General features: G+C 47.0%; 46 protein-coding genes and 1 pseudogene (1 of these 47 running past the window's edge). 32 read left to right on the top strand and 15 right to left on the bottom strand.

Annotated features, from left to right (window positions below; all coding sequences use genetic code 11):
• The 5 genes in view from T411_RS0109640 to T411_RS0109620 are tightly spaced (at most 8 nt apart) and all read right to left on the bottom strand, a layout consistent with a single transcriptional unit that may run on beyond the window.
• Positions 1 to 1,293, bottom strand: the 5' portion of a protein-coding gene (locus T411_RS0109640) for a bifunctional molybdopterin-guanine dinucleotide biosynthesis adaptor protein MobB/molybdopterin molybdotransferase MoeA (protein WP_000561939.1). It extends 528 nt beyond the left edge of the window; 1,293 of the gene's 1,821 nt are visible here — the first part of the coding sequence; its start codon is at positions 1,291 to 1,293; the stop codon falls past the left edge of the window.
• The gene (mobA, locus tag T411_RS0109635) at positions 1,290 to 1,901 is read right to left on the bottom strand and encodes a molybdenum cofactor guanylyltransferase MobA (RefSeq protein ID WP_000633519.1); all 612 of its coding nucleotides are present in this window, start codon (positions 1,899 to 1,901) and stop codon (positions 1,290 to 1,292) included. The genes T411_RS0109640 and mobA overlap by 4 nt, the downstream gene beginning before the upstream one ends.
• On the bottom strand, positions 1,855 to 2,577 hold the full coding sequence (locus T411_RS0109630; RefSeq protein WP_000152997.1) for an energy-coupling factor ABC transporter ATP-binding protein: 723 nt from the start codon (positions 2,575 to 2,577) through the stop codon (positions 1,855 to 1,857). Before T411_RS0109630 ends, mobA begins: the two co-directional genes overlap by 47 nt.
• A gap of 8 nt (positions 2,578 to 2,585) precedes the next feature.
• The gene (locus tag T411_RS0109625) at positions 2,586 to 3,284 is read right to left on the bottom strand and encodes an ABC transporter permease (RefSeq protein ID WP_000061034.1); all 699 of its coding nucleotides are present in this window, start codon (positions 3,282 to 3,284) and stop codon (positions 2,586 to 2,588) included.
• Between the two features lie 6 nt (positions 3,285 to 3,290).
• The gene (locus T411_RS0109620) at positions 3,291 to 4,106 is read right to left on the bottom strand and encodes an ABC transporter substrate-binding protein (protein WP_000753826.1); all 816 of its coding nucleotides are present in this window, start codon (positions 4,104 to 4,106) and stop codon (positions 3,291 to 3,293) included.
• 303 nt (positions 4,107 to 4,409) lie between these two features.
• Between T411_RS0109620 and T411_RS0109615 the strand changes: the two genes are divergently transcribed.
• The 3 genes from T411_RS0109615 to T411_RS0109605 all read left to right on the top strand — a co-directional run bounded on the left by T411_RS0109615 (position 4,410) and on the right by T411_RS0109605 (position 9,691).
• Complete coding sequence (locus tag T411_RS0109615; RefSeq protein ID WP_000075518.1) at positions 4,410 to 5,864, top strand: sigma-54-dependent transcriptional regulator; 1,455 nt, start codon at positions 4,410 to 4,412, stop codon at positions 5,862 to 5,864.
• Positions 5,854 to 7,887 carry a sensor histidine kinase gene (locus T411_RS0109610; protein WP_000645087.1) on the top strand — a complete coding sequence of 678 codons (2,034 nt, stop codon included), beginning with the start codon at positions 5,854 to 5,856 and terminating at the stop codon, positions 7,885 to 7,887. The genes T411_RS0109615 and T411_RS0109610 overlap by 11 nt, the downstream gene beginning before the upstream one ends.
• A 211-nt stretch (positions 7,888 to 8,098) precedes the next feature.
• Positions 8,099 to 9,691: an ABC-F family ATPase gene (locus tag T411_RS0109605; protein WP_000625979.1), complete on the top strand. Its 1,593-nt coding sequence runs from the start codon at positions 8,099 to 8,101 to the stop codon at positions 9,689 to 9,691.
• 106 nt (positions 9,692 to 9,797) lie between these two features.
• Here the strand turns inward: T411_RS0109605 and fdhD are convergent, their stop codons facing one another.
• A complete protein-coding gene (fdhD, locus tag T411_RS0109600; protein WP_001118351.1) occupies positions 9,798 to 10,631 on the bottom strand; it encodes a formate dehydrogenase accessory sulfurtransferase FdhD in 834 nt (277 codons plus the stop codon).
• 224 nt (positions 10,632 to 10,855) lie between these two features.
• Here fdhD and T411_RS0109595 point away from each other — a divergent pair, with 224 nt between their 5' ends.
• The 10 genes from T411_RS0109595 to cobB all read left to right on the top strand — a co-directional run bounded on the left by T411_RS0109595 (position 10,856) and on the right by cobB (position 20,602).
• Positions 10,856 to 11,332: a DUF3305 domain-containing protein gene (locus T411_RS0109595; RefSeq protein WP_000139762.1), complete on the top strand. Its 477-nt coding sequence runs from the start codon at positions 10,856 to 10,858 to the stop codon at positions 11,330 to 11,332.
• Positions 11,322 to 11,924 (top strand): DUF3306 domain-containing protein, encoded by a 603-nt coding sequence (locus tag T411_RS0109590; RefSeq protein WP_000179983.1) that lies wholly within the window; start codon positions 11,322 to 11,324, stop codon positions 11,922 to 11,924. The genes T411_RS0109595 and T411_RS0109590 overlap by 11 nt, the downstream gene beginning before the upstream one ends.
• A gap of 198 nt (positions 11,925 to 12,122) precedes the next feature.
• Positions 12,123 to 13,784: a 4Fe-4S dicluster domain-containing protein gene (locus tag T411_RS0109585; RefSeq protein ID WP_000933835.1), complete on the top strand. Its 1,662-nt coding sequence runs from the start codon at positions 12,123 to 12,125 to the stop codon at positions 13,782 to 13,784.
• Between the two features lie 25 nt (positions 13,785 to 13,809).
• Positions 13,810 to 14,481 carry a TorD/DmsD family molecular chaperone gene (locus T411_RS0109580; protein WP_001889423.1) on the top strand — a complete coding sequence of 224 codons (672 nt, stop codon included), beginning with the start codon at positions 13,810 to 13,812 and terminating at the stop codon, positions 14,479 to 14,481.
• A gap of 76 nt (positions 14,482 to 14,557) precedes the next feature.
• Positions 14,558 to 14,755 (top strand): twin-arginine translocation signal domain-containing protein, encoded by a 198-nt coding sequence (locus T411_RS0109575; RefSeq protein WP_000711977.1) that lies wholly within the window; start codon positions 14,558 to 14,560, stop codon positions 14,753 to 14,755.
• 11 nt (positions 14,756 to 14,766) lie between these two features.
• A complete protein-coding gene (locus tag T411_RS0109570; RefSeq protein WP_001236882.1) occupies positions 14,767 to 17,622 on the top strand; it encodes a formate dehydrogenase subunit alpha in 2,856 nt (951 codons plus the stop codon).
• A gap of 11 nt (positions 17,623 to 17,633) precedes the next feature.
• Positions 17,634 to 18,242, top strand: coding sequence for a formate dehydrogenase FDH3 subunit beta (gene fdh3B / locus T411_RS0109565; RefSeq protein WP_000113430.1), 609 nt, complete (start codon positions 17,634 to 17,636; stop codon positions 18,240 to 18,242).
• Between the two features lie 6 nt (positions 18,243 to 18,248).
• A complete protein-coding gene (locus tag T411_RS0109560; protein WP_001249729.1) occupies positions 18,249 to 19,316 on the top strand; it encodes a formate dehydrogenase subunit gamma in 1,068 nt (355 codons plus the stop codon).
• Positions 19,303 to 19,725, top strand: coding sequence for a hypothetical protein (locus T411_RS0109555; RefSeq protein WP_001070819.1), 423 nt, complete (start codon positions 19,303 to 19,305; stop codon positions 19,723 to 19,725). The genes T411_RS0109560 and T411_RS0109555 overlap by 14 nt, the downstream gene beginning before the upstream one ends.
• A 136-nt stretch (positions 19,726 to 19,861) precedes the next feature.
• The gene (cobB, locus tag T411_RS0109550; protein ID WP_000056950.1) at positions 19,862 to 20,602 is read left to right on the top strand and encodes a Sir2 family NAD+-dependent deacetylase; all 741 of its coding nucleotides are present in this window, start codon (positions 19,862 to 19,864) and stop codon (positions 20,600 to 20,602) included.
• 134 nt (positions 20,603 to 20,736) lie between these two features.
• Here the strand turns inward: cobB and T411_RS0109545 are convergent, their stop codons facing one another.
• Both T411_RS0109545 and T411_RS0109540 read right to left on the bottom strand, forming a co-directional pair.
• Complete coding sequence (locus T411_RS0109545) at positions 20,737 to 21,219, bottom strand: YajQ family cyclic di-GMP-binding protein (protein WP_001138886.1); 483 nt, start codon at positions 21,217 to 21,219, stop codon at positions 20,737 to 20,739.
• Between the two features lie 11 nt (positions 21,220 to 21,230).
• Positions 21,231 to 22,292, bottom strand: a complete 1,062-nt coding sequence (locus T411_RS0109540; RefSeq protein ID WP_001128805.1) for a 3-deoxy-7-phosphoheptulonate synthase — start codon at positions 22,290 to 22,292, stop codon at positions 21,231 to 21,233.
• Between the two features lie 275 nt (positions 22,293 to 22,567).
• On the opposite strand from T411_RS0109540, the gene T411_RS0109535 reads away from it, so the two are divergent.
• Positions 22,568 to 23,044 carry a PaaI family thioesterase gene (locus T411_RS0109535; protein ID WP_000950840.1) on the top strand — a complete coding sequence of 159 codons (477 nt, stop codon included), beginning with the start codon at positions 22,568 to 22,570 and terminating at the stop codon, positions 23,042 to 23,044.
• Here the strand turns inward: T411_RS0109535 and T411_RS0109530 are convergent.
• Entirely contained in the window at positions 23,037 to 24,386 is a 1,350-nt protein-coding gene (locus T411_RS0109530; protein ID WP_000633844.1) for a hypothetical protein, read from the bottom strand. The genes T411_RS0109535 and T411_RS0109530 overlap by 8 nt on opposite strands.
• A 101-nt stretch (positions 24,387 to 24,487) precedes the next feature.
• Between T411_RS0109530 and T411_RS0109525 the strand changes: the two genes are divergently transcribed.
• Positions 24,488 to 25,321, top strand: coding sequence for a CvfB family protein (locus T411_RS0109525; RefSeq protein WP_000608142.1), 834 nt, complete (start codon positions 24,488 to 24,490; stop codon positions 25,319 to 25,321).
• Positions 25,322 to 25,502: 181 nt separating this feature from the next.
• Here T411_RS0109525 and rsmF read toward each other — a convergent pair whose 3' ends face one another.
• The 4 genes from rsmF to T411_RS0109505 form a co-directional block, all read right to left on the bottom strand.
• Complete coding sequence (gene rsmF / locus T411_RS0109520) at positions 25,503 to 26,924, bottom strand: 16S rRNA (cytosine(1407)-C(5))-methyltransferase RsmF (RefSeq protein WP_000553486.1); 1,422 nt, start codon at positions 26,922 to 26,924, stop codon at positions 25,503 to 25,505.
• Positions 26,925 to 27,044: 120 nt separating this feature from the next.
• Positions 27,045 to 29,684, bottom strand: coding sequence for a PqiB family protein (locus tag T411_RS0109515; protein ID WP_000076860.1), 2,640 nt, complete (start codon positions 29,682 to 29,684; stop codon positions 27,045 to 27,047).
• A 9-nt stretch (positions 29,685 to 29,693) separates the two neighbouring features.
• Positions 29,694 to 30,938 (bottom strand): paraquat-inducible protein A, encoded by a 1,245-nt coding sequence (locus T411_RS0109510; RefSeq protein ID WP_000204604.1) that lies wholly within the window; start codon positions 30,936 to 30,938, stop codon positions 29,694 to 29,696.
• Positions 30,939 to 30,986: 48 nt separating this feature from the next.
• Entirely contained in the window at positions 30,987 to 32,783 is a 1,797-nt protein-coding gene (locus T411_RS0109505) for an ABC transporter ATP-binding protein (protein ID WP_000220818.1), read from the bottom strand.
• An 85-nt stretch (positions 32,784 to 32,868) separates the two neighbouring features.
• Between T411_RS0109505 and T411_RS0109500 the strand changes: the two genes are divergently transcribed.
• From T411_RS0109500 to rmf, 14 genes and pseudogenes are all read left to right on the top strand, one after another.
• A complete protein-coding gene (locus T411_RS0109500) occupies positions 32,869 to 33,342 on the top strand; it encodes a GAF domain-containing protein (RefSeq protein WP_001911403.1) in 474 nt (157 codons plus the stop codon).
• 100 nt (positions 33,343 to 33,442) lie between these two features.
• Complete coding sequence (gene proQ / locus T411_RS0109495; protein WP_000432038.1) at positions 33,443 to 34,069, top strand: RNA chaperone ProQ; 627 nt, start codon at positions 33,443 to 33,445, stop codon at positions 34,067 to 34,069.
• A 17-nt stretch (positions 34,070 to 34,086) separates the two neighbouring features.
• Entirely contained in the window at positions 34,087 to 36,084 is a 1,998-nt protein-coding gene (prc, locus tag T411_RS0109490) for a carboxy terminal-processing peptidase (RefSeq protein ID WP_000650136.1), read from the top strand.
• A gap of 153 nt (positions 36,085 to 36,237) precedes the next feature.
• On the top strand, positions 36,238 to 36,909 hold the full coding sequence (locus T411_RS0109485) for a hypothetical protein (protein WP_000871123.1): 672 nt from the start codon (positions 36,238 to 36,240) through the stop codon (positions 36,907 to 36,909).
• A gap of 198 nt (positions 36,910 to 37,107) precedes the next feature.
• A complete protein-coding gene (gene pepN, locus T411_RS0109480) occupies positions 37,108 to 39,714 on the top strand; it encodes an aminopeptidase N (protein WP_000951475.1) in 2,607 nt (868 codons plus the stop codon).
• 51 nt (positions 39,715 to 39,765) lie between these two features.
• Entirely contained in the window at positions 39,766 to 39,984 is a 219-nt protein-coding gene (locus T411_RS0109475) for a DUF2835 domain-containing protein (RefSeq protein ID WP_001110339.1), read from the top strand.
• Positions 39,985 to 40,172: 188 nt separating this feature from the next.
• Positions 40,173 to 45,014 (top strand): annotated as a pseudogene (locus tag T411_RS0109465) (NAD-glutamate dehydrogenase).
• A gap of 73 nt (positions 45,015 to 45,087) precedes the next feature.
• The gene (gene pyrD / locus T411_RS0109460; RefSeq protein WP_000966885.1) at positions 45,088 to 46,098 is read left to right on the top strand and encodes a quinone-dependent dihydroorotate dehydrogenase; all 1,011 of its coding nucleotides are present in this window, start codon (positions 45,088 to 45,090) and stop codon (positions 46,096 to 46,098) included.
• Between the two features lie 154 nt (positions 46,099 to 46,252).
• Positions 46,253 to 46,795 carry a cell division protein ZapC gene (locus T411_RS0109455; RefSeq protein ID WP_000917529.1) on the top strand — a complete coding sequence of 181 codons (543 nt, stop codon included), beginning with the start codon at positions 46,253 to 46,255 and terminating at the stop codon, positions 46,793 to 46,795.
• A gap of 459 nt (positions 46,796 to 47,254) precedes the next feature.
• Positions 47,255 to 49,381: a bifunctional 23S rRNA (guanine(2069)-N(7))-methyltransferase RlmK/23S rRNA (guanine(2445)-N(2))-methyltransferase RlmL gene (gene rlmKL, locus T411_RS0109450; RefSeq protein WP_001077794.1), complete on the top strand. Its 2,127-nt coding sequence runs from the start codon at positions 47,255 to 47,257 to the stop codon at positions 49,379 to 49,381.
• An 8-nt stretch (positions 49,382 to 49,389) separates the two neighbouring features.
• Positions 49,390 to 49,632 carry a glutaredoxin family protein gene (locus T411_RS0109445; RefSeq protein WP_000631987.1) on the top strand — a complete coding sequence of 81 codons (243 nt, stop codon included), beginning with the start codon at positions 49,390 to 49,392 and terminating at the stop codon, positions 49,630 to 49,632.
• Positions 49,610 to 51,529 (top strand): ABC transporter ATP-binding protein, encoded by a 1,920-nt coding sequence (locus T411_RS0109440; RefSeq protein ID WP_001174034.1) that lies wholly within the window; start codon positions 49,610 to 49,612, stop codon positions 51,527 to 51,529. Before T411_RS0109445 ends, T411_RS0109440 begins: the two co-directional genes overlap by 23 nt.
• 5 nt (positions 51,530 to 51,534) lie before the next feature.
• Positions 51,535 to 53,229, top strand: coding sequence for a DUF3466 family protein (locus T411_RS0109435; RefSeq protein WP_000087036.1), 1,695 nt, complete (start codon positions 51,535 to 51,537; stop codon positions 53,227 to 53,229).
• A 166-nt stretch (positions 53,230 to 53,395) separates the two neighbouring features.
• Complete coding sequence (gene rmf / locus T411_RS01000000119270) at positions 53,396 to 53,569, top strand: ribosome modulation factor (RefSeq protein WP_001881287.1); 174 nt, start codon at positions 53,396 to 53,398, stop codon at positions 53,567 to 53,569.
• Positions 53,570 to 53,651: 82 nt separating this feature from the next.
• Here the strand turns inward: rmf and fabA are convergent, their stop codons facing one another.
• Positions 53,652 to 54,170, bottom strand: coding sequence for a bifunctional 3-hydroxydecanoyl-ACP dehydratase/trans-2-decenoyl-ACP isomerase (gene fabA / locus T411_RS0109430; RefSeq protein ID WP_001180252.1), 519 nt, complete (start codon positions 54,168 to 54,170; stop codon positions 53,652 to 53,654).
• 64 nt (positions 54,171 to 54,234) lie between these two features.
• Positions 54,235 to 55,884: a S16 family serine protease gene (locus tag T411_RS0109425; protein ID WP_000194427.1), complete on the bottom strand. Its 1,650-nt coding sequence runs from the start codon at positions 55,882 to 55,884 to the stop codon at positions 54,235 to 54,237.
• 163 nt (positions 55,885 to 56,047) lie between these two features.
• Here T411_RS0109425 and matP point away from each other — a divergent pair, with 163 nt between their 5' ends.
• The 3 genes from matP to T411_RS0109410 all read left to right on the top strand — a co-directional run bounded on the left by matP (position 56,048) and on the right by T411_RS0109410 (position 57,304).
• The gene (gene matP, locus T411_RS0109420; protein ID WP_000877146.1) at positions 56,048 to 56,497 is read left to right on the top strand and encodes a macrodomain Ter protein MatP; all 450 of its coding nucleotides are present in this window, start codon (positions 56,048 to 56,050) and stop codon (positions 56,495 to 56,497) included.
• Between the two features lie 19 nt (positions 56,498 to 56,516).
• Complete coding sequence (locus tag T411_RS0109415; protein WP_001918575.1) at positions 56,517 to 56,834, top strand: DUF3634 family protein; 318 nt, start codon at positions 56,517 to 56,519, stop codon at positions 56,832 to 56,834.
• A 158-nt stretch (positions 56,835 to 56,992) separates the two neighbouring features.
• Positions 56,993 to 57,304, top strand: coding sequence for a hypothetical protein (locus T411_RS0109410; protein ID WP_000948761.1), 312 nt, complete (start codon positions 56,993 to 56,995; stop codon positions 57,302 to 57,304).
• Positions 57,305 to 57,671: the final 367 nt, after the last annotated feature.

Raw genomic sequence — 57,671 nt, 5'->3', positions numbered from 1 at the left:
TTTTGCTTCGTCATCTTCGATGATACCGAGATCGATCACTTGGCAGCCGAGCTGTTTGAGTAATCCTGTCAGAGTAAAACGGTTGGAATCAAAAATAGAGTTTGGCTCAATGTCACCGCCGGGCGCTTGTACTTCATCGCCTGTCGAAAAAATCGCGACTTTAAGCGAGCGAAATGCGTCCGCGTGCGCAAAACCCAGTGACGCCAACATGCCCATTTCTGGAGAAAGCACACGCTGACCTATGCTAAAGACCGCTTGGCCTTGCGCCAAATCTTCACCTGCTTGGCGTACGTTTTGTCCTGCTTTGATTTTGGCACCCGCAAAACTGACCAGTTCGCCGTTTTGCGTGGCTTGCTCACGCATTACTACCGTATCAGCACCGAGTGGCATTGGTGCGCCAGTCATAATCTTCACCGCTTCGCCGCGTTCAACCGTTTTCGGATAATGACTACCGGCGAGCACTTCCGCCACTACACGGTAGCTATCGCGTTCAAGATCATCACTGCGCAGCGCATAGCCATCCATCGCTGAGTTGCGATAGGCGGGCACATTGTTCGGAGAGAAAACTTCACGCGCCAGTACGCGTTGATAGCACTCTTGAATCGCTACCGATTCTGTCTCTGCCAAAGGTGAGATGAGCGAGAGGATCTTCTCGCGGCCTTGTTCTACAGAAAGGAAAGCAGGGGATAAAGTGTCGCAGCATGCCGCTGCATTGTTTTTGGAATCTGACACTGTGTGTGGTTGAATCTGCTGCGCGCGCCACTTATTGACATAATCCAAAACGAAATCAGCGATCGCATCGAGATCATTAATGTGCATTTGCGGCAGATCCGTTGCGACCGTCTCATCGGCAGCAATCGCAATGATGTTTTTATCATGAGGGTAAAGCCAAGGCTTACCGACTTCCGCGCGGTGCAGTTCAATTTTTGGAAAAGCGATATTTTTACAGCCTTCAACCAAAATCACATCGAGCTTTTCAGCATCAAATCGAGTCAACAGATAATCAAACTCCGCTTCGGCATCGGGGGTTTCGGTTATTAGCGCATGACGGTTACGCGACGCAATCAGCATTTGAGACGCTCCCGCTTTACGTAAGCGATAACTGTCTTTGCCTGGCTTATCGACATCAAAATCGTGGTGCGCGTGTTTCAGCAGACCAATGCGCAAACCAGTTGCTGTCAGTTTAGGCAGCAGGGCTTCTAGCAGCGTCGTTTTTCCGGTGCCAGAATAGGCAGCGAAACCGAGTAGTGGCAGGTTAGGGCGTTGAGGATTCTGGTGTGCAGAAGCAATCATGGATGTAACGCTCCAAATTGCGCCAACTCTTGTGGCGTATTCAAATTAAAAAAGCAGCTTGGTGCATCGCTAAAATCGACGTAAGAAGTATGGCATTCATCGTAAAGCAAGATGATTTTGCGATCGCCACGGGCTAAAAAGGCGCTGAGTTTGGGTAACACGCGTTTATGAAATAGGGTAAACACAGGTTGCTGATGTTCACCATCATGAGCCACTAAAATATCGCTCTCGGGTTTGACAGCCTGACAGAAACGGGCGACTAAATCATCGCAAATTAACGGGCTATCACAAGGGACAAAGCCGACCCAATCGGTTGGTGCATGGCTTAAACCGGCATGAATGCCGCCTAACGGTCCCGGATAATCTGGAAACTCATCACTGATCACCGGCGCAAATTGTTGGTATTGGCTTTGGTTGCGATTGGCGTTGATGAGCAAAGTCGGCGTTTGTGGGGCCAACTTATCGATCACATGTTGAACCAGGGGCTGACCATTCAACTGGATCAGGCCTTTGTCTTGTCCTCCCATGCGGCTGGCTTGTCCGCCAGCAAGAATCACCCAGCTAGTGTCGGAAGGTTGAAGCGTGGGAAGTGTTTGTGTGGTTATCATTGTTTTCTTTCACAATCTGCAGCAAAGGCGACTCAATCAGTTGACGCTCTTTAATCCACCACTGCTTTTTACACAGCGCCGTGAGGGCGTTGGTTTGGTGGCTAGTGATGACAAGACTGGAGCCGCGCTCTAATAAATCTCGCGCCATTATAACCAATCTCTCGATAGATTCTTGATCCAATGACGCACTCGGCTCATCCATCAACAAAATAGAGGGCTTGAGGATCCACGCTCGCGCCATCGCTACGCGCTGTTTTTCTCCGCCGGAAAGCACAGAAATATGCTCATCGGCCAGCGTTTCTAGCCCGACCATACGCAAGGCAGTGATCACTTGCGCGCGCTTTTCATGCGCAGACAAGCCACTGAAACGAATGCCGTACACCACATTTTGATAAACCGTGTCATCAAACAGGTAGGGGCTTTGATGAAGATAGACAACTTCTGAGGTCGCGGAAGTCAAAAACAAGCGCTGCCACCAAGGTTTACGGCCAAGCACTCTACCATTGCTCGGCTCTAACAAGCCCGCGAGAATTTTCAATAAGGTGGTTTTACCCACACCATTGTCGCCCTTAAGGTAAATGGCATCATTAGGGCCGATGGCGATCTCGGGAATATGAAATAACACGCGATCTTTAAAACGCATGGAAAGCTGCTGTGCGGTAAGTTTGATCGTCATGATTGGCCTTATGTCCTTAAATAGCCTTTGCCCCGTAGGGAAGAGAGCAGAAAGTTGAGCCCTAGCGCTAAGGCAAGCAGCACCATACCCAGCGCCACCCCCTGCGCAAAAGCGCCTTTATTGCTTTCCAATGAAATGGCCGTTGGGATATTGCGGGTCAAGCCCATGATATTGCCACCGACCATCATTGAGCAGCCAACTTCGGTCACGATACGGGAAAAACCCGCAATGGTTGCGGCCATTAAAGGAAAGCGCGCTTCCCAGACTAAGGTTGCAAAGAGCCTAGGTACGGAAGCTCCCAGCGTCATTGAAGTTTCTAGCGAGCGGCGATCAGTCGATTGCAACGCACCATGCATCATGGCAACCAGAATCGGAAAACAGATCAGTGCTTGACCTAAAATCATCGCTTGCTGGGTAAACAGCATCTGCCAATCACCCAGCGGGCCTGCGCGTGAGAGCAACATATACAGCAGCAGACCTATCACGACAGTTGGAACCGCTTGCAGGGTATTGATCAGCGAAAGCAGAGTCCATTTACCGCGAAAATTGGTGTACGCCAGCACAAAAGAGAGCACCACAGAGGGGATGAGCACCAGAGCAATGGCCGTTAGCGAAACACTAAAGGAGACCGCAACGATCTCCCATAGCTTAGGATCTAGACTCACCAACAGATGCAAGGCATCTAGGGTTGTTTGCCAAAGACTCATCGAGGATTACTGCTTGTCCGCATTGGCCACAAAGAGTTGTTGGCCATTGACTTTAAACTCGTTAATCAACTGCTGGCCTTTAGGGTTCACCAGCCAATCACTAAACACTTTAGCGGCATGATATTGGGTGGTTGGGTAACGCTCAGGGTTGACAATGATCACTTGGTAAGGGTTAAACAGTTGCTCATCACCTTCAAACAGAATCTTGAGAGCCAACTTATTGTTGTAAGCCAGCCAAGTCCCTCGGTCGGTCAGGGTATAAGCCTGCATTTCTGACGCCATATTCAGTGTTGGACCCATGCCTTGACCAATAGAACGGTAGCCACCGAAATTCGGTTCAATCTTGTTTTGTGCCCAAATGCCGAGCTCTTTCTTGTGTGTGCCGGAATCATCACCACGTGAGATAAATACAGCGCCGCTTTTAGCAATATTTTCAAATACTTTCGCGATGTTCTTTTCATCGGCGATTTTAGCCGGATCACTTTCTGGGCCAACCACCACAAAGTCGTTGTACATCAGTTTACGTGGTAGAACACCGAAACCTGCCTCAACAAAGCTGGCTTCGGCTTTCGGTGCATGGGTCATCACCAAATCCACATCGCCATTTTCGCCCATTTTCAGCGCTTTACCTGTGCCAGTGGCGATCACATCCACTTTATAACCCGTATCTTGCTCAAATTTTGGCAGGAGGTAATCAAGCAAGCCAGAATCGTAAGTACTGGTGGTGGTCGCAAGACGAATACGAGCGTCATCGGCACTAGAAGCCGAGTAACTGACCAAAATTAACGAAGCGGCTGCGAGGGTAAAGGTTGTTTTTTTCATTGTGAATTCCATGACGGTACGTTGGAGGTAAAGTCAGCGATCTAGATCAGCTAATACACTGATAACACTGAATGAAATCAATTGCTGATGAGTTTATACGAAACAGAGGTATAGCAAATGGGATGCCAACGTCATTCTTACTCATTGAGGGCTATTTTCCCTGCAAAAAGTCGGTGATTTGTGGCAAATCTGGCCTAAAGATAGTGACACTTTAAACCGTGTGGGACAAAATGTCGCAAATTACGCCTAGCCAATGTAAGGTTAATTGAGTCGTTCTGTCTCAATAAGTTATGGAATCCCTCTATGTCACCAGTTTTGGATCTCAATCAAACCCATTTATATCAAGCCTTCTCTGTTTTACTTGTTGATGACGAAGTCGGTATGCAACTGGTACTGAAAAAAGCGCTGAGTAAATGGTTTTCGCGCGTCGATTTAGCCAGCAGCATTGAAGAGGCCGAGGTGCTGCGTGGTGAGCATCACTACGACTTGCTGATTTTAGACATCAACCTACCGGGACGCTCAGGGATTGAATGGGAAGAAGCGTTTACCGATCCGGATCACCGCGCGGATGTGATTTTTATGACCGGATTCGCGGATCTTGAGACCGCCATCAGCGCTCTCAAACTGGGGGCAAGCGATTTTATCCTCAAGCCATTTAACCTCGAACAAATGCTGCAAGCGGTGCAACGCTGTATGAATAAGCGCCTCAATGAGCGTTTGCAGTACGCCTTGCAGCGTGATTTTCAACGCCACTGCACAACACAAATCATCGGCAGTTCAGTGCAAACCGAATTACTCAAGCAGCGCATTGTTCAATTTGCTCCGTCGCGCGCTTCGGTGCTGATTGAAGGGGAATCGGGGACGGGCAAAGAGTTGGTCGCACGCGGCATCCATGAAGCGAGTGGTCGCCAAGGTCCTTTTGTGCCAATCAACTGCGGCGCGATTGCGCCAGAACTGCTGGAAAGTGAACTGTTTGGGCACACCTCTGGGGCATTTACCGGCGCGAAGAAGAGTCGTGAAGGGCTGTTTCGCGTGGCTAACGGCGGCACTCTGTTTTTGGATGAAATCGGCGAAATGCCACTGACCATGCAAGCCTCGCTATTACGGGTTTTAGAACAACGCGCGGTGCGCCCAGTGGGTTCGGAAAAAGAGGTGAATGTGGACGTGCGAGTGGTGGCCGCCACCAACCGTAATCTGCAACAAGAAGTCGAAAATGGCCGTTTCCGCGGCGATCTTTACTACCGGCTTAATGTGTTGAAAATCGAAGTGAGCCCACTGCGTGAGCGCAAGCAAGATCTGCATGAACTGTTGCCGTTTTTCACCAAAATGCTCTGTGCGGAACTGGGGATGCCAATGCCTAAATGGGCGTATGAAGATATCTCTTCGATGCAAGACTATGATTGGCCGGGCAATATTCGCGAGTTGAAAAACTTAATTGAGCGCTGCTTGTTATTGGGCAAACCGCCTGCGCATTATTGGCGAGAGCTCAATGGTCTGCCTATTTATGCAGAACCCGAGGTGACAATGTCACAGAGTAATAATTCTGAAATTTCACTTGGTGACAATGTCACGCAGCCCAGCTTGGGATATCCCAACGATTGGCCTCTGAGTGCGGTGGAAAAAGCACATATTCAGCAAATTGTGGCGCTGCATGAGGGCAATAAATCGGCCGCCGCCCGCGATTTAGGCGTGGCACGTAAAACGTTGGAGCGTAAATACAAAGAGTGGGAAAGCGAGGATCTCAGCCATGAAAGCTAAATGGGCTTGGTGGCAAAAATGGCGACACCGTTTTCAAACCACCGTGCGCTATCGGCTGTGGATTCTGACCTCAGCGCCAATTTTTCTCACACTGCTGGCGCTGATTGCGATCACCATTTACTGGTCACTGCATTACACCTGGAACAGTGCTTTAATTGATGTGTCTGAGCGGTTAGGCGTGGCGCAAAACAGTGTAACTCTACTGCAACAGAAACAAGCCAATCACGTTCGCGCGTTTGCAGAATCGTACGATTTTCGCAAGCGTCTGCAAGAGCCGGAAACCCTCAGTACTTTGCCACGTTGGGTGCAAAATCAAAAAAATCGCTATGGCTTAGATTTCTTAAGTTTTGAGCGTGTGGATAGCTTAGAGCAGAAGTTTCGCTATCTCGATCTCACCAAGCGTGAATCCTTCTTTGATGTACTTAGTGCCGATGAGCTAGAAAAGCTCGATCCGGATTTAGCTAAGCAAGCGCAAATCCCGATTCTTAATTCTCAACAGATCGAAACTCGGGGATTAGTCAGTCGTACCGTGATTCCAGTGCGCAATGACTTCGGTGAGATCATAGGTTTTTTGGATGGTGGTTTACTGCTCAATAACAGCACAACCTTAGTCGATCAAATTCGAGATCTCATCTACCCAAGTCATCAAGATCAGCTTCGCCCAACGGGCACTTTAACCCTGTTTTTGGATGACTTACGCGTCAGCACCAACGTGCCTTTAGACAGTAATATCCATGCAGGTCGCGCGATAGGCACACGGGTGTCATCCGAAGTGTTTAATCAAGTGCTCAAAGGTGGTCAGCAGTGGGTTAATCTGGCGTATGTGTATGATGCTTGGTACATCACCGCGTATGAGCCGATTCGCGATCAATACCACAACGAAATTGGCATGCTGTACACCGGCTACTTAATGTGGCCGTTTTTAAAAGCTTACGTGACCAATATTTTAGAAGTCGGGATCATCACGCTTTTCCTGCTGGTGATTTCAGGCCTGTTTGTGTACCGTGGCTCGCGCGATCTGTTTCGTCCTATCGAGCGCATTCACCGTGTAGTGAAAATGGTGCAACTTGGTAAAAACCAGCGTATTGGTCAAATTGGGCTTGATGACAAACATGAACTCGCTCAGCTTGCGAAGCAATTCGACAACATGCTGGATCAGTTGCAGCAACGGAATGAAGAAATCGTGCAAGCCGCGCATGAGTTAGAAGCAAAAGTGCAATCGCGCACCGCCAGTTTGCAAGAGAAAACCGCGCAGCTTGAGCACCACATTGCCTTGCTTAACCAAACGCGCAATAAGTTAGTGGTGCATGAAAAACTGGCGGCACTTGGTGAGCTAACCGCGGGGATTGCCCATGAAATCAATAACCCTACCGCCGTGATTCTCGGTAATACCGAGTTAATTCGTTTTGAGCTTGGTGCTGATGCGAGCAGAGTCGAAGAAGAAATTGATGCCATCTTGCTGCAAATCGAGCGGATCCGAAACATCACGCGCAGCTTGTTGCAATACAGTCGCCAAGGCGGAGTGCAGGACGAAATCACGTGGCAACACGTCAATCCGATCATTGATGAGAGTATTACCTTAGTCAAAACTGGTTCGAAAAAGCGCGATATTGAATTTGTGCTGGAACTGAAAGCGCACAATTCGGTGGAGGTGAATCGCCATCAACTGCTGCAAATTCTGGTTAACCTACAGATGAACGCGATTCATGCCATGAACGGCAAAGGCCGCATCACGATACGTAGCGAAGATTGGGTTGAAGAGGGGCAAAACCGCGGAGCGGTGATCCACATTGAAGATCAAGGTTGTGGCATTAAGCCAGAAAACCTCAAACGTATTTTCGATCCGTTTTATACCACCAAACGTGAGGGGACAGGGCTTGGGCTTTCGGTTTCACAAAGTTTGCTTAGCCAGTCTGGCGGAGAAATTAAAGTGCAGTCTGAATTGGGCGTGGGTAGCACTTTCAGTATCTTCCTGCCTTCCAAAAATGAAGCGAAACTTCGCGAGACCTTGCTGCTTCAATAATCCCCCTACGAAAAGCTCGTTATTTTGTTGGTCATTTCACTTGAGATGACTGACTTTCATGCGCGTTATGTAAATCAGGGCTTGTAGTCTGGGCGCTGAACAAGTAACGTTGCGCAGATTTTTCTATTTGTGATCCCTGTCAGCTTAATTTAGCCACTCGAAGTGCGCCGTTTTAAGTGGGCGGGAATGTTAACGCACTAAGGTACAGGCTTTGATTTCTACAGCGAATATCACTCAACAATTTGGCGCTAAGCCACTGTTTGAAAACATTTCAGTTAAGTTTGGCGAAGGTAATCGCTACGGTCTAATCGGGGCAAATGGCTGTGGTAAATCCACCTTCATGAAAATCCTCAGTGGTGAGCTCGAACCAAGTGGCGGTAATGTGAGCTACGATCCAAACGAGCGCGTTGCCAAGCTGAATCAGGATCAGTTTGCGTACGAAGAGTTCACGGTAATCGACACCGTTATCATGGGTCACAAAGAGTTGTGGAAGGTAAAACAAGAGCGTGACCGTATTTATGCGCTGCCCGAAATGACCGAAGAAGATGGTATGCGTGTTGCCGATCTCGAAGTGGAATTCGCCGAGATGGATGGCTACATGGCAGAATCCAAAGCGGGTGAACTACTTCTCGCGGTGGGTATTCCTCTTGAGCAACATTACGGCCTGATGAGCAGTGTGGCTCCGGGTTGGAAACTGCGTGTGCTGCTGGCGCAAATCCTGTTTGCAGATCCAGATATCATGCTGCTTGACGAACCGACCAACAACTTGGACATCGACACCATTCGCTGGTTGGAAGATACGCTGAATGCGCGTAACTGCACCATGATCATCATCTCGCATGACCGCCACTTCTTAAACTCAGTCTGTACCCACATGGCTGACTTGGATTACGGTGAGCTGCGTATTTACCCAGGCAACTACGACGAATACATGACTGCGGCCACTCAAGCGCGTGAGCGTCTGTTATCTGATAACGCGAAGAAGAAAGCGCAAATTACTGAACTGCAAACCTTCGTAGCGCGCTTCTCGGCGAACGCATCGAAAGCAAAACAAGCGACTTCTCGTGCAAGACAGATTGATAAGATCAAACTGGATGAAGTGAAGGCATCAAGCCGTCAGAACCCATTCATTCGTTTCGAGCAATCGAAAGAGCTATTCCGTAACGCCCTTATTGTTGAAAACCTCAGCCAAGGTTTTGATCATGACCTGTTCAGCAACTTCAACGCGATTTTTGAAGTGGGTGAGCGTGTTGCCATCATCGGTGAGAACGGTGTGGGTAAAACCACATTGCTGAATACCCTAGCTGGCGTACTTGAGCCACGTAGCGGTATGTACAAGTGGTCTGAAAACTCGAATATTGGTTACTATGCGCAAGACCACGCTCACGAGTTCGCAGAAGATCTGAACCTGATGGAGTGGATGGGTCAGTGGCGTCAAGAAGGCGATGATGAGCAAGTGGTTCGCAGCTTCTTGGGCCGTATGCTGTTTGGCCAAGATGACATCAAGAAATCCGTGAAGGTACTGTCGGGTGGTGAGCAAGGTCGTATGTTGCTTGGCAAACTCATGATGCACAAGCCAAACATGCTGCTGCTCGATGAGCCAACCAACCACATGGATATGGAATCGATCGAGTCTTTGAACAACGCCTTAGAGCAATATAAAGGCACGCTGTTCTTCGTATCGCATGACCGCGTATTCGTAGACTCTTTGGCGACTCGCATCATCGAAATTCGTGATGGCAAAATCACTGACTTCAAAGGCACTTACGCTGAGTTCCTGAAATCACGTGGCGTTGAAGGCTAAGTTTCCTAAGCCAATATTTTGCATGCTAAATAATACTAAGAGCCTCTATGTGAGGCTCTTTTGCTATCCGAAACACGTTAAAAACCTCTATGGTGCAAAGACGTTGCTATGCCTCTTCACTGTGGCCTTTCACATCAAACACCATTTTGTCTGCGCCACTGTACACATGAAAGCGACGACCGGAAGCGCGAGCAATCGTGGTAATGCCAAAACGTTGCGCAAGCTCAAGCCCCATTTGAGTCACACCCGAGCGCGATAGCAGCACAGGAATCCCCATTTGCGCCACTTTAATCACCATCTCGGAGGTTAAACGACCTGTGGTGTAAAAAATTTTGTCATCCCCACGCATGCCATTGAGCCACATTTCACCGGCCAAAGTATCCACTGCATTGTGGCGACCGACATCTTCCACAAAAGAGAGCACCCGATCCTCTTGGCAAATTGCGCAGCCATGCACCGCGCCGGCTTTTTTGTAGGTATCGTTGTAGTGAGTCAATGCTTCCAGAGCAGCGTAGATTTGTGACTGTTTAATTGGCTGTTGCGGCACTTGATAATGTTCAAGCTGCTTCATCACGTTGCCATACATGGTGCCTTGGCCACAGCCGGAGGTGACGGTTTTTTTCTTCAGCGCAGGCTCTAAATGGTCAATGTTTTCACGCGTAACCACCGCGGCCGAATGAGTTTCCCAATCGATGATGATGGAATCGAGCGCTTCCGGATCGGAAATAAAACTTTGGTTCTTCAGATAACCCAGCACTAAAGCTTCTGGCCGCGAACCGAGCGTCATCAAGGTCACTATCTCTTTCCAGTTGAGCAGAACAGTGAGAGGGCGTTCACAGGCGATCGATTTCACCAGTTTTTCGCCGTATTCGTCATACACTTCAACCTCAATGGTTTGCAGAGGATTTTCGCTGGTTTTGATGATGGAAGGTTTAGCCACGCTGGATTCCTGTGTATTGCTCGCTTTATTCACCGCCGATCTGTCAGTGCAAATCTTGCGGTAGAGCGAATAAGAAAAAGTGCCGTCAATGTAGCAAAAAGGGTGCCGAATCAAAAACAAACTGCACAAAAGTGATGATGTTGCTCTACTTAAAGCAAGGTACTGGTACCCATGGCGCAATTATTGCTTTAATTTCAACTCTGATTGTTAATTTAGTATGAGTTATGACTGAACAAACTTCTCCTGAATCCTTAACGGATGGTGCTCATAGTAAAACCGACAGCGCTTGGCCGCTCGCTTGCAACCTTGAGCCGCGTTTGGTCTCACGTGGCCGTTGGCAAACCACGCAGTGGATGTTGCACGGTTTCAGTTTAACGCCAGAGGCGCAGAGTCAATATGTCGCAACCTTGCACTTGTATCGTGACGAGCGTACTGACTATCGCTTTAACCTCAGTTCACAAGCGCCAAAGCTGTTCTTGGTTGCCGAAGATCCGATTGAAGATCAGCCGCTTAAAGTCGTGCAATTGACCGCATCGCAAGCCGTCGCCAGCCGCTATATGGACAGCGATTATCTGGTGCTGTCGGCCGATATGCCGCTACCCGTTCAGGCGTGGATGGAAGCCTATATTGGTCGTCACGGTGAGCTACTGGAAATTCGCCGCAAGAAACGTGAAGGCGCGGGGAGGTCTTGTGGCAACTGAAAACAGGTTTTTCTCTCGTTGGTCACAACGTAAATTAACCGCAGAATCAGACCAACTGCTTGATACCCAAAAGAGTTTTGACTCTCAGCCTGTGCAAGAGGAGCCGATAGAAAGTGAGTCCGCTGTAGAAACGGAAAGTGGGTTGGAGAGCCACTCGCTCGAACAACCTCATTCAGCAGAGAATGAAGAACCCAGCGTAGCGAGTTTGTTGGTATCCGATGCGTCGCAAGAACTGAAGAAAGCGGCATTGCGTAAGCTGTTTTTAAGCGGCGAGTTTAGCGAAGTGTGTATGCTGGATGATTACAACGCGGATTACAGCAACACAGCAACCCTCACCACGCAAGTCGCACAAACCTTACGCCAATGGTGTAATGAGCTAGAAACGACGCCAGAGGTTAAGTCTGAACAGGCTATACCGGAAAAAGCCATGTCTGACCAAACTATGACTGATTTAAGCATGCCTGATGAAACGACAGCTTCTGCGCCCGAATTCGCTGAGGATTCTGCGCGGCTTTCTGATCACAATACGCTTTCTTCTTGCGATACTGCGGCATCTGACACACTGAACAGTGAGACAAAATATACCGTATAGAGATTAGGGACATTTTGACTTACTCCTCAATAGGTAGAGTGAGACATAATGTCTCACTCTTATTGTGGCTTTTCATTTCTCATCCCAGTTATCGATAAATTCTCTGATTTTTCAATAAAATAAATTTGGAACGCTATTTGCTTTAGCTTATGTAAAACGAGCCAACACGCTCGTGATTCTTATAAGCGGAAGCAAGCAATGTTAAACAACCTACTACAACAAGCGACGTCTCCAAACGGTCGGGCGAGACAGTATGCGATTGAGCATACGGTTGAGTTGACCAATCTTATTCCTCCTACCGTAAGTTACGAAAGTGGCGGCCATACCTTAATTATTGGACCCACTATGCTCATTGAGCGTATTACCGAGCCACTGAGCAGTATGGCTTCAATCACGCTCCTTTCTGTGGATGGTGAGCCTGGCACACAAAGCAATTTGTACTATGCCGATACGGTAGAAATCAGCGGTTTCCTCGGCGCCTTCTCGGTGAACGTAGAAAACCACGGTAAACGAGTCAATTTGGCGCAAGCCGCGATAGGTGGAAACAGCTTTGATATCGTATTGGATATGTCACTCAACGGTTTAATGAGTGAAGAAGTACCTGTACCCGGTTATTTTCCAGTAGGACGCGGTTATCCAAAGCTGGCGGATGCGCTGGAAGAGATCCCAACTCTGATGGGCACTTTCGATAAACCTAAGTATTTTCGCTTGGATCCCGATTTGTGCGCGCACAGTTCACGCGGTGTGAAAGGCTGTGAACGCTGTGTGGATGCATGTCCTGCTGGCGCACTGTCCAGTGAAGGTTCAGAGCAAACAGGGCATCGGATTCAAATTAACCCTTACCTGTGTCAGGGCGTCGGAACCTGTGCGACCGCTTGCCCGACGGAAGCGATTCACTACGCGCTGCCTAATCCTACCGATACGCAAAAATTTATTGAGCGATTACTGGCGAATTACCACCAAGCTGGCGGTGAAAAACCGATCGTGCTGATCTGCAGTTCTCGACATGAAAGTTACAACGTCATGGCACTTAAGGTATTACCAGATAACGTGATTCCTGTGGTGGTAGAAGAGCTGCCTTCTGTCGGTATCGACAGCTGGTTTGCTGCTTTAGTTAACGGTGCAACTCAAGTGTTGTTTGCCGCGAGCCGTCATATGCCGCCCACTATCCAGCGTATTCTCAACCAAGAAATGAGCATGGCGCAGAGCTTGCTGACTCACTTGGGTTTGCCCAAAGAGACGATTGATATTCTTTATCTCGAATCGCTACGCGAGGGGATGCCGGTACTGTGTGAACAGCCGCTTGGGCTTAAGTTGGGTGACTTAATCGGTAATAAGCGCGAACGTCTGTTTACCGCGCTGGATGCGTTAGCAGAAACACTCAATGCACAACCGAGCGTTCAACCACTCAGTATTAGCGCGCCTTACGGCACCATTGAATGCCAAGCAAGCGATTGTACTTTATGCATGAGCTGTGTTGCGGTTTGCCCAACGCGTGCACTGCATCCGGCGGGAGATAGCCCAGCACTACGCTTTATTGAACAAGACTGTGTGCAGTGCGGCTTGTGTGTCAAAGCTTGCCCTGAACAAGCGCTTAGCGCGACGCCACAACTCAACTGGAACAAAGCGGCACGCCAAGGTGTGGTGACTTTGCATCAAGAAGAACCCGCTAAGTGCCTGCGTTGCCATAAACCTTTCGCGCCACAATCCATGATTACCATGTTGCAAACCAAGTTACGCGGTCACTCACATTTCGCTACACCGGAAGCGCTCAATCGTATTGCGATGTGCGAAGACTGCCGGGTAGTCGACATGTTTGAAGCCATGGCACATGACCCTGAGCAGCAGCTCAAGTATTAAGGAGAAAGCAATGCAAGAGCAATCTATGCGTTCACAGTCAACACATTCACAGTCAATGCGTTCAGACATTTACCTGCTGCTCGCCACACTGCTGCGTGATGTGCCCTCAGCAGAGCTGCGCACCTTTCTAGCCGAATTGGACTTTGAGGCCAATGGCACCGAAATGGCGAAAGCGTGGCAGGCGATATCCGCCGCCGCACACAACGCTCAAGCGGACTCTTTGGCGGACGAGTATCTGGCTGAAGAGTATCAAGAGCTGTTTATTGGTATCGGTCGTGGTGAAGTGGTGCCTTTTGCCTCATGGCATCTAACTGGTTCATTGATGGAAAAGCCGCTGGCTGAGATTCGTCATGATTTGAGCCGCTTAGGGCTAGAGCGTGATGAGCAAGTGCGCGAGCCAGAAGATCACATTTCGGCGCTGTGCGAAACCATGGCTTATTTATGTGAGCAAAGTGGTGACGAGAACGCGGATGAGCAGACGCAACAAGCCTTCTTCAATCGCCATATCGCCCCTTGGTTTGGCAAACTGGTGAGCCAAATTCGTCAGGCTCCTCATGCCCAATTTTATTTAGCCGTCGCGCAGCTTCTGGACGCTTTTTTGAGTTTAGAACAAGTGGCGATGACACAAGCACCAAGCAGTCGCAAGAATCGTTATCGGATCGAGGTGAAAAACCTGACCGATAAAGCTGAGCAGTGAACAAACCGGAATTAAAAGCAGACGTCTTAAGACGCATAGCTAAGTTGCTAAAACTTAAGCAATAAGGAAGCAATCGATGAAAAAAGAGAACCAAGTAAACCAAAGCAGACGCGATCTGCTTAAAGGGTTAGGCACAGCGGCTGTCGCTGGCGCTGTCGTCGCGGGGGTCAGTACTCAAACGGTCGCCAGTGAAGCAAGTACCGAGAGCAAAGAGCCGCTGAAAAAAGGCTATCACGAAACTCAACACATTCGTGATTACTACAACACGCTATAGGAGCCAACCCGATGAGACTCATCAAACGTTCAGACAGCGTGACCAAAGAGCAAAATCAGCTCGGTATTAGCCGTCGTGCCTTTATGAAAAACACGTCACTGGCAGCGGGCGGAGCGGCGGTTGGTGCCTCTTTGTTTACGCCGGGCATGATCCGTAAAGCTCAGGCCAGCGACGTGGATCGCAGCGCAAAAACGGAAGTGAAGCGTACCATCTGTTCGCACTGTTCCGTCGGTTGCGGTATCTACGCTGAAGTACAAAACGGTGTTTGGACTGGCCAAGAGCCGGCTTTTGATCACCCATTCAACGCGGGCGGTCACTGTGCAAAAGGCGCAGCGTTACGTGAACACGGCCACGGTGAACGTCGCCTGAAATACCCAATGAAGCTCGAAGGCGGCAAGTGGAAGAAGATCTCTTGGGAACAAGCCATCAATGAAATTGGTGACAAAGCGCTGAAGATCCGTGAAGAGTCAGGCCCAGATTCGGTTTATTTTCTCGGCAGTGCTAAGCACAGTAACGAGCAGGCCTATCTGTTCCGTAAAATGGCTTCCCTGTGGGGCACCAACAACGTTGACCACCAAGCGCGTATTTGCCACTCCACCACGGTTGCGGGTGTAGCAAACACTTGGGGTTATGGTGCCATGACCAACTCATTCAATGACATGCACAACTGTAAGTCGATGCTGTTCATTGGATCTAACCCCGCCGAAGCTCACCCAGTCGCGATGCAGCACATTTTGATCGCAAAAGAGAAAAACAGCTGCAAAATCGTGGTTGCCGATCCTCGTCGTACCCGTACTGCAGCAAAAGCGGATTACTTTGTTTCCCTGCGCCCGGGTAGTGACGTAGCCTTTATTTGGGGCGTGCTGTGGCACGTGTTCAAAAATAACTGGGAAGACAAAGAGTACATCCGTCAACGTGTCTTCGGTATGGATGAAATCCGCGCGGAAGTGGCCAAATGGACACCAGCCGAAGTTGAGCGTGTCACTGGCGTAAGCGAAGAAGAAGTTTACACCACAGCGAAAATCCTAGCGGAAAACCGTCCGGGTTGTGTGATTTGGTGTATGGGCGGTACGCAACACACCACAGGTAACAACAATACTCGTGCGTACTGCATCCTTGAGTTGGCGCTGGGCAACATCGGTAAATCAGGCGGCGGTGCCAACATTTTCCGTGGTCACGATAACGTGCAAGGCGCAACCGACTTAGGTGTGCTTTCCGATACATTGCCGGGTTACTACGGTTTGACCGAAGGTTCATGGAAACACTGGGCAAGCGTATGGGGCGTGGATTTCGAGTGGATCAAAAACCGCTTTGACCAAGGCACTTATAACGGCGCATTGCCAATGGAAACTCCGGGGATCCCTGTCTCTCGTTGGATCGATGGTGTACTTGAAAACAAAGACAACCTTCAGCAACGTGAAAACATCCGCGCCATGTTCTATTGGGGTCATGCGGTGAACTCGCAAACCCGCGGCGTGGAAATGAAAAAGGCGATGCAAAAGCTGGATATGATGGTGATTGTTGACCCATACCCAACGGTTGCGGCGGTAATGAACGATCGCACCGATGGAGTGTATCTGCTTCCAGCGACCACTCAGTTTGAAACATACGGCAGTGTGACGGCGTCTAACCGTTCTATTCAGTGGCGTGATCAGGTGATTGAGCCGCTGTTTGAATCCAAACCTGATCACGAAATCATGTATCTGCTCAGTCAAAAACTGGGGATTGCAGATCAGTTGTGTAAACACATTCGGGTTGAGAACAATCAGCCACTGATTGAAGACATCACCCGTGAATTTAACCGCGGTATGTGGACGATTGGTTACACCGGACAAAGCCCAGAGCGCTTGAAAACACACCAACAGAACTGGCACACCTTCCACAAAACTACGTTGGCGGCCGAAGGTGGCCCTGCGCATGGCGATACTTACGGTATGCCTTGGCCATGTTGGGGAACGCCAGAGATGAAACACCCCGGCACACACATTCTTTACGATACCTCGAAAACCGTAGCCGAAGGTGGCGGTAACTTCCGTACCCGTTTTGGTGTGGAGTTTGAAGGTAAGAGTTTGCTGGCTGAAGATAGCTACTCGAAAGGGTGTGAGCTGCAAGACGGCTATCCAGAATTTAGCGATAAGCTGCTGAAACAACTCGGATGGTGGGATGATTTAACTGCGGAAGAGAAAGCGGCTGCAGAAGGTAAAAACTGGAAAACTGACCTTTCTGGCGGCATTCAGCGTGTCGCGATCAAACACGGCTGTATTCCATTTGGTAACGCGAAAGCGCGGGCGATTGTGTGGACATTCCCAGACCGCGTGCCGCTGCACCGTGAACCGCTGTATACACCACGTCGTGATCTACTCGCTGATTACCCGACGTGGGACGATCAAGCGTTTATTTTCCGTGTGCCAACCCTGTACAAATCGATTCAAGCGCAAGATAAATCAGTGGAATACCCGATCATTCTCACTTCAGGTCGCTTGGTCGAGTATGAAGGCGGTGGTGAAGAAACCCGCTCTAACCCTTGGCTAGCCGAACTACAACAAGAGATGTTTGTTGAAGTGAACCCGAAAGATGCCAACGATTTAGGCTTTATGGATGGTGATATGGTTTGGGTTGAAGGCGCAGAGAAAGGGCGCATCAAAGTCAAAGCCATGGTGACTCGTCGGGTGAAACCGGGCATGGCGTTCTTACCATTCCACTTTGGTGGCAAGTTCCAAGGGGAAGATCTGCGTCCAAAATACCCAGAAGGGACACAGCCTTATGTGGTTGGGGAAGCGGCAAACACCGCCACAACCTACGGCTACGATCCTGTCACCTTGATGCAAGAAACCAAAGTCACCCTCTGTAACATTCGTAAAGCGTAAGGAGCTTACCCATGGCAAGAATGAAATTCCTGTGTGACACCAAACGCTGTATCGAATGTAACGGCTGTGTCACGGCCTGTAAAAATGAAAACGATGATGCGCTGGAATGGGGCATCCAGCGTCGCCGCGTAGTCACGCTCAACGATGGTGAGCCGGGTGAAAACTCGATTTCCGTGGCTTGCATGCACTGTACCGATGCGCCTTGTATGGCGGTGTGTCCAGCAGACTGCTTTGTCCATACCGAAGATGGCATTGTGCTGCACAACAAAGATCTTTGTATCGGTTGTGGTTACTGCTTGTTTGCTTGTCCGTTTGGTGCGCCGCAGTTTCCGAAACAGGCGGCGTTTGGTGAGCGCGGTAAGATGGACAAATGTACCTTCTGTGCTGGCGGCCCTGAAACAGAGCCGGGTTCGGAAGAGGAACGTCGTAAATACGGAGCCAACCGTATTGCGGAAGGCAAACTGCCCATGTGCGCTTCTCTCTGTTCTACCAAAGCACTGCTAGCGGGGGATGCGGAGAAAATCTCCGATATTTTCCGTCAACGCGTAGTAGAACGCGGTGCGAAAGGTGCCGGTTGGACGAACGGTGAAGATCTCGCCTATGACGCAACTCGGAGTTAAGTGGCTATGAGACAACAACTTTCTCGCGCCACTCGTTTTGTGCTGCCTTTATTGGCAGCACTGCTGTGCTGGTTGGCTCAACCCGTGATGGCAGAAGAGAACGCAAAACCGGATGTGGTGCAAAAAGAGATGACCCAACTGGCGGGTGCAGACTTTTGGCGTCAGGTACGACAAGGCGAAGCGGGGTACACCACGTCTCAGTCTCCTGAACATGGCGTGTTGATCAGTAAACCGGGTGAAACTTGGTTTATCCTCAAAGAGAAATGGATGTCTCCGGCTGGTGCGGTGGCGATTTTCGGCAGCATAGCAATGGTCGTGCTAGCGTATATCGCAGTCGGTCCGCTGATGCTGAGTAAGCCGCGCACCGGACGTAAGCTCAATCGCTGGTCACGCTCAGATAGGGCGCTGCACTGGAGCATGGCGTTTACCTTCCTGACCTTGGCATTCAGTGGCTTGATGCTGGTGTACGGTAAGCACTTCTTAAAACCGTATATCCCGAGTGAGCTGTGGGGCTGGATCATCTATGCCGCGAAGCAGTATCACAACTACATGGGACCACTGTTTTTCATTTTGCTGATGTTTGTACTGCTCAAGTGGTGGCGCAAATCCATCTTCAATAAAGTGGATGTGCAGTGGTTTATGAAACTCGGTGGCATGGTTGGAAAATACAAAGGCACACATCCTTCAGCAGGCTTTTCCAATGCTGGGGAAAAAGCCATTTACTGGTTACTGATTGTGTTTGGAACCTTTGCGGCCATTAGTGGTTTGGTGCTCGACTTCCCGATCTTTGGTCAAACACGTCGTGATATGGAACTGTCGAACCTCATTCATATGCTCTCAGCGTTGATCTTAATCTGTGGCTTTATCTTCCATATTTATATCGGTCTGTTTGGTATGGAAGGCGCATTAGAAGGCATGGTGACCGGCAAAGTGGATGAAACGTGGGCGAAAGAGCATCATGACCTTTGGTATGAAGAAGTGAAACGCCGCGGTGAAATTGAAGAAGCCAGTACGGAATCTCAACCGGCCTCATTCAATCAAACGAAAGGAGAGGTGAGCCATGAATCAAGATAGAGCGCACAAGTCAGTGTGGTTTGTCTACATTGCAAGCTTGCTGACGCCATTCACCTGCTTGCTCTCGGGCGTGATTGGCATTATCTATGCGGGTTATCGATTGGATAAGAACCAAGACGGTGAGATAGCGAATTCCCATTACTATGGGCTCATTCGCAGTTTCTTCCTCTATCTCACATTCTTTGTGGTATTGATTGTGACGGTAGCGACCACGAACGGCATTATCATGGGTGTGAATCGCTACTGGATGCCGGAGCATTGGCTTGCCAAACTTGGGCATGGCATTCCTTATGTGGGCGCACTCATTGCCGTTGGAGCCATCTCTATTTGGATCTGGCGGATGATCCAAGGCATGCAGCAGTATCAAAATAACTTACCGCATTCTCCCTCCAAAGGGCCGAATTTGTAATACAGGTCTAGCGTTCAACACCCAGCACTCGCTGGGTGTTTTTATCCTTGTTACTACTATGGTCTAATCCCCGTATTCTAGGGTTGATAACGCTTCGGTGTTAAGCTTAAACAAAAGCCGAGAAAAGGAATGGGTTATGAGCTTACCGTATCGACATGTTGTGATACTGACTGGAGCAGGCATCTCTGCGGAGTCTGGTATTCAAACTTTCCGTGCTCAGGATGGGCTGTGGGAAAACCATCGAATCGAAGATGTGGCGACACCCGAAGGGTTTCAGCGTGATCCCGATATGGTGTTGGAGTTTTATAACCAGCGCCGCCGTAAGCTACTCTCTGACGCTATTCAGCCTAACCCTGCACACCTTGCTCTTGGCAAACTGGAAAAAGAGTTGCAGGGCAGTGTCACTGTGATTACCCAGAACATTGATAACTTGCACGAACGTGGCGGCAGCCAGAACATTATTCATATGCATGGAGAGCTGCTGAAAGCGCGCTGTCCTGAGTCCAATCAAACGGTCGAGCAAAAAGAGGATATCCGTCATGGCGATCTGTGCCACTGCTGCCAAATGCCTGCACAGATGCGCCCACACATTGTCTGGTTTGGTGAAATGCCGCTACGCATGGGCGATATTTACGCCGCGCTTGAACAAGCAGATCTGTTTGTGTCTATTGGCACCTCTGGGGTGGTTTATCCTGCGGCGGGGTTTGTGCATGACGCACGTATGCATGGCGCGCACACCATAGAGATCAATTTGGAGCCAAGTGCAGTGGAAAGCGAGTTTGCTGAGAAGCGCTATGGTAAAGCCAGTATTGAAGTGCCAAGGTTAGTGGAAGAAATCTTAGCCGCTCAGGCGCGAGCGAAAGAGAGTGCAGCTTAAGTGCCGTTGGTTATTTATGTGATGACTTGAGCAAGAATACTTGCATTTAACTCACAGCAACAACAAACGCCCCAAAAACGGGGCGTTTGTTTAAAGCGAAACTGTGTACTTCAATACACGTGTTTTATCTCAAACTATTCGCGGAAGTTATTGTATTGCAGCGGTTGCTCAAGGTTGGCCTCGCGCAGCATCGCCATCACTTCTTGCAAATCATCGCGCTTTTTGCCCGTGACGCGTACTTTGTCGCCTTGGATCGAAGCTTGCACTTTGATTTTGGCATCTTTGATCAGTTTGACGATTTTCTTCGCCAGTAGCGCTTCTAAACCTTGCTTGAATTCTGCTTCTTTGTACCAGTTTTTACCGATATGCACAGAATCCTTGGCTTTCATCGCACGAGCATCCACACCGCGTTTGGCGAGATTACCGCGCAAAATATCCATCATCTGACCGAGTTGGAAATCATCTTCGGCGGCCAGTTTTACGGTCTCTTCTTTCAGCTCAAAGCTCGCATCTACGTTACGAAAATCAAATCGGCTAGCGAGTTCACGCGTTGAGTTTTCGACTGCGTTACGCAGCTCAACCGCATCAATTTCTGAAACAATATCAAAAGAAGGCATGAGGTATTTCCTTAATGACGAGAACGACGGACTTTGATCGATTGAGCCAGCATATCAAGCATGGTGGCGGTATCTTTCCATCCTAAACAAGGATCGGTGATCGACAGACCATAAGTCAGATTATTGAGATCGTGCATTGGCTGATTGCCTTCCACAAGGAAGCTTTCCGCCATGATGCCCGCAATTTTGTGGCTGCCAGCTTCAATTTGCTGGCAAATATCGCGCGCGACATCCACTTGTTTACGGTGTTGTTTTTGACAGTTCGCGTGGCTGAAATCCACCACTAAACGCTCTGGTAAGTTGAATTGCGCCAACTGCTGGCAAGCTTCATTAATCGAAGCCGCATCAAAGTTTGGTCCGCTATCACCACCACGCAGAATAATATGACCAAATGGGTTACCACTGGTACGGTAAACCGTCATACGACCATTCTTATCTGGTGAATAGAAGTAATGTGACGCTTTGGCCGCGCGGATCGCATCAATCGCGATTTTCACATTACCGTTAGTGCCATTTTTAAAACCCACAGGGCAGGAGAGCGCAGAGGCCATCTCACGGTGAATTTGCGACTCAGTGGTACGCGCACCAATTGCGCCCCACGTGATAAGGTCCGCGATGTATTGGCCTGTGATCATATCAAGAAACTCGGTCGCGGTAGCCAATCCGAGCTTGTTTACATCAAGCAGCAACTTTCGCGCTTTATTGAGACCGGTTTCTAAAGCGTAAGAGCCATCTAAGTTTGGATCGGTGATCAGTCCTTTCCAACCCACCACAGTACGTGGTTTTTCGAAATAGGTCCGCATCACCACAAAAAGCTCATCAGTATAGTTTTCTTGTAGCGCAGCAAGGCGGCGAGCGTAGTCGAGTGCGGCATCGGTATCATGCACCGAACAAGGCCCCACTATCACTAATAGGCGATCATCTTCACCGGTAAGAATGCTTTCAATTTGGCGACGAGACTGCGCGATCCGTAGCGCAACTTCATCAGTGATAGGATGTGCGTGACTTAATTCTGCCGGAGTAGGCATAGGTCCCAATGCTTGGGTTCTTAATTCATCGGTTTTCAGTGGCATAGGAGCGCCTGTCCTTTTATTGCGAAGCGCTAAAGATAACGAATTTGTCAACGAGAATAAACCATTACGCCGAAAACAGCTGCGGAAAGGGGTGTAAATTGAAGTAAAAACCGAGCATTTGACCAAACCGCCTGCGTAACCCCATCACAACCAAGCAGACTTATCTCTTCACTTTGCTCAGAAAGCGTCGTGGCTCAGCATTTTGTTAACATTTGTTTGACATTTATTCGGCGATCGATTGAAGTGGTCGGACAACTTACTATTGCGGAGTTTTTATGCTGTCACCCTTAGCAAAAGCCAACCTCTGTCTTAATCTGTTCGGCTTTTTCAAAGTCCCTTTGATCTGGGCGTGTCGTCCGAAAATTCTTTCGCTAAACGATCAAGCGGTTGAGGTGCGTATCCCTCTGAAAAGACGCAATAAAAATCACCTCAATAGTATGTATTTCGGTGTACTTGCGGTGGGCGCCGATGTCGCGGGTGGTTACATGGCGATGCACAAAGCCAATCAACGCGGTAAATCGGTTTCCTTGGCGTTCAAATCGGTGAGAGGCGAATTTCACAAACGCCCAGAAGCTGCGGTGCATTTTCATTGTGTAGAAGGTGAGAAGATTGATCGCATGCTAGACGAAACAGCGCGTACCGGAGAGCGGGTTAACCAAGAAGTACACATTATTGCGACCTGTCCTACGCTGCATGGTGATGAGCCAATGGCGGAGTTTTGGTTAACCCTTTCACTGAAAATCGTTAAGTAAGTGGAATAGATTCGATGTCCACAATTCGACTACGGTTCAACACGATTTTCCAGCGGTAGTAAGTCGGCTCACCTTTATGGTGTTTTTCTTTCACGATCAGATTTAACAGATGGCGTTTTTCCACCGATTCGCGACTGACTTGTCCGTTGTTGAGCTGATAAATATGATTTGAGCCTTTATCCATCTGGCGCATGATGGCGCGCAAATCAATCATCATGGTTTCTCGTGTCTCTTCATAGCCACTCATGAAACGGGATGTCGACATTTCCGTATGAGAACGATAATGCAGGATCTGTTCTTCACGTTGCACAATACGTTTTTTCCGAATCGCTTGAATGCGATCCGGCAGCTCACTTAGCTTTTTGTAATCCAGCCACTCTTCTTTGTCGCCCACTTGCTTACCGGTCGTCGGGTCGAAGTAGTGACGTCGCCATTTTGCTTTTCCTTTGCTTATCCAGCGCCACAGCATATCGCGCAGGTCGTCTTTAAAGATTTCCCGAAGAGCATAGATAAAGGACATAGCAATGATGAATGAGGCGGTAATTTCTCCCCAGTAGTCACGCGCGGAAATGGCGGTAATGGTCACTGCCACCATAACTAAACCTGTTGCTAAACCTTTCACCGCACGTTTGGTGTTATTCCCCAGCGATGACACTTTTTCATTGAGGATGACCGGGTGCTCAATCAGGCGGCGCAGTAACCGCATTTTATTACTGAGACGAGTAATATCATGGTTGGCCTTATCTGAGTTGTACTGGTTAAGGGTGCGATGTGCTTGCTCTTTCTCAACCAGCGTGATCAACCTGTCTTTAATGGTTTTGTATTCATTATCACGGGTCATGTGCGCAATCATGGATAAGAAGCTCTGCTCAGTGTACCAAGAGAGGTAGTTATCAATGTTGGCGTAGTAACGCTTGAGTTGCTCTTCGTAAGGAATACTGCGGCGCAGGCGACGCAAAATATCCAGCGAAAGCTCAATTACGCTATCGACTTCTTCTGCCGTCACCGTATCGCTGGTGTTGTTGAGCTGAGAAACCGCTTTATCCAACGCAATCACATACTGATAAGCAAACAAGCTCAAGCTCACCCGATATTGGGTCGTCGAGAGATGGCCACGTTGAGCAAGGCGGCTGTGAACCAGAGGTAAAAGGATCTGGTCGCTGTAATAGGCACGCTGCTGGTGGATTGAACTGTAGAAAAACTCCGACTCCGAAATGACTTCGGGTGAAATATCCAACTCGCCAGGAATAAAGAGATACAAATTAAGATCGAGCTCTTTACTGCCCGTCATCTGGCTGACAATCGTCAAGGTTGCCGCATCTTGCTGTTGTACGGTAATCAACGAAAACTCCTGTAAAAATTGCCCGATTTATTGCTCGAATGCGAGAAAGCATAACAGAGATAACGTATAATCTCTGCAAATTTGCTGTGAGACAGTTTTATATGATTAACATTGGTCAAATTAATAGTTTAGAAGTGGTGAAATTCGCCGAATTTGGTGTTTTTTTGGATGCAGGAGAATACGGCACTACCTTGCTGCCTAAGCGTTTCGTGCCAGAAGGTATTGAAATTGGGCAGTTTATTGACGTTTTCTTGTATTTTGACTCTGAAAACCAACTCGCTGCCACAACTGAAACGCCAATCGCGCAAGTCGGCGAGTGGGGCTTAATGAAGATCGAGGGCGTAAATAGCACTGGGGCGTTTGCCAACTGGGGCATCAAAAACAAAGATCTGCTTATTCCATACAGTGAGCAGCGTGCCCGTTTTACCGCTGGCCAAACCGTCTTAGTTTACGTCTACACCGATAAAGCATCGGGGCGTATTGTCGGCACAACCAAGTTCAACAAGTGGCTTGATAAAACACCAGCGAAATACACGCCAAACCAACAAGTTGATTTACTGATTGCGGAACGTTCTGAACTTGGCTTCAAAGCGATTGTGAATGGCACACATTGGGGCATGATTTTCTCCTCAGATGTCTTTGGCAAGCTGTTCATCGGTAAGAAGCTCAAGGGCTACATCAAGAGTGTACGCGAAGATGGCAAAATCGACCTGTCCCTGCAAAAAGTAGGGGTAGAAAAAATGGATGAGCTCAGTACTAAGATCTTAGAAACCTTAGAGAAGAAAGGAGGTTTCTTACCGCTGAGCGATAAATCGACACCTGAAGCCATTTTTGCCACTTTTCGCACCAGTAAAGGCACGTTCAAAAAGACCATCGGCGGTTTGTATAAGCAAGGCAAAATCGTCATTGAAAATGATGGAATTCGTTTAGCCTAACCCTATCTTTCGTAAAAAGAACCCGAAAAAAAGGCCCAAAACGTAAGGTTTTAGGGCCTAGGGGAATGGCTCCAAAGAGCCTGCGCTAATGGAAAATCTAGTCAGTTGCTTAGTTCTAAGCCTAGTACAGATACTGAAATTAGCGACAGGTTTTTAGAATTTAATACTATAGTTCAGCCAATCAAAATAGATTTTTGTCTCTAACTAGCTCTCTTGGCAGTCCATTCTTCACGCGATTGCCTACCCATTTTCCTAACCCAATCACATCGTTAGCGTAACGGATGATCACTTCGCCTTGACCACTTTGTCCTTCTGGTCTGACATCTCTGCCCATAAACCATTCTCGTGCTTGCGTGGTATCCAGCTCGACACTGTGACTCGCACTTGAGGATGCAAGACAAGTCGCCACTTGATGCTGCCATCGATAACCCGATTTATGTGCTTCAGCAATTTTTATTCCCATGCGAGAAAAGCGTAGCTCACCCAATAAGGGCTCTAAAGCTTCGGGGAATAGCCACACATCATTATCGCGCAACCAGACCTGTGCATCCGAGGGCAGCTCGATACCAAGAGACTTGTGAAGTTGCTGAGCAATCTCCGCTTGCTGCTTATGGCTCGCTTTGTTAAACGGAAACTTGCCTAATCGCTTGTTGACCTCTGGCGTTGGCACGGAGGCTAGTTTACGAATTTTCGCGACAAAAAAGCCTTCACAATCGTACATTTGCGGAAAAATGTGCAGGAAGCCTTCTTCGGTAAGGGCGAGCGATGCGTGCTCAAATAAATTACCCAGTGATTCAAAGCTAACCGCATCACCATATGTCTGCTTTAAGTGCCAGCACACTTGCTGATTTTCTTCACGGCTCAAGGTACAGGTTGAATACACCAGCGTGCCGCCCACTTTGAGCGCCTGAAATGCGCTTTCAATTAAGGCTTTTTGAGTGTTGGCAATACTTTGAATCGACTCAAGGCTCCAGTTTTTCATCGCATCAGGATCTTTGCGAATTGTACCTTCACCAGAGCAGGGCGCGTCGATCAACACCGCATCAAAACGCTCAGGCAACCAACCTCCAAACACACAACCATCAAAATTACTTAGTGCGGTATTACGAATCCCACAGCGCTCAATGTTGGCGTGCAGCACTTTCACTCGGCTTGCGGAAAACTCATTGGCAACCAACACGCCTTGGTTGTCCATCAAGGCGGCCATTTGCGTGGTTTTCGAGCCCGGAGCCGCCGCCATATCCAACACAGAGTCATAGTGCGCATTCCCCATAAACAGGGCTGAAACGGGCATCATCGAACTGGCTTCTTGGATATAAAACAGCCCAGCCATATGCTCAGCGGTATTACCCAGCGGGACTAAGCTTTCATCGGCATCAATCCAAAACCCATTCTCACACCAAGGTACTGGCGTCAGTTGCCACTCTTTCTCAGCGGCGCGCTGACAAAACTCTGCGACAGAAATTTTGAGTGTATTAACGCGAATACTTTTGCGCAGAGGCCTTTGGCAAGCTGCAATAAAATCAGCAAGCTGAGTGGGATCTGGCAGTATTTTCGCCATCGACGCGATGAATGGTTCGGGAAGGGAAATGTTCGGATGCACAAGCGAGTTCCGTAGATGAATAAGGGCGGCGATTATAACCAGATAAGGCGGTGACATAAAGGATCGCCGAAAAGTAGAAAAGCAGCACAAGGCTGCTTTTCTTCACGTTATCTTTTGCGACTAAGGCTTAGGGATCGGTGTGCGCCACTTGGTCCATTCCTCTTGGGCTTGAGGGTAGAGGTAGAAAGTATGCCCTTCAGGCGCCGCCGGCGTTAGCTGTTTCTGCTCTGGCGTCGCGAAGGTGATCCCGCCGCGCAACATGCTGTCAAAAGTACCGGCTTTCACATTCGCACCAGTAATACCAATCGACATATCGAGCCCAGAGACATTCCAGAATACGCTGTTTTGACGCAGCAAATAGGTGTACTGCGGAGCTATACGAATGGTGGTGATCACGCGGTCGGCAAATTCACCTAAACGTACATCAATCACTTTGCCCACTTCAATATCACGATACAGAATCGGGGTGCCCACACTCACCGAGCCGCGTTTTTCACTCTGCAAAGTGTAAGTATTGCCAGCACCACCATGGCGCGCCTCTTTGTGCAGTTCAAACTCAAAACGACTTTCACCATTGCCAGGTTGTACTTCAATGCTTTGTCCCAACAGGTTCTGCACGTTTTCAATACCGCTTAGGCCAATTTTGGCTTGCGAAAGCCAGAATTGTGAATTCTGCTTGGCAATTTTCGGGGCGTATTGTGGCTCGATACGCGCGGCGAGTTTGACGAAATCCGATTCAAAATCAGGAATGATTTCAAATACCTCGCCAATTTGTACGCCTTGGTATTGCACTGGCGTGCCCACTTTGACTCCCAATGTGCCAAGTGCGGTCAGCGTGATTTTCTCACCATAGCGACGTGCATGATCATAGTCGCTGTAGAGTTTCCACATCGAACCGACTTTGTTTTCAATTCCGGGCAGATTATCAAAGGCGATGCCACCACGGATCAGAGTTTGTAATGGTGCGGCTTTTACATCTACGCCATCCATCGACGCTTTGATTTCTACGCCAGAGCGGTTCCAAAAGACCGTATCTGGTGTCAATAAATGCTGATACTGCTTTTCGATGGTCGCTTCAATCTGCACGCCTTTAGGCGTAAGAGTAAAGCCCGAGATACTGCCGACTTTCAAATTGCGATACAAAAGGGGAGAGCCAGCATTGATTGAAGGCAGCTCATGAGCAAACAGCGTTAATGAACGAGAGCCTGACTGATTGTATTTCGCCAATTCAGCCAGAGACTGACTCGAGTAGAGTCGATACTGTTCAAGCGGTGTGCTACTGCCTTCACTGGCAAAACTGATCGACCCAAGCAACAGTTGTTTCGCAGGTGGAATAGAAACAGAAAGTCCCGATTCCGTAAGCTCAGCCGCTGCACTTCCAGTGACGTAGAAACGGTTTTGGGAGCGGATCAACGCGCCATATTGCTCATCAATCAATACGTTAAACTCAACATAATCGAGTTTAAGATTCACGGCAGTAACGCTACCTACGGCCACGCCGCGATACAAAATCGGGGTTCCCGCTTCTAAACCAAATGAGTTATCTGCCACAAGATTGAAACTGATGCTGTTGGAGCGCGCATACTTAAATTCATTTTTGCGTACGGCCTGAAAGTTACGCGTGCGCTCTCCGGCTCCGGGGATCAGGGTGAGGTAGTTACCCTTCACAAGATTGGTCAGGTTTTCTACCCCAGTTAAAGAGACTTGTGCTTCTTCAAGAACAAACTGGCTGCCCTGATTCAGCATATCGCTAAACGCAGGCTGAATCGCAGCAGAGGCCACGATACTTTTGCGGTTTTCGGTTAGCTGTAAATCGGTAATTTGGCCAATCTCAATACCACGATACATGATGGGGGCGCCGGACGCTGAGATGTTGTTGTCATCCGGTAAAGTGATCGATACCGCAATACCGCGCCCCGCGGTTTTTAAATCGCGATACAGACGAAACTGCGCATTTTGCTCTACGGGTTTGCCTTCATCAGGTGAGTCGACCGCAATCGAGCCGCCAATCAGCGCGCTTAAGCTTTCTAGACGAACATCGACCCCTTCAAAGCCGATACTGGCACCAATACCACTCACGTTCCAAAAGCGGCTTTCCGTATTAATGATGTGTTGGTACTCCTCTTTGATCGAGGCTTGGATAATCACCGACTGCGCATCATCATCCAACTGATAGCTAAACACTTCACCAATCGGGATTTTTTTATACACAATCTGCGAGCCGACCGAGATGCCACCTAAATCGCGAGCTTTGAGAGAAATGGTCAAGCCGCGTTGTGCCAGTAGATCCGAGGGGGCTGAGTCCAGTGCTTGATATTGTGTTGGATAATCCTCTTGATGCGTTGAACCCGGTTGGATCGCAATATAGTTTCCTGATACAAGCGCATCTAGCCCAGAAACGCCGGATAAACTCGCCGTCGGTTTGACCATCCAAAAACGCGTTTGATTGGAGAGAAGCTTAGTGGCTTCAGGATAAATATCCGCCTCGACGTAGATGCTATCCAATCCTTCAGAGAGTTTGATGTCGCGCACCATCCCCACTTCCAATCCTTGATAGCGAATGGTGGTTCGACCTGCGATTAAGCCTTGCGCGTTTTCAAAATGAATTTGAATCCGCACTCCAGCATCATGCACCGCTTTAAACACCAGCCAACCCGCTAAAATCATGGTCACTATGGGTAAGATCCACAACGGAGAGATGCCCCGACGTTTGCGGATTTCCGGTGTGTATGACGTTTGCGTTGTATTTTCTTGACTCATTCAAACAACCTATTGTTGAGTACGAGTGGAGTCGGGCTCATCCCACAGTAAGCGCGGATCTAAACTTTCCGCGGCTAACATGGTGAGCACCACGACCATACCAAAAGCGACAGCCCCGTAACCGGGAGTAAAATCGAGGATCTGACCTCGGTCAACCAATGTCAGCATGATAGAGATGACAAACAGATCCATCACCGACCATTTGCCAATCCATTTGATGCCACGATAAATCATCATACGTTGACGCTGATGCACGTGACGTTTCAGTTTGATGGCCATTAAGAGATAGGCGAGGCCAATGATTTTGATCACGGGAACCACAATACTGGCGACAAAGATGATCAGCGCAATACCCCACATGCCATTTTTCACGAGCGAAGCCACACCAGAAAAAATCGTATCTTCCAAGCGCTGACCATTGGTGATCAAAATAGAAATAGGGATCAAGTTAGCAGGAAAAATCGCCACCGTTGCTGCTAAAACATAAGCCCATGTTCGTTCTATAGAGTTAGGTTTTCTGTGGTAAAGCTTGTGCTGACAGCGAACACAGTGACCATTTTCTGGCTGTGAAAGGTGGCAGTTATGGCAATGCACCTGCTTGACGGGCAAATCATATTCCGTTTCAGCTTGCCAGGTTTCCCAATAGCGGCGAGTACTGATACGACTAAGCAGTAAGACCGTAAACAGTTGCAGAAGCACCAACCCTAATAATCCGGGGCCGATAAAAATATCGGAGTAATCTTTTAGCTTAAAGCAGGACACGGCCACGCTAACCAGGAACACATCGATCATGACCCAGACTTTGAGATGATGAATAAAGAGCAATGAGTAACGCAGGGTCTGAAAATAGCGAAAACGCAGGGCGAGATGAGCACTGACTACACTCAAACATAAAACCAGTGGCGCAATCGAGCTACAAAACAGCACCAATAACGCCAAGGCGATGTAACCTTCATCCCACAAAGCGAATACACCTTGCGGCAAGGTGGCTGGGATCATCACACCAAACAGTCGAATATCGATGTAACTGAAAAAGTGGGAAGGAATAAACAGCAGCAAACAAGTGACCGCAAGAGCAAGATCGCCGGAGAGAGAAGGGCTACCGCCACGATAAAGTAGCGTGCCACAACGGGGGCAATGAGCGCTGTGGGCTTGGTCAACCGTAATCGCATCAATAGGCAGTTCGCAGCCGGGGCACAAACGAACTTGACCCGACTGCGATGCATGATGAGATAAAGAGGATGAGGAGGTCATAGGCGGACAACACAATAGGAGCCGCCATTAACACCATTAGTAACACCATTAGTGCTGCGACTGAACACTCCCATAAAGGGTTTGGTACAAGCCTTCTTGTTCGAGTAACTCGTGGTGAGTTCCTGACTGGCTGACATGTCCATCTTCCAATACATAAATTAAGTCCGCTTGTTTCACCGCTGAGAGGCGATGGGCAACAATCAAGGTAGTTCGACCATGCAAAAACTTTGACAACGCAAGGTGCAATGCGGCTTCAGTAGCCGTATCCAAGGCGGAAGTGGCTTCATCCAAAATAACGAATTTTGGATTACTCAGCACCATACGCGCAATCGCTAGCCGCTGTCTTTGTCCGCCTGACAATCGAATGCCATTACGACCAATTTGGCTCTCTAACCCTTGGTCGAGTTTGGTGATCACATCTTGCAGTTGGGCGATGTCCAACGCTTGCCACAAGACATCATCGCTAAATTGACCACCAAGGGTCAGATTATGCCGCAAAGTGTCATTAAACAGTATAGGTTGTTGTAAAACAACGGCAATTTGATCGCGAATCACGTCAAAGCTAATGTCATCACAGTGTTGTCCATTAAAGCGGATTGCGCCACTTTGCGCGCGATAAACGCCAATTAAGAGCTGAATCAGCGTCGATTTCCCTCCGCCACTGGCTCCGACTAACGCCACCTTTTTCCCCGCTGGGATATGAAGTGACAAATCATTCAGGACTTGGCTTTCACCATCGTAGGAGAAATGGATATTGTTGATCTCAATATCGACTTCTCCCGGCTGAGTAAAGGGATTGACTTTGCTGATGGGTCGGTACTCTTCTTCTAGCTCTAATAAGCTATTGATTCTTTTCAAAGCGGCCTTAGCGGCATACCAAGAAAACTGGATACCCAACAGCTCTTGCACCGGGCTGAGCATAAACCACAAGTAGCCAAACACCGCGAAAATCTGGCCTATGGTAAGGTCACTGAACACCACCATTAACATGGCTACGGCACGAAACAGCTCAAAACCGAGTAAAAACAGTAAGAAGGAGAGGCGACCAGCGGCTTCAGATTGCCATGCGTATTTGTCAGCATTTTCGCGTACTGCGTCCGCATCGCTGATGAGGCGGTTGAGGAACTCGCGCTCCTTGTTTGCGGCACGCAACTGATAGATACCATCTAACGTTTCCACTAAGCGGTTTTGAAAACGCTCAAACGCTTGGTTTTCGCGTTTTTTCAAATGTTTAACTTGGCTGCCTAGCATCCGAGAAAAGTAGATAACAATCGGGTTCACTAACAGAATAAACAGGCCAAGTCGCCACTCCAACCAAAGCAATACAATGGCGGTACCAATCACAGTAAGCAAAGAAATCAAAAACTTACTCAGTGTAGAGCCAATAAACTGGTCGATGGTTTCAATATCTGTGATGAGGTGAGCGTTAATCCCGCCACTGCCGCGCGTTTCATACTGACGAATACTGAGCCGCCCCAGCTTTTCAATCATCTTACGGCGCATTTCGTAAGTGATGGTTTTGGAAACCAAAGTAAACTGACGACTTTGTAGGATATTCAACAACTGACTGGCAATACGCATCACCACCACCATCAGCAAAGTCAGCATGATGTAACCCGTTGCGGTCTGCCACCCTTGTGGCAGGAACTGGTTCATCACCTCCACACCTTTTGCCGGATGATTGAGCAGCACTTCATCCACCATTAACGGCATGAGCAGTGGGATAGGAACACTGATTAGCGTCGCGACGACGGCAATAAAGTTAGCAAACAACAGTTTGGCGCGATGTTTTTTTACTTGAGTTATCAGCCAAGAGCGGCTAATAGTGTCGTTGAAATACGTCATATTAATGAGAATGCATCCTATTTTAGTGATGCGCATTGTACGTAGTTCGCGAAGTGAAGTCTTTATTTTTCAAATGGAAGTTATTATGAACCTAGAACAGTACCAACGCCTCACCAAGCAAGCGGTCGCTTTATTAGAAGGTGAAACCAATCTCATCGCAAACCTTGCCAACTTAAGTGCGTTACTGAATATGGAACTCACCGAGCTCAACTGGGTGGGTTTTTATTTAATGCAAGAGAACGAGTTGGTATTGGGCCCATTTCAGGGCAAACCCGCTTGCGTGCGCATTCCCGTAGGCAGGGGAGTTTGTGGTACTGCAGTTGCAGAAAATAAGGTTCAACGTGTGTACGACGTTCATCAATTCGAAGGTCATATTGCTTGTGATGCCGCGAGTAACTCAGAAATCGTTATCCCATTCTCGATTAACGGAAAAGTCGCCGGAGTGTTGGACATTGACAGTCCAAACATTGGTCGTTTCAGTGAAATTGACGAGCAAGGCCTAACCTATTTGATGAGCGAAGTAGAAAAGCTGCTCAATTCACAGGCTAATAAGGCATAAATTGCCCTTTGCCTGTGGTTTTTCCTTTGCAGGTCTTTATAATACCGCACATATTTACACATCAATGTTTGGCGGGCAGCCGCAATAACCAGGAATCCTCATGGAAAACACTGAAAAGTTAAAAAACAGCAAAGAAGTGATCGCGTACATTGCTGAATGTTTCCCTAACTGCTTTACTTTAGAAGGTGAAGCAAAGCCTCTGAAAATTGGTATTTTTCAGGATCTTGCTGATCGCTTGAATGACGACCCTAAAGTAAGCAAAACTCAGCTTCGTGCCGCGTTAAGACAATACACCTCTTCTTGGCGTTATTTACATGGTGTAAAACCTGGCGCAACTCGTGTTGATTTGGACGGAAACCCTTGTGGTGAGCTGGAAGAACAGCACGTAGAACACGCACAAGCGGCACTGGCGGAGAGCAAAGCTCGCGTAGAAGCTCGTCGTAAAGAACAAGTAAAGAAAGTGCGTGAAGAAGCGAAAGCGAACAAGCCAAAGGCGAAAAAGCCACAGCAAGCTCGCCGTCCGCAAAACGCACCGAAAGTGGAGAAAAAGCCTGTAGAAACTCGCGCACTGGCTGCGTCTGAGCTTAACGTTGGCAATCAAGTCAATGTGAATATGGGTAAAGGCAACATGGCTGCGACCATCGTTGAAGTCAATAAGGAAGATGTGCGTGTTCAACTTGCCAACGGCCTACAAATGGTTGTGAAAGCGGAGCACTTGCGCGCATAAAGGAGATACTCCTACGCATGAAATGCCGTTCAAAAATATCTCTGATTGCTGCTAGCCTATGGCTGGCAGCCTTTTCAGCTCAGGCTCTAGAAGCCAAACTCAAACCAGAAGATCTCCCTCTTCTTGTTCCTGAAGCTCAACACGCAACGGCAGCGAAACGTGTTACCTCACGTTTTACCCGTTCTCATTACAAACAATTCAATTTAGACGACCAGTTTTCTCAAGCCATGTTTGAACGCTACCTTGAGATGCTAGATTACAGTCGAAATATCTTTACTCAAGCGGACATAGACAGCTTCAAAGCTTGGTCTTTGCAATTGGATGACCAATTAAAAGCAGGTGACAATCAAATCGCTTACGATCTGTATAACCTGTCAATGGAAAAACGTTTTGAGCGCTTTCAATACGCACTTTCTCTGCTTGATCAAGAGATGACGTTTGATGCTGATGAGTCTATTGAGCTTGATCGCACGAAATCGCCTTGGCCAAAAGATCTTAAAGAGATTAACGAGCTGTGGAGACAACGAGTTAAATACGATGCGTTAAGCTTGAAACTGGCAGGTAAAGAGTGGCCAGAAATCAAAGAAACGCTCGATAAACGCTACAACAATGCCATCAAGCGCCTCACACAGACAAAAAGTGAAGACGTATTTCAAACTTATATGAATGCGTTTGCTCGTGAAGTTGATCCGCATACCAGCTATTTGTCACCGCGTAACGCAGAACAATTCCAATCTGAAATGAATCTCTCGTTGGAAGGAATTGGTGCCGTGTTACAAATGACCGACGATTACACCATCATCCGCTCATTGGTTGCAGGTGGTCCTGCAGCATTGAGCAAACAATTGGGTGAGGGTGACCGCATTATCGGCGTCGGTCAAGAAGGCGAAGATGTGGTTGATGTAGTCGGTTGGCGATTAGACGATGTCGTTCAACTGATTAAAGGACCTAAAGGTAGCAAGGTGAAACTGCTCGTGTTACCTGAAGGCAAAGACGCAAAAAGTCACGTTGTCACTATTGTGCGAGATAAAATTCGCTTAGAAGATCGCGCCGTAAAATCTGAAGTGATTGAAAAAGCAGGGAAGAAAATTGGTGTACTAGAAGTACCGAGTTTCTACGTTGGCTTAGCTCAAGACACGGAAAAACTACTGGCGGAGCTAAAAGCGAAAAAAGTCGACGGCATTATTGTTGATTTACGCAATAACGGTGGTGGTGCATTAACCGAAGCTACCGCGCTTTCTGGTTTGTTCATTACCAGTGGCCCTGTAGTTCAGGTGCGTGATAGCTATGGTCGAGTCAACGTTAACTCGGATACCGATGGTAGCATTAGCTATAGCGGACCAATGACCGTGCTGATTAACCGCTACAGTGCATCGGCTTCAGAAATCTTTGCTGCCGCAATGCAAGACTACGGCCGCGCGATCATTCTCGGTGAGAACTCATTTGGTAAAGGTACCGTACAGCAGCATCGCTCTCTCAATCATATCTATGATTTGTTTGATAAAGAGCTTGGCTACGTACAATACACGATTCAAAAATTTTACCGTATTGATGGTGGTAGTACCCAAAACAAAGGTGTCGTCCCTGATATCGCGTATCCCACCGCGATTGACCCTTCCGAAACAGGGGAAAGTGTTGAAGATAACGCACTACCGTGGGACAGCATTGATGAAGCAAAATATGAGCGTTTGAATAACTTCAACACCATCATTGCTAGCTTGGAAGCTAAACACCAACAACGTGTCGCGAATGATTTAGAATTTGGTTTTATCGAGCAAGATATTGCGAAATACCGTGCAGAGAAAGATGACAACCTACTTTCGCTGAATGAAAAAGTACGCAAAGAAGAGAGTGCTAAGGCTGATGAAGAGCGCTTAGCTCGCATCAATCAACGCCAAAAAGCGTTAGGTAAATCGACCTATGCGAGCTTGCAAGATATACCGAAAGATTATGAAGCACCGGATGCTTATCTCGATGAATCGGTTAACATTATGCTTGACATGATATCGCGATAATTCATTGATTTACTTTATCTTTAATCAAAACGGACCTTATGGTCCGTTTTTTTACACTTTTTTAATTCGTAAAATTAATGTGATGAACATCAAATAATTTCGCATTTCATGCACTCAATGCCTACGCTTACAAAAAATGTGAGGAGAAGTGCCATGAAATGGATATTTACTTGCGTGATGAGCTTACTTTTTACCGCCTCATCACCGTTTCTCAGTGCAAATAATCTTAGCCGTGCCGACTTAACTCAATTTGATCAACCTTTATTGCTCGGCGACTGGTATTTGCTTAATCCCAACCCAGAGCAATCTAGCGAAAACTTTCGAGTCATTAAGCTCAGTTTGGCTTCGGACTACCATTTCTCGATTGATATCCAAAAGAAAGATTTCAGTGTTGACCACTGGAATGGCGCTTATTCTGCAGATGAGAAAACCCTTATTCTCGGCCTAGATAGTTCAGATCCCCAAACTTACCAGTATGAAAATAACCATCATTTGCTGACATTGAATGGTGTAACCTTCACTAAAGGTTTACCCAATACTTTGGCCGGTAGCTGGAGCAGTGCACATATCAAAGATCTTGATGGCGAAAGCCTTGACCAAAGCCTGATCCAATTAACCTTACAGCCAGATTTTATCTTCTCTTTCCACATCACTAATCAAGATGGTAACGAGGCCACCCATCGCGGCGTCTATTACACTGAAGGAAATCGCTTGGTTTTGCTCTATTCGGAAGGTGAGCACGATACCCGTTATGTGCTCGATCAAGATAGACTCACCTTGGAAATTGATGACAGCATGACGGTCGTCATGAACCGCGTGCAATAACACTCATGCGGTATGCCACCTGTTTTGATAATGGGCGGCCAAAAAGCAAAAGTGGCAGGGAGTTTACAGATAAACTCCCTGTTTTTTTGCGTTCAGGGCTTGTTATTCATTCACTGCGGCCTAAGATCTTGCTTCAATAACGCTTTTCTTCCTGTATTCATTAACGTCACAGAACATAAAGTCAAAAGGATTACGACAATGGCTCACACACCTCAAGCCAAATACCGCCTTGATTACCAACCGCCGTCACACACCATCACCGATATCGATTTGGTGTTTGATCTATACGATGATGCGACTCTGGTCACCGCTGTCTCTCAAGTAAAACAGCAGCAGGAGAGCAATACCTTAATTCTTGATGGTGAAACGCTTGAACTGAAAGCGCTCAAAGTCGATGGCCAGGATTGGCAGGACTACAGCGTAGGTGAAGCTTCCCTTGAAATTCGTGGTTTGCCGAGTGAGTTTACTCTCACCGTCGTGACAAAAATCAATCCGCAAGCCAACACCGCTTTAGAAGGTCTTTACAAATCAGGTGGTGCATTTTGTACCCAGTGTGAAGCCGAAGGCTTTCGCCGCATTACTTATTATTTGGATCGTCCAGATGTTCTGGCGCGTTACACCACAACGGTTATTGCCGATAAAGCACAATATCCTTACTTACTGAGCAATGGTAACAAGATTGCACAAGGCGAGCAGGAAGCGGGGCGTCATTGGGTGAAATGGCAAGATCCTCATCCCAAACCTGCGTATCTGTTTGCTTTGGTGGCTGGGGATTTTGATGTGCTGCGCGATCAGTACGTCACACAATCGGGCCGCCAAGTTGCGCTAGAAATTTTTGTCGATAAAGGCAATTTGGATCGCGCAGGTCATGCCATGACGTCACTCATCAACTCTATGCGTTGGGATGAGCAACGTTTTGGCCTTGAATATGACCTCGACATTTACATGATCGTGGCGGTGGATTTCTTCAATATGGGCGCTATGGAAAACAAAGGGTTGAATATCTTTAACTCCAAGTTTGTGCTAGCCAATGAGAAAACCGCCACCGACACCGATTATCTCGGGATTGAAGCCGTGATTGGTCACGAATACTTCCATAACTGGACGGGTAACCGTGTGACATGCCGTGATTGGTTCCAATTAAGCTTGAAAGAGGGCTTAACCGTATTCCGCGATCAAGAGTTCTCTTCAGACTTAGGCTCACGAGCCGTTAATCGAATTGGAAATGTGCGCATCATTCGAGGCCCGCAATTTGCTGAAGATGCTAGCCCAATGTCGCACCCAATCCGTCCGGATAAAGTGATTGAAATGAATAACTTCTATACCCTGACCGTTTATGAAAAGGGCAGCGAAGTGATTCGAATGATGCACACCTTGCTAGGTGAAGAAAAATTCCAACGTGGCATGAAGCTGTACTTTAAACGTCATGATGGCACCGCAGCCACTTGCGAAGATTTCGTGGCAGCCATGGAAGAAGCTTCTGGCATCGACTTACAACAGTTCCGTTTATGGTATAGCCAATCCGGTACTCCTACACTTAAAGTCAGCAGTACTTACCATGCCGCAAGCCAAACTTATGAGTTAACCGTAGAACAACATACCGAGCCCACTCACGATCAGAAAGAAAAACAACCACTGCATATCCCGCTGGATATTGAACTGTATGCACCAAACGGCGATGTGATTGCGCTACAGTGTAACGGGAAGCCTGTTTCTAACGTGTTGGATGTGAAACAAGCTAAGCAAACCTTCCGCTTTGAGCAGGTCAAACAGCCGCCAATTCCGTCACTGCTGCGTGAGTTTTCTGCGCCTGTGAAATTGGAATACGCCTACAGTGATGAAGAGCTGATTTTCCTGATGGTGCATGCTCGTAACGAATTTGCACGTTGGGATGCAGGGCAGATGTTGCTTGCTAAATACATTCGCACCAACGTAGAACGAGTCCAACAAGGTCAACCTGTCGAATTGGCAGAGTCGGTGATTGACGCATTCCGCGGCGTGTTACTCAGTGACAACCTCGACGCTGAATTTGTGGCCGAAATGCTCTCGTTACCAAGCCATAACGAAGTGTCCGGCTGGTATAAGCGTGTGGATGTTGATGCGATTGCCCAGGTGCTCACCTCACTCAAAACCATTTTGGCGACCGAGCTAGAAGATGAGCTCAGTGCAACCTACCATACGTTAAAACAAGACACTTACTCGATTGAACATGCGGCGATTGGCAAACGTACACTGCGCAACGTGTGTTTGAGCTATCTTGCCTACACTGCTCAAGGTAACGCGTTGGTACAAAAACAGTACGCTCAAGCGAACAACATGACCGACACCATTGCGGCCATGACGGCGGCTAACCAAGCGCAGTTGGCGTGCCGTGAAAGCTTGATGCAAGACTACAGCGAGAAGTGGAAACACGATGGCTTGGTAATGGATAAGTGGTTCACGCTGCAAGGCTCCAATCCATCACCACAAGTATTGGATGTGATCCAGCAAGCCATGCAACATGAAGCGTTTAGCTTGAAAAACCCGAACCGTACTCGCAGTCTGATTGGAGCATTTTTAAATGCCAATCCAGTCAATTTCCACGCGAAAACAGGGGAAGGCTATCGCTTTGCTGGACACATTCTGCGTGAACTTAACAGTAGTAACCCACAAGTGGCTTCACGTTTGATTGATCCATTACTTAAATTCCGACTCTACGATGAACAGCGCCAAGCACTGATTAAACAAGAGCTGGAGCAATTAAAAGCGATGGATAACCTCGCGCGTGATCTGTTTGAAAAAGTCAGCAAAGCGCTGGAAGCATAAACCAAACTCAACAGGTAAACTCGGTGGCACTCTGTGCCACCTTATTTTCCAATGAACTATTATTTTTTCTCGCTAAACATTTCTTATCAAACCTTTGTTACGCATTACTCGGGCGTAGCAAGTCATGTCATGGTCACCACCGAGCAAGGTTTGCGTTTACAACTCCCTGCAACACGTTTGCGTCCATTTTTAAGCCAAATTGGAGTAAAAGGTCGATTTCGATTAACAACTGACCAAAATAATCGTTTCGTTAAGTTAGAAGTTCTGTAAAAGCATTATTTTGTAGTGGTTTAAATAGGTACTTTAGTCACAATCTCACACTTTTACCCCATAACAACCCCAAAACAATTAACTATTTATAAATAAAACTCTTACAATACGCCCTGCATTACCATCAGTAAGCGCTATGCTTACTGCACACCCCCTACAAAAATAAGAATCAAATTCTGGAGTCGACCATGACTGCGCGTGAAACTTTGATGCCAGTTTTGCTTGAAAAAGTTTATCAACTGATTCAAGACAAACTAGAGCTTGCTCAACAACCCTTAGTGACTCAACTTGGACAACACCTGTTCAGTAACATTTCACAAGACGACCTAGTGGAGCGTAACGAATCGGATCTTTATGGTGCAGTGCTCAGTTTATGGCACCACATCAATGAGAAAAAAGCCGATGAACGCTCAGTACGAGTATTTAACCCAACGGTAAGTCGCCAAGGTTGGCAATCGACCCACACCATTGTTGAGATTGTTCTACCAGATAGTCCCTTTCTGGTTGATTCAATCAAAATGGCATTAAGCCGCCTAGGATTGGCATCGCACTTAATGCTCAACGGACCTGCTCATATTGCACGTCACGACGATGGCTCGATCAAAAGCATTAATCAAGGAGAAGGGCAACTGACCTCAATGTTCCACATTGAAGTCGATCGCCTAAGCAGCAAGGAAGAGATGACAGAGCTGAAAAACGAATTGCTGGATATCCTGCATGACACCGCTCTGGTTGTGAAAGATTGGAAACCGATGGCGACCAAGCTTGAACAAGTGATCAATTAGCTGGAAGCGGATAAAAAACAGATCCCTGTAGAAGCCGAACGCCTACAAGAAACTATTCAGTTTTTACGCTGGCTAGGTAACCATAACTTCACCTTTATGGGTTACAAAGAGTTCGATTTGGTAGAGAAAAATGGCGATACCGAATTGACGCCAACCAAAGACACCGGACTTGGCTTATTCTCTGACAACGAGCGAGTACGTAGCGTAAAACTCTCTCAATTCCCAGATTCAGCCAGACTCGAAGCCAAAAAGCCTTTCCTGTTGATCTTAACGAAAGGCAATAAGCAATCGCGTATCCATCGTCCTGCTTATACCGACTATATCGGGATCAAAAAGTTTGACGCGAAAGGCAAGGTGATCGGTGAGCATCGCTTTACTGGCTTATACACTTCCGCTGTGTACAACCAAAGTGTTGAAGGCATCCCGCTGATCCGCGAAAAAGTAGGGCGCATTCTTGCGGCCAGCGGCTACCGCCAAGGCTCTTATGCCTACAAAGCCCTGCACAATATTCTTGAAAACTACCCACGCGATGAGTTGTTACAAGCCCGTGAAGAAGAGCTGCTTGAAGTAGGCATGGGCGTTGTACAGATGCAAGATCGTGATTTACTGCGCCTGTTTGTACGTAAAGACCCATTCGGACGTTTCTTCAGTTGCATGGTGTATGTGACCAAAGAGCGTTACAACACTGAGCTGCGCCGTAAGACACAACAAGTGTTCAAACAGTATTTTGGCTGTGAGCAAGATGTTGAATTTACAACCTATTTCTCAGAAAGCCCACTGGCGAGAACTCACTACATTGTGCGTGTCGACAATAACAACATCAACGTAGATGTGAAAAAGATAGAGCAGAATTTAATGGAAGCCTCAACCTCGTGGGATGATCGTCTCGCAGAAGCCATTGTCGCCAATTTCGGTGAAAGTCGTGGATTACCGCTGTCAAAAGAGTATCAACGTGCCTTCCCACGTTCTTACAAAGAAGATGTGATGCCGGGCTCTGCACTGGCAGATATCGAGCACCTCGAAGCGTTAGATGAGCATAATAAACTGGGCATGCTGTTCTACCGTTTACAAGAGACAGCCAAAGACTCCAAAGCGGTGCGCTTAAAGCTGTATCACAAAGACGAACCCATCCATCTATCAGACGTTATGCCGATGCTAGAAAACCTCGGCTTACGCGTGATTGGTGAATCGCCTTATGAAGTAGTGAAAGCCAATGGCCAAGTGTACTGGATCCTTGATTTCTCTATGCTACATAAGAGTGATAAGCAGGTGGATCTGCGTGAAGCACGCGACCGATTCCAACAAGCGTTTGCCGCTATCTGGGCAGGAGAGCTGGAGAGTGATGGCTTTAACCGTTTGATTTTAGGTGCATCACTGTCAGGTCGTGAAGTTTCGATCCTGCGTGCTTATGCGCGTTATATGCGTCAAGTCGGCTTCCCATTTAGCCAGCACTATATTGAAGATACACTCAGCCACCATCCCGATCTTGCACAAGGATTGGTGGATCTTTTCGTGCGTCGTTTCGATCCGAAATACAAAGGCGGAGAAAAGGGCCAAGCTGAAATCATCAAATCTCTGACAGAGCAATTAGATCAAGTACAGAGTCTCGACGATGATCGAATTATCCGTCGCTATATGGAGATGATCAACGCGACGCTGCGCACCAACTACTATCAGTTGGATGAGCACAAGCAGAACAAACCTTGGCTATCTCTCAAAATGAAGCCAAGTGAGATCCCTGAAATTCCTGCACCAGTGCCTGCGTTCGAAATCTTCGTCTATGCCCCAGACATTGAAGGGGTGCATTTGCGCGGTGGTAAAGTCGCTCGTGGTGGGCTGCGTTGGTCTGATCGCCAAGAAGATTTCCGTACTGAAATTTTAGGCTTGGTCAAAGCACAACAAGTGAAAAATACGGTCATCGTGCCTGTTGGTGCGAAAGGTGGCTTTGTTTGTAAGAAACAGTATCTCTACACCACACGCGATGAGATTTTTGCAGAGGGCCAACGCTGCTACAAACGCTTTATTCGCGCTTTACTCGACGTAACGGATAACATTATTGAAGGGCAAGTGGTTCCGCCGAAGAACGTGGTTCGTCATGATGAAGATGACCCTTATTTGGTGGTGGCTGCGGATAAAGGCACCGCAACCTTCTCTGATTTAGCAAACTCAGTGTCAGCGGAATACCAATTCTGGCTCGGTGATGCTTTTGCTTCAGGGGGGGCAAATGGTTATGACCACAAAGCGATGGGCATTACCGCCAAAGGGGGTTGGGAATCGGTAAAACGCCATTTCCGTGAAATGGGCATTGATTGTCAAACCACCGATTTTACCGCGATTGGCATCGGTGACATGGCCGGCGACGTGTTTGGTAACGGTATGTTGTTATCAAAACATATTCGCCTACTGGCGGCCTTTAACCATATTCATATCTTCATTGATCCAACCCCGGATTCTGCGAGCAGTTGGGAAGAGCGTAACCGCTTGTTTAATCTGCCTCGTTCAAGTTGGGAAGATTACAATCCGAAGCTGATTTCTAAAGGTGGTGGTGTCTTCTCGCGTAAAGCAAAAGCGATTACGCTGACGCCTGAAATGCAGAAGATGCTCAACACTAAAAAAACCACGTTGGCACCCAATGAGTTGATCAAAATGATCCTAAAAATGGAAGTCGATCTCCTCTGGAATGGTGGCATTGGTACCTATGTGAAATCATCCATTGAAACACATACCGATGTCGGTGACCGAGCCAATGACGGATTACGTGTCGATGGACGTGAAGTAAACGCTAAAATCATCGGCGAAGGCGGTAACCTTGGTATGACTCAGCGCGGTCGTATCGAGTTTGCACTCAAAGGTGGACGCGTTAACACGGACTTCGTGGATAACGTCGGTGGCGTAGACTGTTCCGATAACGAAGTTAACATCAAGATCTTCCTCAATGGCTTGGTGGCTAATGGTGATTTAACACTCAAACAGCGCAACCAGATCCTTGAGTCGATGAAAGATGAAGTAGGAAGCATCGTGATTGAAGATGCTTATGGACAATCTGAATCGATTTCCGTGACCGAAGCGCAGGGCGTATCACTCATGAAAGAACAGATCCGTTTTATCCATCACATGGAAAAAGCGGGGTATTTGGATCGTGCTTTAGAGCACATTCCGGATGATGAAACTCTACTTGAGCGTGAAAGACAGGGCATGGGATTAACACGTCCTGAACTTTCGGTGCTGATGGCCTACGGCAAAATGGCGTTGAAAGAAGAACTGGCCAGTGAAGAGATTGCGCAAGATGAATTCCATGCCAAACAATTGGTTAATTACTTCCCAACTGAGTTACGCGGTCACTATGCGCAGCAGATGGTGAACCATCCGCTACGAGTAGAAATCATCGCGACAGCCTTAGCAAACCAAATGGTTAACGAAATGGGGTGCAACTTCGTTACGCGTTTACAAGAAGAGACCGGCTCTAGCGTGGTCGATATTGCGAATGCGTATGCGGCCGCGCGTGAGATTTACGGTTTAGGTTCCGTGCTCGAAAAAGTACGCAAACTGGACAACATAGCGCAAAGTAGCGCCCAATATGATGTCATGTTCCTCGTGCGTCGCACTTTGCGTCGCCTGACTCGCTGGTTACTGCGCAACCGTACAGGTAAGCCATCCGTGATAGCAATGGTCGAACGCTATCAAGAGGATGTCAAAGCTATCACCGAACAATTGGATAAAGTTTTGGTGAAAGAGGAGATTGTTGAGCATAATTCCATGGCTGAAAACTGGATAGAGAAGGGCATCGAGAAAGAACTTGCGCATTATGTGGCGCGTCTTTCTAGCCTTTACTCTGTACTGGATATCTCGGCCGTGGCGAAAGAGAAAGGCATCGCAGTCACTCAAACAGCGAAGCTTTATTTCCATCTCGGCGATCGTTTATCTCTGCACTGGTTCTTGAAGCAAATCAACCACCAAGCCGTTGATAACCATTGGCAAGCATTAGCAAGAGCCTCTTTCCGTGAGGATCTCGATTGGCAGCAACGCCAGTTAACTGCTCAAGTGCTCAGTAGCAATTTGAGTGATGCTCAACAGGAAATTGAACTGGCACTTGATAAATGGCTAGAGCGTAACCAAGTCTCAATAAGCCGTTGGGAGAACATCCTCAGCGAGTTTAAAGTCGGTACCGTTCATGAATTTGCCAAATTCTCAGTGGCATTGCGAGAGTTGACCTTGCTCAACTTAAATTGTCTCACTGTAGAATAAGCATTGAATTGCCTGACGAATGAGTCAATAATAACGCCCCGTTTATTCGGGGCTTTTTTCTTTCGGAGGCATTATGCTTTACCGCTTAGCCAGAGCTGGCTTTTTCCAATTGGATGCCGAAAAGGCACACGATCTGGCCATCTCTAATTTCAAACGTTTCACTGGCACTCCTTTCGATCTCTTCTATCGTCAACAACTTCCTCATCGTCCAGTTCAATGCATGGGCTTAACCTTTAAAAATCCAGTCGGTTTAGCAGCAGGGCTCGACAAAAACGGCGAGTGCATCGAAGCGTTTGGCGCGATGGGCTTCGGATTTGTTGAAGTAGGCACGGTCACACCAAGACCACAAGCAGGTAACGACAAACCACGCCTGTTTCGTTTAGTGCATGCTGAAGGCATCATCAATCGAATGGGCTTTAACAATCTGGGTGTTGATCACTTGGTTGAGAATGTTAAGCGAGCCAAATACGATGGGATCATCGGGATCAACATCGGTAAAAACAAAGATACTCCGATTGAGAAAGGGGCAGAGGACTATTTGATCTGTATGGATAAAGTTTATCCTTACGCAGGTTACATCGCCGTAAATATCTCTTCTCCGAACACACCAGGACTTCGTTCTCTACAATACGGTGAAGCGCTGGATGAACTGCTTGCTGCATTGAAAACTCGCCAAGCTGAATTAGCAGCGAAACATGATAAATATGTCCCGCTTGCACTTAAGATTGCACCAGATTTAAGTGACGATGAAATTCAGCAAATCTGCCAATCACTTTTGAAAAACAAAATCGATAGTGTCATCGCGACAAACACCACCTTAGATCGTTCATTGGTTGAAGGGATGAAGTTTGCCAACGAAGCTGGCGGCCTCAGTGGACGACCTTTGCAAAACCGCAGTACAGAAGTTATTAAGTGTCTGTATAAAGAACTCGGTGAAGAAATTCCGATCATCGGGGTCGGTGGTATCGATTCCTACATCTCCGCCAAAGAAAAGCTCTTAGCAGGAGCAAAATTAGTTCAGGTCTATAGCGGCTTTATTTATCAAGGACCAGGGCTGGTCGCCGATATCGTCAAGAACCTGTAAGTTCCCCGATTTATCAGCGGAATTACTGAGGAAATGTCTAACGCATTTCCTCTTTTTTTTTCTCTGCACCTTCATAGAATTACTGATATTCATAGGCAAGGGTAGGTCACATAGCTTACCTCATCCTCCCAAATGTATCGTTGAGAGTGGAACAATGCTTAAACCAAGTGACAAATGGAGTTGGTACTTCTCAGATAGCGAAGGTTATCTGATGCTCAACCTTGGTGATGATATGCTGTTTCGTACCAATCTCAGTCGCAATCTTTTGGTGGATTGTGCATTCATCGAGAACCCCTTCACCGTAGATGACGCTTCTGATTTTCAGTTGTACAAAGAACACATTGCCTGTCTACCTCTGAGTGAGCCTCGTAAAGCGGAGTTGGCGCTGTACTGTGTGGCCGCAAAACGCTTCCACAAACCCGTACAGCCTAAAAGCTGGTTTTTTGATGTACAGGGAACCGGTTATACCCCACAACAAGGTCAGCTGATATCTCTACGAAACTCCCTTAACAGCGGTATTTTTATTGCGTTAGAAGTGGGGGAGAACGCCACTCTTTGCGCGTACAGTGATTTGGTTTCTTTTGCTTTAAACGGCAGCAAAACACTGGAATTTGGTCAAGTGATTAAAGTGATGCACGACAGAATGTCGGATGTGAATACACTTTTGTATACACCCCAAATGGCCATGGTCAGTTAATTTTTTATTCAACATTCGTTCCTTTCCTATTTCGTTCCTTCATTTCTTATCGGCGTAAGCCGATTTTTTTTGCCTTTAAATCGAGCTAATTCGTTAGGCAATGTGAGCTCGGTACAAAATTTAGACATCTATTTTTTACTTAAACACAGTGAAACAGGGCATTCACTTTGTATTTTTAAGTCGGAAATTCCCGTTTTATGACCTTTTGTAACTTATTTACAGTGTAAAAATGCATCTGGTATAGTCCAAAATAAGCATGAATAAGTAGTCACCAACGAGAATAAATGCTTAGTTAGCAAGCGTTGGAACAGGAGTGTGTACACACTGACCGATATGATCGGCATAGAGAGGATCGAATGGATAAAAGAGAGATTTTTTGGCTTGGTGATGAGTTAGCTTTAGGTATGGTTCACATTGTCAGTTATAATCTGAGACCATTTTTATCAGCAAAAGAACACTATGAATCAGTATCTAGCGGTGACGTCTAACGGCCTTGAGAATCTATTAGTTGAAGAATTAACCCAACTGGGTATTAACGATGCCAAACCCGTTCAGGCCGGGGTTAAATTTAAAGCAACCAATGAACAGATCTATCGCTGCTGTCTATGGAGTCGTCTCGCATCAAGATTTGTTCGTATTGTGGCTGAATTTAAGTGTCAGAATGACTTAGATCTCTATCTTTCAACAACTTCAGTCAACTGGGTCAACTATTTCCACAGTTCTAAAAAGCTCGTTGTTGATTTCAATGGCACGAACCGAGAAATTCGTAATAGCCAATACGGCGCGATGAAAGTCAAAGACGCCATCGTAGATTGCTTCACTAAGAAAAATCTTCCGCGTCCGTCGATCAGCAAAGATCTTGCGGATCTTCATATCCATGTCCGCTTACACAAAGAGAATGCTCTGCTTGGTATCGATATGGTGGGTTCAGGCTTGCATGCTCGGGGCTACCGAACTGAAGCAGGTAAAGCGCCATTACGTGAAACATTAGCCGCCGCAATCATTCTGCGCAGTGGTTGGGATGCCAGTAAACCGCTTCTCGATCCTATGTGTGGCTCCGGTACCTTACTGATTGAAGCGGCGATGATGGCTGCCAATATTGCTCCAGGCTTACAACGTAAAAAGTGGGGCTTCGAAGCATTAGAAGATTTCGAACCAGAACTCTGGGCAAGTGTGAAATCAGAAGCCAGCGTGCAAGGTAAACGTGGAGTCAAAAAGGTAGAAACTCATTTCTACGGCGTAGATAACGATAACCGCGTATTGCAGACGGCTAAAGATAACGCCCGCCGTGCCGGTGTAGAAGAGCTAATCAGCTTTACCTTGGGTGATGCGGCAAAAGTAAAACGCCCAGAAAACTTCGCTGAAGGTATTGTGATTTGTAACCCACCGTACGGTGAGCGTTTAGGCACTCATCCCGGTTTGATCGCTCTTTACACTGCATTTGGTGCACAGCTTAAAGCTGAGTTTGGTGGTTGCCACGCTTCTATTTTCTCGAGTTCTGACGAATTACTCAGTTGTTTGCGCATGCGTGCGGACAAACAGTTCAAGCTGAATAATGGTGCGTTACCATGTCACCAAAAAAATTACACCATAGCCATGCGAGAGCAAAACAGCGTCAGCAATGAAGGTACTCAAGAAATCCTCATTGCCCCCGATTTTGCCAACCGTTTGAAGAAAAACTTCAACAAGATTGGCAAATGGGCTAAGCGTGAGGGGCTCGATTGCTTCCGCCTCTATGATGCGGATCTTCCCGAATACAATGTGGCTATTGATGTCTACCAAGATCATCTCATGATCCAAGAATATGCAGCGCCAAAGGATATTCCTGAAGAGAAAGCGAAGCGTCGTTTGACCGATATTATTCGCGCAGCCATTCAAGTGTTGGATGTCGATGCGAACAACGTCGTGCTCAAAGTTCGTGAAAGACAAAAAGGCACGTCGCAATACGAGAAACTCGGCCAGCAAGCACAGACCATGCAAATTACCGAGTATGGCGTGAAGTTGATCGTCAACCTATACGATTATCTCGATACTGGCTTATTCCTTGACCACAAAATTACTCGTCGTCGTTTAGGGCAAATGGCACAAGGCAAAGATTTTCTCAATTTATTTGCCTATACCGGCTCTGCGACAGTACATGCTGCTTGTGGCGGTGCAAAATCGACGACGACCGTCGATATGTCGAAAACTTATCTTGAATGGGCCAAAGAGAACATGCAGTTAAACGGGCAGGTTGGGCGTCAGCACCAGTACGTTCAGGCCGACTGTCTACAGTGGCTCGCGAATGCCCAAAGCCAGTACGATCTTATCTTTATTGATCCGCCAACGTTTTCTAACTCTAAACGTATGGAGCAGACTTTTGATGTGCAACGTGACCACGTCACGCTTATGACCAATCTTAAACGGTTGCTGCGCCCAGAAGGGACGATTGTTTTCTCTAATAACAAGCGCCATTTCAAGATGGATATGGAAGCGCTACACGCTTTGGGCCTCAACGCTCAAAATATCTCGCATCAAACCTTACCGCTGGATTTTGAGCGAAATAAACAAATTCATAACTGCTGGCTGATCACCCATCAGAGTTAGGAAATTCAATGATAACCTTGTACAGCACTGAAGGATGCCATCTCTGTGAGATGGCCTATGCGTTACTCAATGAAGTAGGGCTCACCAAACAAGTTGACGTGGTAGAGATTGCCTTTAATGACGAGCTATTTTCTCGTTACGCGGTCACTATACCGGTTGTCGCTTACCAAGGTAATGAACTGAATTGGCCTTTTGACATACAAGAATTAAGAGAGTGGTTAAAACATAATGGCATTAATTACCATCCATAACGGTTTGCTGGCCTTTGGCGATCACCCATTACTGGATCACGCTGATTTCGCCTTACAAGAAAATGAAAGAGTGTGTCTGGTTGGGCGTAATGGCGCCGGAAAATCCACGCTGATGAAAGTACTCGCAGGCGAGATTCTGCTGGATGATGGCAAGATGCAAGTCATGCAAGATGTCGTCGTATCCCGTTTAGAGCAAGATCCGCCTCGCAATCAAGCGGGTACTGTATTTGATTATGTTTCAGGTGGTCTGCAAGGCATTGGCGAACAACTCAAGATCTATCAAGATCAATTAGATCTCGTAGCAACAGATCCAAGCGAATCCAACATTAATAAGCTTGCACATATCCAAGAGCAGCTTGAAGTTTCTGGTGCTTGGCGCTTTGAAGATCGAATCAAAAATGTGCTGGGTTCCTTAAAACTAGATGGCCACACCAAATTAACCGACCTGTCTGGTGGTTGGCAGCGTAAAGCTGCATTAGCGCGAGCGCTGGCGTGTGATCCCGATGTCCTGCTTCTTGATGAACCAACCAACCACCTCGATGTAACAACGATTGAATGGTTAGAAGGTTTTCTGAAAGATTTCCGAGGTTCTATCATTTTCATTTCCCATGACCGTGCTTTTATTAAGTCTATGGCAACCCGCATTGTGGATCTCGATCGCGGTCAACTCAGCTCTTTCCCAGGAGATTATGAAAATTATCTTACTGAAAAAGAAGAGATGCTGCGGGTTGAAGAGCTGCAAAATGCCGAGTTTGATAAAAAGCTCGCTCAAGAAGAGGTTTGGATCCGTCAAGGTATTAAAGCACGAAGAACTCGTAATGAAGGACGAGTTCGGGCACTGAAACGTCTTCGTCAAGAACGTAGTGAGCGTCGTGAAGTGCAGGGTAAAGTTAACCTGCAAATCGATGATTCCAATCGCTCAGGGAAAATCGTTTTTGAAGCCGAAAATCTTCATTACTCGATCGGTGGCAAAACCATTGTTGATGGTTTCAGCTTCAACATCATGCGCGGTGACCGAATTGCGTTAATTGGTCCTAATGGTTGTGGCAAAAGTACCTTACTCAAAATTTTGCTGGGTGACTTACAGCCCGATAGCGGCAAAGTACACTGTGGTACTAAGCTTGAGGTCGCCTACTTTGATCAATACCGGGAGTTACTCGATCCAGAAAAAACCGTTATCGATAACTTAGCGGATGGTAAACAAGAAGTGATGGTAGGCGGGCGTCTTCGCCACGCGTTAAGCTATCTACAGGACTTTTTGTTCTCACCCAAGCGGGCAAGAACCCCAGTAAAAGCGTTATCTGGTGGAGAAAAAAACCGTTTGCTGCTTGCGCGCATTTTGCTTAAAGCCAACAACCTATTAGTGCTTGATGAACCAACCAACGATTTAGATATCGAAACTTTGGAACTTTTGGAAGAATTGCTTGCCAATTACCAAGGCACTTTATTGCTGGTCAGCCACGATCGTGAATTTGTCGATAACACCGTCACCTCAAGTTGGATTTTTGAAGGCGACGGCAAGATTGAAGAATTTGTCGGTGGCTACCATGACGCTCAGCAACAGCGTGCCCAAGTTTTACAAAGCAGAGCTGCTGAAAATATCGTCAAAAAAGAAAAAGTGGTTGAGGAGTCTCCCAAATCCGCACCATCGAAAACTAAGCAGAAGAAGTTATCTTATAAACTGCAACGCGAACTTGAAGCTCTTCCGCAAAGATTAGAAGAGCTGGAAGTTGAGATCGCAGCGTTACAAGACATCGTCAATAGTCCAGACTTTTTCAGTCAGCCTGTCGATAAAACGCAACCCATTTTAGACAAGTTAACTGCAACAGAGCAGGAACTCGAAATTGCTTTTGAGCGTTGGGAAGAGCTTGAAGCGATGCAACAGGAAAGTGAATAGAAAACATGAGTCGTATTACTTTTAAACGTTCGATTTTAGCCAGCGCAGTATTGCTTGCTACCCAAACGGCCAACGCGGCACTCTACCAAGTGATGGAAGTGACCCCAAGCACAGGGCAAAGCTACGGTAGTGCATGGGGTGTGGCGATCCAACCAAGTACAGGCACAGATAGCTGTTTTAATAATTCGACTGTCGGTAGTGTGAATTGTCAAAACTTTGCTCTGGCAGGTGAAACTCGCATTGAAAAAGCCAGCACAGGTAAAGCAGTCGATGGTTTAAGTTACCGTGATGAAGTGGCTTTCGGGATTGATAATGCGTTCGTTTATGTACAAGAACGCAATGACTTTGAACGCTACTGCTACAACGAACTTTTGTATTCAACTTGTAATACCTGGGCAGATCCCCATTGGAATCGCTGGCAAGCAGAGATCAATAGTACGCAAGTTGCTAACTCAATTGCTTTTATTGGTACTGGAACAACAGGCGCGCCTATTGATGAGTCACAAAACGTGATTGTTAATAGCCTAACGAGTAATGCTACGCCTATCGGGATCAATGTAAAAACTGGTGACGTGACAACGTATCGTAGAAACGCTAATGCCATTCAAGCCCGTTCCACCGTCGCACCGAATATCACTGATGCCTTATATACCCGTGCATGGAAAACGGATGGTGTTTACACCGTTGGCAGTATTTCACGAAGCTCAAACAATAACGAAGGTGCCTATTTTTATTCCAAGCCTGCAATTTGGAAAAATTCTAACGGTGAAACAGTAGAGCTTTCTTGGCCAACTGGTACCGAACCTAATCGCAATAATCGTCTTGCACAAGGCAGTATGCGTGATGTCGTTGAAAATGGAGGTAAGCTATACGCGGTCGGTTATAGTTCATACGATACAGACAATCACTACATGCAGGCCTCGGTTTTCGAACTAGACAACACCAGTAATTTTTCTAATGCAGCAAGTTGGACGACCAAAGCCGTTTCCGGCGCTGAATCTAGAATTGGTGGCGATTACATTCACAGTAATTCGGTAGTCACCGATGTAAACAAAAACCTCGTCGCGTTAGGCTCTGCTAAACGTGCAGGTAGCCGCCCAGAGAATGGAGCCGCGGGCAATCGATTATTTGTTATCGAAGATGTTTCTGCTAGCACTCCAACAGCGAACTTCTTAACCGGCGGCATCTTCTTCACAGGAGCCGGCGGCAAAGCAGGGGCAATTAACAGCTATAACGAGATTGTCGGTCAAGTCGACGCAAACGACACCCGTGAGAATGATGGTAAACCGCGCCGTAAAAGAGGGTTTATTTATCCATACAGTGCCAATGGCAGTGATCCAAGCCGCATGGCTATTTTTGCTAATAAGGCTTGGTTGTTAGATGATCTCACTAATGACAATACCGCAACAGGCAACAACAACCAGTTCCGCATTATTGATGCCACAGATATTAATGATGCTGGCGTTATCTCTGCAACTGCGCTGAAATGTTCAGGTGGATACGATACGACAGCACATAATTCATTGTGTAGTAACCGCGAAGAAACCGTCGTCGCCGTGAAGTTAGTTCCAATTGTGAATGCAACAAGTGCTAACATTCAACAGCGTTCAACCGAAGAGCAAGCCTCTGAACGTAAAGGGGGTAGCTTCGGATTAGGGCTTTTGATGGTGCTTGGTGTACTAGGGTTCCGTAGAAAATAGGGATTTTTGTCAGGAAGGGCACAAGCTCACAGATTTGGGTTTGTGCCTTTTTTATTGCTTGAGAAAGGCGAATAATTGATCGATTCTGTATTGGTGTGGTCATAAAAGATCCACACAAGTTTAATAGTTGTACGTTACACCAAAGTTACCGTATGAGGACAGAACTATGAAGAGACAAAAGCGTGATCGCCTAGAAAGAGCTCAATCGCAAGGATACAAAGCCGGTCTAAACGGTCGATCCCATGACGAATGTCCCTATCAACAGACGGAAGTACGCTCTTATTGGTTAGGTGGTTGGCGTGATGCTAGAAACGATAAACTTTCTGGTCTCTGCAAATAATTTCCCATACAACAAAGCTTGAAAAGGCTTATCGCTAGGAAAACAGCCCGAAACGGGCTGTTATTCGTTAGAGATTCTATCTTTAAAACGCAGACGTATCTTGGAACAAGCCAACTTTAAGATCTTTGGCTACGTATATTTCTTTGCCATCAACAAGTACGCGACCATCGGCTAAACCCATCACTAGCTTACGGTTCACCACACGCTTCATGTTAATTTCGTAGGTGACTTTTTTAGCTGTTGGTAAAATTTGTCCTGTAAATTTCACTTCGCCAACGCCAAGCGCGCGACCTTTACCTTTACCGCCAACCCAGCCAAGGAAAAAACCCACCAGTTGCCACATGGCATCTAAGCCCAAGCATCCCGGCATCACTGGGTCTCCTGGGAAATGGCAATCAAAAAACCATAAATCAGGCGTGATATCGAGCTCAGCTAAGATCAAACCTTTACCAAATTCACCTTCAGTTTCTGACATCTTGGTAATGCGATCCATCATCAACATATTTGGCGCTGGAAGTTGAGGATAGCCCTCACCAAACAACTCACCTTGGCTTGACGCTAAAAGATCTTCTCGATTATACGAATCACGTTTGTTCTGCATTATTGGTTACTCCATTTTTTGTTGGGTGCATGTTAGTGAACACGTGTACGCCAAACAACTCCGATCAGTGCCAGCTAAGCCAGTTTTTGATCCGTTCCACAATTCCGTGCGGTTGCACAAGTTTTTCAAAATTATCAATTCTTTCAGCGATCTTTGCGATCACGCTGTCTTCATCTTCTCCACGGAAAGGTTTACCCATGAGAAGAGGAATCGCTTCATCCACCGTCGAAACAGGCCAGATGTTGAATTCACCATTCTTAATGCTTTCTACTACTGATTTATGAAGCGCCAAGTGTTTCAGGTTCGAACTTGGCAAAATCACCCCCTGTTCTCCAGTTAAGCCTTGGTGACAACAGACGCGATAAAATCCTTCAATTTTTTCATTCAGACCACCGACCGCTTGAACTCGTCCAAATTGGTCAACAGCGCCAGTAACGGCAATCTGTTGGTCAATCGGATACTCAGAAAGCGCACTCACTAATGAACATAATTCCGCCAGTGAAGCGCTATCACCATCAACTTCACTATAAGACTGCTCAAAAACAATCGAAGCAGAAAAGGGCAGAGAACCATCAAGATTCAAGGCACTACTCACAAAAGCTTGCATAATCATCATACCTTTAGCATGAAGGTTGCCGCCTAACTCAACTTTTCTCTCTACATCCGCAATGTCACCATCACCAAAATGGATCACACAGGAAATTCGAGCTGGCTCACCGTAAGGCATTGGGTGCCCAGTGACTTCGATGACTGTCAAGCCATTAACTTGCCCGACTTGTTCACCCTGGGTTTCGATGATCACTTGACCGTCAAGAATGTCGTCTAGAGCTCTTTCGGGTAAATAAGACTCGCGCAGATAGCGTTTATCTAAAGCAATTTCAATATGTTCAGCGTCAATCAACGGCTCTTCAGATTCAAGGCGAGCTTCTTCAAGTAGCGCTCGATGCCACATTAAACAAAGGGGAGCGTAATGTTGATCTTCAGTATAACGAGCACCGGCCGTCATCAGAGACTGGATGGCAGAGCAGGTTAATGAAGGCAAATTGTACTGTTCACACAACCAGCGTAAGTAGCCGAGGTAGTCTTCAATCGTTTCTTCTTCTATCTTGAGATCTAATTCAAGCTCTGAAAACAAACATAAGCCGGAATGAATATCAGCATCTAAAAAATCCAGATCGCCAAGCTGCGTGCGATCACCGACAACAATAAGTTTAACGTCGTAACTTGAACCTAAGCGATTAGGGAGCGGAGATTTTGGATCGCAATTGATAGGAGAGACAGTTTCACCCAAAACGGCGGCTTTTACTGTTGGCCAATAGCGTGGATTAGCCAGCAATAAATTCGCTGAAACAATCAAATAACCGCCATTCGCTTGTTCGAGATATCCTGACGTTTTATGAACTAGACCACCATGCTCAACTTTGACTTGGCCTAGAATCTCTGAAATATCTAACGTCTCTGTACTCACGACAGGAACATCAAGATCCTGCTCAAGTAATGCGTCTTTAAAGAGAGAGCGATAAATCGAGTTATCGGGAGCATTAATCAAGAGGATTCGACTAAACCCTTTAAGGTGAACAAACTGTTCAAGCGCACTGGTTAAACGAGGCTGAATCTCGATCAGTGAAATGGGAGCTAGGTTAGGGTAGTTTTCAAAGACTTTGTTAAACTGCTCAAATTGAGGCGTTACACTGCGCCAGATGCTTTGGGTCATTGAGATATCGAACTGATTGAAAAGAGCCAAATTATATAGAAAAAGCCGAGCAGCGAACAGTGAAAGTCGACGATGATCTTTCTCGCTTTTTTGATAGGGAGAATTGCAAGTCTGCAGACAGTGGGTTACGCTGTCACTGTATAACAATGGAAAGTGGCCGAAGATGAAATATCAACAACTTGAAAATTTAGAATGTGGTTGGAAATGGCAGTATCTCATCAATAAATGGAAGGATGGAGAGCCCGTTACTCGCTATATTGATAAAAGTGAAATTGAAGCTGCGGTACAGAAGCTCAGGGCGATAGAACATGAACCAACCCATGTACTGTCTTGGATTGAAGAACATATGTCCTCTGAGCTCGATAACAAACTTAAACAAGCGATCAGAGCCAAGCGTAAGCGCCACTTTAATGCAGAACAAATCCATACACGCAAGAAATCTATTGATTTAGATTACCGAGTTTGGGAAAAATTATCCCTAAAAGCCAATGAGTTAGGTTGTACATTATCCGATGCGATTGAGTATCTACTCAGCGAGGCTTCAAGAAGTGAAAAGGCAAGCAAAACCGTCAACAGTTTAAAAGAAGATCTCAGTCGGTTATTAGCAGAATAAGGAGATGTCTCTTATGAATATGCTTTATGTAATACTTGTCGCGGCGATAATTATCTTCTGGCTAGTCGCGATCGATAGACCCATCTTGGTGGTCAGCTTCAAAGATGGTCATCTTGTTCGTAGCAAGGGACATTTTCCGCCAACATTCAAACATAACCTTATCGATATCGCTCAACATGAACCTTTTTCAGGGGAAATTAAGGTGTATCAACAAAGGACTGGAGCCAAGCTGGCGTTTTCGAAGCAAGTCCCGAAAAAGATCCAGCAAAGAATCCGCAACGTATTCCCACACCAAGGCTTTACACGCCAAAGCTCGACATTAAAGAAAGGTCGCTAAGCGTATTAATCATCCTTGCTCGACATCGTCATTGCAAGAAAAAGCAGGTTAAGCTCCAAACAACACAAGTTCAAACTCGCCAAGAAGATATTTCGGTTACATTTTCCTCCTTGCTTAATCTTGGTGAGGTGAATTTGATGAAGTTTTTGAGGCGAGTAATGTTGAGCATTTTCCTCACAATTTTTAGTCAATCGACGCTTGCGGACGATGCGGATTTGAATCGAGTGGCAAAGAAAATCAAGACTCAAATTGAAAAGTCGATCAAAAAGAGCAAAAAACCACTTGAAGGTTACTGTGATGTTTTTGTTGATTTAGATTACACACATCCGAAAAACGCTGTCGTAAAGAAAGTTTCCACATTAGGTGACAACGAGCTTTGCTTCATCGCAAAGAAAACCATAAAAGTAGGCAATAAATATGCTTATGATTGGCCAGAGAGGTACATAAGAGTTCAAGTGGTTTCGAAATAACTCGGAGCAAAACCGCCAAAAACCAAAATACCTCAGTGCATATTATGTATGTAGAGAAAGTGAAGACTACGAAACACAAACCAAGCTTAACCGCTTGGTTTTTCTATTTTTATATCCCTAAAACATCGTAAGGATTGGCAGGGCAATTTGTCGGTGAGAGTACCAAGCTTGTGTGGTCAATGTTTATCTGAGAGGCCGATAAGGGTTTACATTTAAATGTGTGGGCTTATTATTATGATATATTTCCCAAAGTGGGAAATAGAAAAGCTCAGCGGTAGGAGGCTGAGCTTTTGAGAACGCGTTATAAGAAGAACGCGTTGATAATTGCTGTGAGCAACTGAACGAATGCAGTTAACAGCTCTATCAT

It is taken from the genome of Vibrio cholerae ATCC 14035 (genome assembly GCF_000621645.1).
GTDB classification, from domain to species: Bacteria; Pseudomonadota; Gammaproteobacteria; order Enterobacterales; family Vibrionaceae; genus Vibrio; species Vibrio cholerae.
Note: the sequence above shows the minus strand (reverse complement) of the source record. Positions and strands in the feature narration are given on the sequence as shown.

Bases quoted from the DNA above. Each gene is read 5' to 3' on its own strand.
- mobA (WP_000633519.1), bottom strand. From the start codon at position 1,901: ATGATAACCACACAAACACTTCCCACGCTTCAACCTTCCGACACTAGC.
- T411_RS0109630 (WP_000152997.1), bottom strand. From the start codon at position 2,577: ATGACGATCAAACTTACCGCACAGCAGCTTTCCATGCGTTTTAAAGAT.
- T411_RS0109625 (WP_000061034.1), bottom strand. From the start codon at position 3,284: ATGAGTCTTTGGCAAACAACCCTAGATGCCTTGCATCTGTTGGTGAGT.
- T411_RS0109620 (WP_000753826.1), bottom strand. From the start codon at position 4,106: ATGAAAAAAACAACCTTTACCCTCGCAGCCGCTTCGTTAATTTTGGTC.
- T411_RS0109615 (WP_000075518.1), top strand. From the start codon at position 4,410: ATGTCACCAGTTTTGGATCTCAATCAAACCCATTTATATCAAGCCTTC.
- T411_RS0109610 (WP_000645087.1), top strand. From the start codon at position 5,854: ATGAAAGCTAAATGGGCTTGGTGGCAAAAATGGCGACACCGTTTTCAA.
- T411_RS0109595 (WP_000139762.1), top strand. From the start codon at position 10,856: ATGACTGAACAAACTTCTCCTGAATCCTTAACGGATGGTGCTCATAGT.
- T411_RS0109585 (WP_000933835.1), top strand. From the start codon at position 12,123: ATGTTAAACAACCTACTACAACAAGCGACGTCTCCAAACGGTCGGGCG.
- T411_RS0109580 (WP_001889423.1), top strand. From the start codon at position 13,810: ATGCGTTCACAGTCAACACATTCACAGTCAATGCGTTCAGACATTTAC.
- T411_RS0109575 (WP_000711977.1), top strand. From the start codon at position 14,558: ATGAAAAAAGAGAACCAAGTAAACCAAAGCAGACGCGATCTGCTTAAA.
- T411_RS0109570 (WP_001236882.1), top strand. From the start codon at position 14,767: ATGAGACTCATCAAACGTTCAGACAGCGTGACCAAAGAGCAAAATCAG.
- fdh3B (WP_000113430.1), top strand. From the start codon at position 17,634: ATGGCAAGAATGAAATTCCTGTGTGACACCAAACGCTGTATCGAATGT.
- T411_RS0109560 (WP_001249729.1), top strand. From the start codon at position 18,249: ATGAGACAACAACTTTCTCGCGCCACTCGTTTTGTGCTGCCTTTATTG.
- T411_RS0109555 (WP_001070819.1), top strand. From the start codon at position 19,303: ATGAATCAAGATAGAGCGCACAAGTCAGTGTGGTTTGTCTACATTGCA.
- cobB (WP_000056950.1), top strand. From the start codon at position 19,862: ATGAGCTTACCGTATCGACATGTTGTGATACTGACTGGAGCAGGCATC.
- T411_RS0109545 (WP_001138886.1), bottom strand. From the start codon at position 21,219: ATGCCTTCTTTTGATATTGTTTCAGAAATTGATGCGGTTGAGCTGCGT.
- T411_RS0109540 (WP_001128805.1), bottom strand. From the start codon at position 22,292: ATGCCACTGAAAACCGATGAATTAAGAACCCAAGCATTGGGACCTATG.
- T411_RS0109535 (WP_000950840.1), top strand. From the start codon at position 22,568: ATGCTGTCACCCTTAGCAAAAGCCAACCTCTGTCTTAATCTGTTCGGC.
- T411_RS0109525 (WP_000608142.1), top strand. From the start codon at position 24,488: ATGATTAACATTGGTCAAATTAATAGTTTAGAAGTGGTGAAATTCGCC.
- T411_RS0109515 (WP_000076860.1), bottom strand. From the start codon at position 29,684: ATGAGTCAAGAAAATACAACGCAAACGTCATACACACCGGAAATCCGC.
- T411_RS0109510 (WP_000204604.1), bottom strand. From the start codon at position 30,938: ATGACCTCCTCATCCTCTTTATCTCATCATGCATCGCAGTCGGGTCAA.
- T411_RS0109505 (WP_000220818.1), bottom strand. From the start codon at position 32,783: ATGACGTATTTCAACGACACTATTAGCCGCTCTTGGCTGATAACTCAA.
- T411_RS0109500 (WP_001911403.1), top strand. From the start codon at position 32,869: ATGAACCTAGAACAGTACCAACGCCTCACCAAGCAAGCGGTCGCTTTA.
- proQ (WP_000432038.1), top strand. From the start codon at position 33,443: ATGGAAAACACTGAAAAGTTAAAAAACAGCAAAGAAGTGATCGCGTAC.
- prc (WP_000650136.1), top strand. From the start codon at position 34,087: ATGAAATGCCGTTCAAAAATATCTCTGATTGCTGCTAGCCTATGGCTG.
- T411_RS0109485 (WP_000871123.1), top strand. From the start codon at position 36,238: ATGAAATGGATATTTACTTGCGTGATGAGCTTACTTTTTACCGCCTCA.
- pepN (WP_000951475.1), top strand. From the start codon at position 37,108: ATGGCTCACACACCTCAAGCCAAATACCGCCTTGATTACCAACCGCCG.
- T411_RS0109475 (WP_001110339.1), top strand. From the start codon at position 39,766: ATGAACTATTATTTTTTCTCGCTAAACATTTCTTATCAAACCTTTGTT.
- pyrD (WP_000966885.1), top strand. From the start codon at position 45,088: ATGCTTTACCGCTTAGCCAGAGCTGGCTTTTTCCAATTGGATGCCGAA.
- T411_RS0109455 (WP_000917529.1), top strand. From the start codon at position 46,253: ATGCTTAAACCAAGTGACAAATGGAGTTGGTACTTCTCAGATAGCGAA.
- rlmKL (WP_001077794.1), top strand. From the start codon at position 47,255: ATGAATCAGTATCTAGCGGTGACGTCTAACGGCCTTGAGAATCTATTA.
- T411_RS0109445 (WP_000631987.1), top strand. From the start codon at position 49,390: ATGATAACCTTGTACAGCACTGAAGGATGCCATCTCTGTGAGATGGCC.
- T411_RS0109440 (WP_001174034.1), top strand. From the start codon at position 49,610: ATGGCATTAATTACCATCCATAACGGTTTGCTGGCCTTTGGCGATCAC.
- T411_RS0109435 (WP_000087036.1), top strand. From the start codon at position 51,535: ATGAGTCGTATTACTTTTAAACGTTCGATTTTAGCCAGCGCAGTATTG.
- rmf (WP_001881287.1), top strand. From the start codon at position 53,396: ATGAAGAGACAAAAGCGTGATCGCCTAGAAAGAGCTCAATCGCAAGGA.
- fabA (WP_001180252.1), bottom strand. From the start codon at position 54,170: ATGCAGAACAAACGTGATTCGTATAATCGAGAAGATCTTTTAGCGTCA.
- T411_RS0109425 (WP_000194427.1), bottom strand. From the start codon at position 55,884: ATGACCCAAAGCATCTGGCGCAGTGTAACGCCTCAATTTGAGCAGTTT.
- matP (WP_000877146.1), top strand. From the start codon at position 56,048: ATGAAATATCAACAACTTGAAAATTTAGAATGTGGTTGGAAATGGCAG.
- T411_RS0109415 (WP_001918575.1), top strand. From the start codon at position 56,517: ATGCTTTATGTAATACTTGTCGCGGCGATAATTATCTTCTGGCTAGTC.
- T411_RS0109410 (WP_000948761.1), top strand. From the start codon at position 56,993: ATGTTGAGCATTTTCCTCACAATTTTTAGTCAATCGACGCTTGCGGAC.